Here is a 57671-nt window from a genome sequence, read left to right as displayed (position 1 = left end):
ATAGGCTTTTACGTCCGGGTGGTATACCGGTAAATCTGGCCGTGGTTCAAACCGCACGCCATAAAAGCGGTTTAACGTATAAAACGCACCGTCTTCCAGTACCCGGTTAAATTCAAAGTATTGTTTAACTTCGTCTTCGTCTAAATCGTATTTAGCCTGGCGAACCAGCTCGGCATAGTATTCCCAGTCCCAGGGTTCGGCTTCAAAATCACCACCTTGTTGCTTGATCATGGCATTAATGTCAGCCAGTTCTTGCTTGGTATTTTCCACTACCGCCGGCACCATGCTGCCCAGCATGTCGAATACCGCCTCTGGCGTTTTCGCCATTTGCGCTTCCAGGCCATACGTGGCCCAGTTTTCATAGCCCAGTAACTTGGCGCGCTCCGCCCGCAGTTGCGCTAAGCGGCTGACAATAGGGGTACTGTCGAATTCACCGCTCTGGCCGCGATAGGCTGAGGCTTCCCACACCCGCTTGCGTAGTTCGCGGTTATCCAGCTGGCTTAATACCGGCTGGCGGGTGGTGTTAGTAATGCTAAGCAGATACTTACCTTCATGGCCGGCTGCGTTAGCTGCGTTCGCTGCAGCAGTGATCTGGGCTTCAGATAAGCCGGCTAGTTCTTCTTTGCTATCAACCACTACCGCAATATTTTTAGTTTCAGCCAGTTGGTTCTGGGAGAACTTATTGGTCAGGGTAGAGTGCTCTTCGTTTAAGGCGCGAATAGCGGTTTTCTGCTCTTCAGTCAGCTCGGCACCGGCCCGGACAAAGCGCTCGTAATAAACTTCAGCCAGCCGGGTGCTTTCGGCATCCAGTTCTAAATCGTTCCGGTTATCGTAAATGGTTTTAATCCGGGCAAATAATGCCGGGTTTAAATTGATGTTGTCTGAGTGAGCTGCCATTTTCGGCGCCAGTTCAGACTGAATTTCCCGGCGTTTTTCATTGCTGTCGGTACCGCTCAGGTTGTAAAACACCCGTGCTACCCGGCCCAGCATTTCACCGCTTTTCTCCAGGGCAACCAGGGTGTTTTCAAAGGTCGGTTCTTCTGGATTATTGGCAATGGCTTCTACTTCGGCCATATGCCGGCTCATACCTTCGGCAAAGGCCGGCAGGAAATGATCATCTTTAATTGCGCTAAAGTCAGGTGCCTGATACTGCAGGCTGCTTGGCTGGAAAAAGGGGTTGCTGCTGGTCACTTCGGTATTCTCAACGGCTGAGGGTGTGGTTTCTGCTTGGGTTGGTGCCGTATTGTCTGAGCAGGCGCTCAGAGCAAAAATGGCACTCATCGCAGTAGCGAGTAATGTTTTGCGCATTGTTATGTCTCCGTGGCGTGGTTGCGGCTTGGCCGCTAGTCATTATTATCAGCTGCACCAGACAAGGTGAGCTGTAGCTGATGTAGTATGCCAAAATTGGCGATAAAATACCGGGCTTTGCAGCCAATGGTAAGCAAATTAAGACAAAAGCCGGCATAGTGCAACTTTTAAGCCGGGTCCGGCGTGGCGGCCGGCAGCTCAAAGTAAAAACAACTGCCCTGCTGGCGACGTTCATAGCCAATCTGGCCGGCCATTTGCTCGATCAGTGCCTTACTGATTGCCAGCCCTAAACCGGTGCCGGCATGCTGGCGGCTGTCCTGGTTATCAGCCTGAGCAAAGCGTTGAAACAGTTGCGGCAGAAACTCTCCGGCCACCCCATTTCCCTGGTCAACAATACTAACCCGAATCAGCTTATTATGCTCTGACAGGGTAATTTCAACTGTACTGTCTGGCGGTGAAAACTTGACGGCATTAGACAGTAAATTCAGGCACACCTGGCTTAAGCGGCCTTTATCCGCCAGCACCCTGTCGGTGGTGTCTTTGTCGCAGCGTATCACCAGCCGCTGTTTATGCTGCATGGCGGCAATTTGGGTTATGCTTTGCTCCAGTATAGGAAGCAAAGCTACAGTCTTGATATCAAACCGTATTTTTCCACTGGCCAGTCGTTCAGTGTCCAGTAAATCGTTAATCAGCTGATTTAACTGACCGCAACTGTTGTGTGCCATGGTCAGCATTTTCTGGGCTGAGCGGTTTAAGTCGCCGAGCGCGCCACTTATCGCCAGGCCCAGGGCGCCATTAATGGCAGTGAGCGGTGTGCGTAACTCATGGCTAACGGTGGCGACAAAATCATTCTTTACCTTTTCCATTCGTTTGCGACTGGTAATATCCCGCATCAGTAGCAGTTGATACTGCTGGTCGCCCAGCGCCAGCCGGGTGCGTGATAACGATAACTCAAACTGACTGCTATCCTGGCGCAAACCACTGCCTTCAAACTCTTGTTCGGGCTTGGAGGTTGCACTGTAAATGGCTTCGATGCTTTCCGGGGTAGCCAGCAGCATCGACCAGTGCAAGCCCTGTAAACTGCCCCTGGGGTAATCAAATATTCGGTAGCAGGACAAGTTGGCGTCTTCAATAATGCCTTCTTCATTGGTCACAATAATGGCATCTAATACGTTATCGGTAACTGCCCGCAAATAGCTTTCACTGCGGCTCAATTCAGCGGCGGTAAACCGCAGTTGTTGCCGGGAATAAAATAACCAGGCTAACAAGGCCAGCAAACATAACGTAGCGAAGTACAGTCCGGCCCGTAACCAGGTGCCCCGGTCGATAACGGGTTCTGCTGCTCTTATTGCCATTTGCCAATCGGCGCCACGAATTGCCAGGTTCAGTAGCAGGCTGTCGTCGTAGAATAAACGTGGTTCACCAAAAAAGCTGTTGCCATACTCATGCTGATCAGGTGTTTTGGCGCGCAGGGCAATGGTAACATTCTGCTCGGCGGCGCTGGCAGCCAGCAACGACCAGATAGTTTCAATATTGATTACGGTGCTTAAAATACCCCAGTAACTATCGTCCGGAATAAAAATAGGTAGACGATAAATAAACGCCTGGCCGCCCTGCACCAACCGTACCGGGCCAACCAGACGCGCCTGGCCGCTTTGAATCGTTTCTTCTACCAGTGGCCATTGGTCGGGTAAATCGGGGTAGTATAAATTCAACGCCCGCTCATTGCCGGCCAGCGGGTAAATGTATTGCAACCGGTTACCCGGCGCCACACCAATATTGCGGATATGTTTGGCTTGTTGCACCAGGCCGGGCAGCAGAATGTCCAGCTCGGCTTTATCTACTTTGCCGCCACTGGCCTTAACATAAGACGCCAGGCCTACCGTTAAATAAAGGGGAAGGTTTAATTCCGATTCCAGCATTGCTTTCAGCTGGCCGGCACTGGCTACTTCTTGGCGTAACTGCTGACTGCGGTTAAGTTGCTGTTCGTGTTGTACTAACGTTTCTGTAGCCCATAAGGCAACACCGGCCAGTGTTGCTAGCAATATCCAGTGCCAATAGCGCAACGCGCTAAAAAAACGACCCATGCAACAAGGTTCCTTAACCACAATAAAGCTACTCTAGCTTGTCACTGGCAGCGGTGCAATCATCGCTTATTAAACTGTTTGCCTAAAAAACGCACTGTCAGGTAATAGACTTACAGTAAAAGCCTGTCTATAATGCGCGCTCGCACCAAAGTGCGAAGGTTGCACCCGTAGCTCAGCTGGATAGAGCGCTGCCCTCCGGAGGCAGAGGTCAGAGGTTCGAATCCTCTCGGGTGCACCAAAACAATCAACCGCCATTACGGCGGTTTTTTGTTTTTAGTACCTGAAGGATGAGAACCTGTGTTCGACAAAAGCGTCGGGAACGCTTTTGAACAGCTTCAGCTGGCCCGAAGGGTGAGGGCAGGATAGCCCGAATAATCCTCTCGGGTGCACCAAAACAATCAACCGCCACTTCGGCGTTTTTTTGTTTTTAGTACCTGAAGGATGAGAACCTGTGTTCGACTAAAGCGTCGGGAACGCTTTTGAACAGCTTCAGCTGGCCCGAAGGGTGAGGGCAGGAAAGCCCGGATTTTCATCATAAACACCTTCGTCGAGGTTAGCGCCGTCGATATTCTTACAAATATACTTTGCGATATAGCCGGTGGATTGATCGCTTGTTCCATATTCACTGCTCCTGGTTTACGCGCACCATCGTAAACGCCTGGTTTTCGAATTGTAAAGTGGCATCCGAGGTGTTCGTCGCGTTTTCAAAGGTGATAACAACCGGGACATCGGCTAATTCAAAGGTTTTTTCGTCAATAGCATGCAGTGGCGTCTGGCGAACCAGATCGCCTGCAGGGGTCAGCTCACGATATACCAGTCGGTTATCGCTAATACCCAGGGTAATTTGGTTACCCTCTTTATCTTCTTTTAGTCGGTAGTGTCCTGCATATAACGAAAGTGCGTGTTCCGGTAATTGTTGCCGGGGGCGGTGCTGAAAGTTTGGCAGGCTCATCCTGGGGTCGATTAAATGCAGGGCGATATCCTGTAGTGCGTCATCAGCAGAGGAATTGCTGAGCAATACTACACCAACCTGGTTATCCGGACGAAACGCAATAAAGGCCTGATGACCGTTGCCGTCTCCGCCATGAAAAAAGGCATCGAAACTTTCATCCTGATACTGTTTCCAGCCCCAGTGCCTGGTTTGCTGCATTTGGTGTTTTAAAAAACGACTCAAATCCGCTGCGGTTGAGTAAAGACCGCCAGCACCATAGGCGACTTCAGGCACGCCTGCCACAGACTTAACCGCCACTGTGGTGTGGTGGCGGCCAGCCAGCAACGCCTTGTCAGGTTCGAAGCCCGTGCTGGTTAACTTAAGTGGTGTCAGGATTTCACTGTTCAGTTGGTCTTCAAAGCACGACTTGTTAGCTTCTGCCAATGCCAGCCCCAGAATAGCCATACCCACACTTGAGTAAGCGTCGTCCGCAGGTAAATCAGCCTTACGTGATAGCGTGGCCAGTAACCTGTCGGTACTGTTTTGCGCTAAGGTTTCGGCTGATAAATCCCGGGGTAGTGCCGCCGTGTGATTAACCAGATATACCAGACGTGTATCAGCGCCGTCGTCAATACCTTGCCAGATATCAGCAAGCAACGTGTGTTGCGACACTACGTTTTCTGACTCCAGTGTTTCAAACAGCGCTGCGGTAAAAAGTTTTGTCAGCGAACCAGTGGCAAATTGTGTGTGCTCAGATAAGGGCATTTCGCCATTAGCATGGGTTACACCATAACTGTAGAAATAGCTGCCTGTCGGGTTAACAAGACCGATGACAACACCGGGGCGGTGTTTATTGTCTACTGCTGCGCGAATGCTTTGTTTCACCTCTGGCGGGATTGCGGTAAGCGTTGCAACATCGTAGTTCTGGCATGCTGAAAGAAACAAACATAACGTTATTAAAGACAGCGGCTTCATGGTTTTTCCTCCTGATATTCAAGCAAATCGCCCGGTTGGCATTGCAGCACCTGACACAGCTTCTCTAAGGTATTGAACCGGATACCGCGTACGTGACTATTTTTTAACAGCGATAAATTGGTTTGTGAGATACCAACCTGGTCGGCCAGCTCTTTCATTTTCATTTTACGCCGCGCCAGCATCACGTCTAAGTTCACTACTATTGGCATCAGATAATCTCATCATTGTCGGTTTGCAGTTGCGCACCCACGTAAAAGGCACGGGCCATCACCAGCACAAAGCAGCCGGCTAACAGCAGAGTGATGTTAAAACCCGGATAAATCAGCACGTCATTGCCGCTGCCGCTTAGCAGCCGAATATGGGTAAAGTTAAATTCCGAGTTGTGGCTGGCTGCGGGGATAAACAAATAAAAACGGAGGAAAACTTCCAGAAACAGCACCACAGGCAGGGTTACCAGTAAATAGCCGGTTTTCTGCAGGGCAGACGCGCTGCGGCGCGAAAACGGCCGGCCGCTGCTAACGTCGGCCACCAGTTGCCTTAAAAAATAAATAATGGCGCTAACCATGCCGCCTGCCAGTAAAATGGTCAGGGCCCGGCTCAATGCCAGGCTAAATGCGCTGGTTTCAAGCAACAACTCGCCCTGCGTTGTCTGCAGTAGCAGGCCGGTCTCGCTGCCGGCCAGGATAACCTCAGTCTTGGTGGTCTCAGCCAGCTGTACCTGCCAGCTGGTAAGCAACTGCTCGTCCAGCAGTGGCAGTGCCAACGCAAACAGGGCACTTAGCAACACAAGGGTAAGCACCAGCCAGAAGGTCAGTGTCAGCAAAAGGTGTAATGTTCTGGTATTCATGTCCCAACCTGATTTAGCAGTTCGCTTGTTATTGCTAAACCTTAGACATGAATTATATGTTTTGCAATAAAAATATTACGTTTTACGTAATATTTTAGAGGGATCCTATTGGCTGTTGCGGCTGGCTGGCTGACAAGAATGGCCGGTTTGCAGTCGTTGGTTCAGCTCGCGGCACAGTTGCAGGGCACCGGCGCTGTCGCCGGTGGCATGTAACACCTGCGCCAGCCCCAGTGTTGCCTGTTCATGCAATGGTGCCAGGCTTAACACCTGCCGGTACCAGCTTTCGGCGGTCTGGTAATCGCCGGCATGCAGGTAATGATCGCCCAGCATACTGCCGACCTCGGCTATCCAGGGCCGGATTTGTACTTCCTGCTGCTGGTAACGCTCAGACATTGCCGCAAAAGCTGCTTCATAGGCCTGCAACGCCAGAGGCATGGCGTCTGTGGCCTGATACAGTTCACCAATATTAAGTTGTACCTGCCAGGCTTGCGGGTCAATTTGCAGTGCCTGCTGATAAACGCCTATGGCATCCTGATACCGCCCCTGTGCCGATAATACAAAACCCAGTGCTTTTAAGGTGGTGGCGTTGTCCGGGTTTAACGCCACTGCTTGCTGTGCCAGCGCCAGCGCGCGTTGCAGTTGCTGCTGGCTGGCATCATCAGCCAGGGCACCAGCGGCAACTTTGGCCGTCAGGGTGCGGTGCTCACGGGGTTGTTCGCCCGACCAGCGAATGGTTTTCTGAACCAGCGCATTGGCCAGACCGGCATAAGCCAGGCCGGCACCCGGGTGCAGTTTCAGATGCTGCTGATAAAGGGCAATCGCCATTTCATTATCGGCCAGACGCATCTGATGATAATAATCATCGGCCCGGGTCAGTAAGTCCTTGGTGATGACCGGGTTGGCAGGCGCGGTGGCAGGGCGCAGGGTAACATAGGCCAGCAGGCCGGCTACTGCGAATAATGTCAGCAGCAAGGCCGTCAGCAGGGTTGGCATAGTCCGGCGGGCTGCTTTGCTTGCCACAGCAGTAGAGCCTGGTGCAGACGATAACGCGGAGGCCGCTGGGTTGCTTACCGCTGCAATCAGCCGGTAGCCGCGCTTTGGTATGGTTTCAATATAACGCGGCGCTCTGGCATCATCATCCAGGCTGGTTCTGAGCCTGGACAAGGTTCTTGCCAGCGTATCATCAGTGGCATAGCTTTCTGGCCATACCCGGCCAACCAACAGGTCTTTATTGATCAGCTGGCCCGGCTGCTCTGCCAGCACCTGTAGTAACTGACAGCTTTTAGGTTCCAGCCGGCGCATATCTTGCTGCTGTTCCGGCCAGCTGTCGCTTTTACGAACACAGCTGCCACTGTTAAAATCAACGTACCAGTCGCCTATTACAAGTTGGGTCATACAAGTTTTGTCATAAGTGTTGTGTCATAAAAATTATGCTTTAATTCAATAATATAGTTGCTGTCAGGTTTTTGTCAGGTTAATCGTCTGCCATTGTCAGGACAATTCTGGTAACGGTCAATACGCTACGGGCTCTGTCAAACACATGGAGATAACCCTATGTTCCACCCACTTAAGATTTTACTGCCGCTCGTGCCACTTGTGCTGCTCGCTCCCGGCCTGTTGCTAGCTGCTGAACCTGGACATGCCACGGCGCCGGTGCAAGATGCCGCCACTACCCTTTACAGCAGCGAGCAGCTGCAGCAGGATTTTCAGCAACTTTACCGTGATTTGCAGCGGGGCAGTTACCATTTATTTGCTCATTATCCAAAGCCGGCATTTGACCAGCAGTTTACAGAACGTCTGGCACAGCTAAACAAACCCATGTCACCACTGCAGGCTCATAAGCATTATATGCAGTTTGTGGCGCTGGCCAGGATTGCCCATACCCGTATCGACTTTCCCACCGCGCAATACCAGCAATTTTTAAATGCAGCAGGCAAAACCCTGCCATTCAGTCTCAGTATTCATGGCGATGACGTACGGGTAGCCGCGTATTATGGCGCCGACCCGCGGGTGCAGCCCGGACAACGGCTGCTCAGCATTAATGGTATTGCTGTCAGGGATTTTCTGCGACCACTGCAAGGTTATCTGGCTGCCGACAATACCAGCTTACTCGATGGCCTGACCGGCGGCCAGCTGGCGCCGCTACTCTGGTTACACCATGGTGAACAGCCATCTTATACCCTGTCCCTGCAACAACCCGGCAGCGACACACCCTATCAGCTGCAACAGGCCACGCTTAGCCAGGCTGAGCAGGCCCGGCTTATCGCGGCAAAAAGCGCGGCGAAAAGCACACCAGACAGCGACGTTAGCAGCGAGCCGCGTCAGTACCAGATCCTGGCAGACACTATTGGCTATCTGCAGCCCGGGCCATTTTATAATGTATATGCCACCACTGATGCTGAAATATGGGACACCACTGAATTTCATGACTTTATTGACCAGGCCTTTGCCGCCTTTGTAGCGGCTGAGGTTAACAGCATCATTATTGATCTGCGTAATAATCCTGGAGGCACTAACAGCTTCAGCGATCATATGCTGGCCTGGTTTGCCAATAAGCCTTTTCGGTTTGCGGCTGATTTTAGGGTAAAAGTGTCAGAATTGTCGCGGGCAGCCAACCGGGCCAGAATGCCGGAAGAGGGCGAGGCTGATGCTATTACCCTGCAACTCGAGCAGTTTTACCGCGACAATACGGAAGGAAGTGTAATTTCGTTTCCGCTTGATAACAGCAAACCGCATGACAAGCCGCGCAATATTGCCGACAGTGGTATTCAGCTGCTGGTACTGATTAACCGTTATTCTTACAGCAATGCGGTGTCGGTGGCGGCCATTGCCCAGGATTATAACTTTGCTACTGTCATTGGTGAACCGACAGTAGATTTAGCCACCACCTATGGGGCTATGGAAACCTTTACCCTTAAGCATACCGGCATTAAGGTGGGCTATCCGAAGGCGCTGATTATCCGGCCCAACGGTGACACCCGACCGGCCGGGGTACAGCCAGATGTCCTGCTGCAGTTGCCGGCAGACGATAAAGCCGCTTTGCAGCAGGTTGTTGACTATATTGGACAAAAAGCGCGTTAATTCGTTTGGTTAAATCACTTAGCTGGCATCAAAATTACAGCTGGGTTTAGCGTGTCTGTCGGCTGGAATATCTTCCCGGTACAGCGGCCCGGCCAGCCATTCATGGTCCTTTTAGCATCGCGTACCAATACAACGGCGGCAGGAGTTTTCTTTTAATAACCAGGACAGCCGCGCAGGCTTAGTGCCATCTACCAGCCATTTCGGAAAGGTAGGTTCTACCTTGCCACCGTATAAAAATTCGGCCAGCACGATTTTACCGCGCTCTACTGTTAGCGGGCAGGAGCCGTAGCCATCATATACTGCCCGCAATTTCTGACAGGCTAACAGGCTTAACAGATTCTCAGCGACTACCGGTGCTTGTTTACGCACCGCTGCAGCTGTTTTGGCATTAGGGGTATTGCTGCAGTCCCCCAGGGCAAACACATTAGCAAAGGTTTTGTGCTGCAAAGTGTCGGGGTAAACATCTACCCAGCCAGCACTATCCGCCAGCGGGCTTTGCCTGATCACATCCGGGGCAACCTGTGGTGGAGTGACATGCAGCATGTCAAACCGCTTTTGCTGCAGTTCAGTGCTGCCATCAGCCAGGGTGTGCTTAAAGGTCGCCGTTTTGCTGGCAGCATCAATGGCTTGCAGGTTCGTCTGCAGGTTAAGTTTAATCTGGTACTTTGCAATATACTGCTGGAGTGCCGGGACATAGTCAGCCACGCCAAATAAGGCGGCACCGGCACTGCAAAATTCAACATTGATGTTACTCAGTTGCTGCTGCCGCAACCAGTGGTCGCACGACAAATACATTGCTTTTTGTGGCGCGCCGGCACATTTAATTGGCATTGCTGGCTGGGTGAAAATAGCCGTGCCCCGGCCCAGCTGCTGCACCAGTTGCCAGGTATAGGGTGCCATGCCCGGCTGATAATTTGACGTGACACCCTGAGTGCCGAGGGCATCCTGTAAGCCTGGTATCGCCTGCCAATCCAGCTTTAACCCGGTTGCAACCACCAGGCTGCGGTAGCCCAGCTGCGTATTATCAGCCAGTAACAGGGTATTTTGCTGAGGTGAGAAACCTGCGGCAGCATGTTGAAACCAGCTGACATTTTTGGGGATAAGATCAGCCATTGCTTTGGCAGTGCTGGCCTGCTTGAATACACCACCCCCCACTAACGTCCAGCCCGGCTGATAATAATGCTGGCTGGCGGGCTCCACCAGGGCAATGCTTAAATCTGGCTGGCGTTTTTGTAAGCTCGCAATTGTCGCTAACCCGGCGGCGCCGCCACCTACTACAACCACATCATAAATGGGTGATGCTACCGTCGTGTCTGTATTCACAAGTCCTCCTGTCAGCTCGCTGAGCCTGGATTAAACCGCATATGCTTCTTTGTTATATATCTATATCAAATAAGCATATTCTAATTAATCTATACGCTACTGCCAGGTTTCGCAAGCAAAAACCAGAGGGTTTGTTAGAACATTAGGTTAAGGTAAATTGCTAAACATGAGGTTTTGCTAATATGGTGGCCACCACACTCAGCCACCTGAGTTAGCAACAGGTCCCGGGTTGCCGGCCCGGGTTATAACTTACAGGTTTTAATACCCAGCACGCTATACAGCGGGCAAAAATTAAATAATCCTGTCAGCAAAGGCACTACACCTATCCAGCCCCACAACCCAATAGTACCGGTTGCAGCCAGGGCAATTAACACCACGCCGGCAATAATCCGGATGACTTTATCTATCCCACCAACATTGCTTTTCATATGCTACCTTATAAATTAGTCATTACTTATTGAGGATAGTCCGGCTTACGCCCAATAGCGACTGCTCAATTGCTGCAAAAGCTGATCTGCGTCAATATGCCGCATCATTATATAAGAAAAATATAAATTACTATTGTTATACTATAACTACCAATTATTGGTTATTGCTTTACTCAGGAGTAGATATGGAACTCGACCCGCTATTGCTCTCACGCATTCAGTTTGCGTTTGTGGTGTGTTTTCACGCCATTTTTCCGGTTTTTACCATTGGCCTGGCCAGCTTTATTGCCGTGCTGGAGGCACTATCGTTTAAAACCGGAAACCCTTTATGGCAAAAATTATCGAAATTCTGGATCCAGGTGTTTGCCGTGGTATTTGGCATGGGCGTGGTATCGGGTATCGTGATGTCGTTTCAGTTTGGTACTAACTGGAGTAACTTTTCTTATGCTACCGCTAACTTCCTCGGGCCGGTACTCAGTTATGAAGTGGTCACCGCCTTTTTCCTGGAAGCCGCATTTTTAGGGGTACTGCTGTTTGGCCGCGATAAAGTGCCGCAGGGTGTGCACTTATTTGCCGCCATTATGGTCGCACTGGGGACCTTCATTTCCTCGTTCTGGATTTTGTCGGCCAATTCGTTAATGCAAACCCCGGATGGCCTGGAGCTGCGTAACGGCATGTATCATGTGGTGTCATGGGCCGATGCACTGTTTACCGCTTCATTTGCTTACCGCTTCGTCCACATGGCGCTGGCATCATTTTTAACGGCGGCGTTAGTGGTGGCCGGGGTCAGTGCCTGGTTTATTCTGCAGAAACGCGAATTCGCCACTAACCGCAAAGCGCTGTCGATTGCCTTATGGATGCTGTTAATTCTGGCACCGTTGCAGGTGGTGGTCGGTGATTTTCACGGCTTAAATACCTTAAAGCATCAGCCGATGAAAGTAGCGGCAATGGAAGGCAACTGGCAAACCGACACCGGCGTGCCGCTGCTGCTGTTTGCTATTCCGGATCAGCAGGCGCAAACCAATCATTTTGAAGTGAAAATTCCAAAGCTGGCCAGTTATGTGCTTACCCACGACTGGGACGGTGAAGTGCCGGGCTTGAACGAAGTGGCGCCTGAGATGCAACCGCCGGTGTTTATTGTGTTCTGGTCGTTCCGCATTATGGTCGCCATGGGCTTATTAATGGTGGTGTTTGCTATCTGGGGCTTGTTGTTGCGTTACAAAGGCAAATATCAACATAGCCGCAGCTTTTTGCAAGGTCTGCGCCTGATGAGCTTAAGCCCCTTTATCGCGGTGCTGGCAGGGTGGGTGGTAACGGAGTCAGGCCGGGCGCCCTGGTTGATTTATCAGCAGATGACCCATGCCGAAGGCTTAACGCCCTCGCTGACTGGCGGTATGGCGTTGTTTACCCTGATTGGCTACATCGTGGTGTATGCCCTGGTATTCAGTGCCGGGGTCTATTACCTGCTGAAAGTATTCCGCGGGGGTATTGAAAAAGCCAACCGGCCGCACGAGCAGCAAGAGTTTGAACGTCCGAAGCGGCCTTTTTCTGCCGCCCATGCCAGCCTGGAAGAAGGAGACAACTAATGGAACAGCCATTTGATTTAACATTAATCTGGGCCGGTATTATTGCCTTTGGGGTAATGATGTATGTGCTGATGGATGGTTTCGATTTGGGCCAGGGCATCTTGTTCCCGTTTGCCCCTGACGAGCATCACCGCGATGTGATGATGAACTCGGTCGCCCCGGTATGGGACGGCAATGAAACCTGGCTGGTGCTCGGTGGTGCCGGCCTGCTGGCCGCCTTCCCGCTGGTGTACTCAGTGTTTTTACCGGCCTTGTACATCGGGGTATTTTTACTGCTGGCGGGCTTGATTTTCCGCGGGGTCGCGTTTGAGTTTCGCTTTAAAGCGAAAACCTCAAAGTACCTGTGGAACTGGGCCTTTGCCGGCGGCTCGACTGTGGCTGCTTTTGCCCAGGGCGCGGTAGTTGGCGCTTATATTCAGGGCTTTGAGACCGAGAACTTCCGTTATGTTGGTGGGGCGCTGGACTGGCTCACCCCCTTTACCGTGATCACCGGCCTGGGCCTGGTTGCCGGCTATGCGCTGTTAGGCGCCACCTGGCTGATTATGAAATCAGAAGGTGAAGTGCAGCAGTGGGCATACAAACTGGCGCCACGTTTATTGTTAATGGTGCTGGTGGTATTTGCTATTATCAGCGTTTACACGCCCTTTGTTGACCCCTATGTTAAAGAACGCTGGTTCAGCGGCTTCAGTGCTATCTGGTTATTGCCGGTGCTGGCGTTGTACTGTGCTTATGCTAATTTTCAAAGCCTTGCGAAAAGGCCAGGAAGGCATGCCGTTTGTCGCCACCATGGGTTTGTTTCTGTTTACTTACCTGGGTTTGTTAGCCAGCAAATGGCCTTATATGGTGCCGCCAAATTACACCCTGTACGATGCCGCATCAGCCTTTGAGTCGCAGTTATTCCTGCTGTTGGGCTTCCTGTTTGTGATACCAATAGTGCTGGCCTATACCGCCTGGACTTACTGGATTTTCAGCGGCAAAGTTAAAGCAGGCGGTTATCATTAACTGTTTTGCCTGGTATGGCCGCTATGGCAGCTGAATTTGCCAGTGGGCCAGAGCTGCTGCGCTTTATCAGCCGGCAGCAGCAAAGTCGGCTGCGGCTGGCCGTAGCCTGTGGTGCGCTGGCGACAGCGGGTTTAGTTGGCCAGTGGTATTTACTGTGTACCCTGTTGTATCAGGGGCTGCTGGCCACCCCGGGTGTTAGCGTGTCGCCGGTAATACTGGCGGCGTTAGTGGCGGTGATATTACTGCGTTTAGTGTTACTGCGCGCCCAGGAGTTACTGGCCAGCAATGCCAGCGCGGCTGGCCGGCAAGCGCTGCGCCGGGCCTTGCTGCAAAGCTGGCAGCATCGTCCGGTGTATCAGCTGGCACAGCAATCACCTGGCGCATTAGCCAGCCAGTGGCTGGAAGATGTTGACGCCTTCGATGGCTATTTAGCCCGTTACTGGCCGCAGCAATATTTAACGGTGCTGGCGCCGTTGCTGATCCTGCTGGCGGTATTTTATACCGATTGGCTGGCCGGGCTGCTGTTGCTATGCAGTGCGCCGCTGATCCCGCTGTTTATGGCATTGGTTGGCATGGGGGCTGAACAGCTTAATCAGCGCCATTTTTTATTACGCCAGCGTCTGGCTGGCCATTTTTTAGATCGGATTCGCCAGCTTGCCACCATTAAACGACTGCAGGCGGTGGCTGCCAGCCGGGCTGAAGTGGCCAGTCGCAGTGATCAGTACCGCCAGGTGGTGATGCGCACCCTGAAAGTCGCGTTTTTATCCTCAGCCGTACTGGAGTTTTTCAGCAGCGTGGCCATTGCCAGTGTTGCGCTGTATATCGGCTTTGGTTTGTTAGGGGCAATTAACTGGGGCCCGGCGGCGGGGCTAACCTTGTTTTCCGGCTTATTTATTTTGCTGCTGGCGCCGGAGTTTTTCAGCCGCTGCGCAGTTTTGCCCAGTTTTACCATGACAAAGCAGCAGCGCTGGCCGCGGCTAACCAGTTAGCGCCACTGCTTAGCCGCAGCGACTTTCAACCTGCTGCAGCAGATACGGCAACCACCACAACAACGGCAGCACCAATGGTTCAGCAATTGCTGATTAGTCAGCTAGCCGTAGGCTATCCGGGTGCGGCCCGGCTGCAGGCCGGTTTAAACGCCAGGCTGCATACCGGTCAGTGTTTACTGATCAGTGGCAGCTCGGGGCTGGGCAAAACTACTATTTTGCAGACGCTGGCAGGCCTGTTGCCTGCCTGCAGCGGCAGTGCCAGCTTAAACCAGCAGCCGCTGGCGAGCCAGGTTATGGCTTACCTGCCACAGCAGCCATGGCTGATTGCCGGCAGCTGGGCTGATAACCTGCGCTTGCTGGCGCCTGAGGCGACAGAGCCGCAAATGCGCCAGGTGCTTAGTGAGCTTGGCCTGGCTGAGCTGATAGCAGAAAGCGGTTTATACCGCCAGATAGGCGAGCAGGGGCAGGGGCTTATCCGGTGGTCAGCTGCAACGGCTGCAACTGGCCCGGGTGTTGTTAGCGCCAACGGCGGTGGTGTTGCTGGATGAACCCACTGCCAGCTTAGATAACCAGAGCCGGGATATTGTGATTAATGTGCTGCAACGAGCTAAAGCCGAAAACCATGCTGATTATCGTCAGCCACGACCCGGCGCTTAAGGCGCTGGCCGATCAGCATTGGCAGCTTACTGCGGCAACGACAGACACAGCACCTGAGTTAACCACAGCAACAGCATTAGAGCAGGTGCAGCATGAAGCCTGAAGTCGTAAACACCAACTCAGCCACTGACAAGCGCCAGGCCAAAGCCGGTGCGCTGGCCTACTGGAGTAAACAACTGCTATGGCAGCAGCGCCGGCGAATACTAACCGGCGTGCTGCTGGCATTCGCCACGGCGGCTTTTGGCCTGGCATTGCTGGGCTTGTCGGGCTGGTTTATTACTGCTACCGCGCTGGCCGGGATCAGTGTTGCGGCAGGCGCCATGTTGGCGCTGGATGTGTATTTACCCGGCAGTGGTATCCGCTTTTTCGCGTTGGGCCGCACCGTCAGCCGTTATCTGGAGCGGCTGTACAACCACGATTCAGTGCTGCGGCAACTGGCACTGGTGCGCCAGCAGTTGTTTCAGGGGCTGGCCAGCCTCAGCCCGACGGCAATGGCCGAGCAAACTAATGCCGACTGGCTCAGCCGGCTGACAGCAGATCTGGACAGCCTGGATAGTCTGCTGCTGCGCCTGCTACTGCCACCGCTAACGGCACTACTGAGCTTATTGCTGCTAAGCGCCGTGATCAGTATCTGGTCCGGGCCGGCGGCGTTGTTATTGCTGCTGTTATGCTTATTGGGCTGCGGCATTATCTTCAGCTTGTTAATCTGCTATCAGCAGCCGCTTAGTCAGCAACTGGCGGCAGCGTTTAATCAGGCCCGGCTGGCTGTCATCAACCATCTGCAAGGATTGCCAGAGCTCAGAGCCGCCCGCTTGCAGGGGCATCAGCAGCAAGCACTGCTGCAGTTCAGCCATACACTTGGCCAGCTACAGCAGCAGATCGCCCGCCAGCAGGCAAATGCCCAGTTGGCGGTAAATGCCCTGCACAGTGTGCAGGTGGTATTAGCAGCACTACTTGCCCTGGCGGGCTTTAACGCGGGCTTGCTAAGTGCGCCGGTCGCCGTGCTGCTGGTGCTGGCGGTATTTGCGCTGGGCGAATTACTGCAGTTACTGCCCGGCCAGTTAAGCACGCTTGGCAGAACCCGTTTTGCCGCCGGGCGATTGTACCCACTGGCGCAGCAGCAACTACCCGCCGTGGCTGTGCCCGCGGCTTTGCCAGCCACGCCCTGGCAGCATCTGCAGCTTACGGTGGCGGCCCATCCCCGCCTGCCAGCCAGTCAGACCAGGCCATTGCAGCTGGATTTCAGCACTGAGCACCCGTGGTGGCTGGTCAGCGGCCGCTCGGGCAGGGGTAAATCGACCCTGGCCGGCTTGCTGCTGGCTGAAACCCTGGCAGAGGCGGCAAGCACAGGCGGCCGTTGTCACTACAGCATTGAACAACAGCAGGTAACGCCAGCCAATGCGTTTGCCATGCAACAGCACAGTGCCTATCTGACTCAGCAGAACAGTGTATTGGCCGACACCCTGTATGCCAATTTAACCCTGGGGCTGACCGATATAAGTGATGCCGAGCTATGGCGGGTATTAGCACTGGTTGAACTGGCTGACTGGGCGCGGGGGTTGCCACAGGGGCTGGATAGCTGGCTGGGCGATACCGGCCAGCAGCTGTCGGGTGGCCAGGCCAGGCGGTTGTGTCTGGCCCGGTTATTACTGCGCTCACCCCAGCTGGTGGTGCTGGACGAGCCTTTTAACGGCCTGGATGACGCTATGGCGGCGCGTTTATGGGCTAACATTCAACCCTGGCTGGCCAATAAATTTGTCCTGTTGTTGCTGCATCAGGCACCGGCTTTTCTGGCGCGCAAGCAGTGGCGTCAGTTAGCGCTGTAAAGCCAACTATACGGCTGATAGATCATTAATTGGTTTTACAGATAGGGTTAATCAGTTAAAGTTATTTCAAATTGTTATAAGCTTATACTATATTAGTATACACTTATTTTTAGATGATTTAGCACCACATTCAAGGAGCAACCATTATGAGCTATCAGGTACAGGCATTTTTAGATAACGACAGTGAAACCTTCAGTTATGTGGTTACTGATAACGCTACCCGCAAAGCGGTAATTATTGATCCGGTGCTGGACTTTGACTACAAAGCCGGCCGCACCCGCACTGACAGTGCAGAGCAAATACTGGCTTATGTTAAGCAGCACAATTTACAGGTGGAGTGGCTGCTGGAAACGCATGCTCATGCTGATCATTTATCGGCGGCACCGTTTTTACGCAGCAAGCTGGGAGCAAAAGTGGCCATTGGCGCTGAAATTACTCAGGTCCAGACCATTTTTAAAGACGTGTTTAATCTGGAAAAAGAATTTCTGCCTAATGGCTCGCAGTTCGACCGCTTGTTTGCCGATGGCGACACCCTGCAGGTCGGCGAAATGACCATCCGGGCGCTGCACCTGCCGGGCCATACCCCGGCCGATCTGGCTTATATTATTAACGAGCAGGCGGCTTTTGTTGGCGATACCCTGTTTATGCCGGATGTTGGCACCGCCCGTTGTGACTTCCCCGGTGGCAGTGCCGCCACCTTATACGATTCTATTCAGAAACTACTGGCGTTACCCGATAGTACTGAAATGTATATCTGCCACGATTACCCGCCAGAGGGGCGTAATCACGAGTATCTGACGTCTGTCGCGGCACAAAAGCAGCATAATATTCATGTTGGTGGCGGGGTCAGTAAGGCTGATTTTGTTAAGCGGCGCGAAGCGCGGGATGCCACCCTGGCCATGCCACGGTTAATACTGCCGTCGGTACAGGTCAATATCCGCGCCGGCCAGCTGCCGCCGGCTGAAGCCAATGGTACTACGTACTTAAAGGTGCCCATTAACCTGCTATAGGCGCTGATTTGGCGCTTAAATTCCACGGTTCTATCGCTAAGTTAACATTAACAGCAGCCAGTAAGTTACTGGCTGTGCTATTTTTAATAGCGCCAATAACAATAATCATGGAGCATCACCGATGAGAACCCTGTATTTAATCCTGCTGCTGTGCCTGTTGCCAGGCATGCTATCTGCCAGTGACAACAATAACGATGATAGCCGGCTTAGCGTCGAGCGTTTATGGCAATTTCAGCGAATTGGCAACCCGGTTGTCTCAGCCAACGGCAAGCATATTGTCGCGCCGGTAACCAACTATGATGTTAAAACTGACAAGGCGCAAACCCGGTTATGGCTGTTTAGTGCCGATGGCAAACAGCAGCGGCCGTTAACGGCTGAAGGCCTGCGGGCCAGTGAGCCGGTGTTTTCACCCGACGGCAATACCCTGGCTTTTATCAGCCAGCGCGATAAAGACGAAGCCGGCCAGATTTATCTGCTGGCCATGGATAAGCCGGGTGAAGCGCAGCGCCTGACCGGGGTGCCCACTGGCGTATCGGGCCTGAAGTGGCGTGGTAAGCACCTGTATTTTATCAGCCGGGTCTGGTCGGATAAAAGCTGGGAGCAGATGGCGGAGCAATTAAAAGCCGATAAAGATAAAAAAGTGTCGGCTATGCAGTGGAATGCGCTGCCATACTCGCATTTCGACCGCTATCTGGATGAAGCCCGCCAGGCCCATCTGTTCCGGATTAACGCCACCGCTTCAGTGACTAACAGCGACGAGGTGCAGCCGCTAACCCAGCCGCTGGGCCAGCAGCTGCCGCGCTCGAACCAAAGCGCCTCCAGTTATGATGTTGACAGCAACGAGCAATATCTGGCCTTTAACGCCAACGGCTGGGATAACCAGGTTGATGCCAAAATTGATATTTTCTTAAGCCAGCTGGGTTCTGATACCGTCGAAAACCTGACCAAAGACAATCAGGCACCGGACAGTAACCCGCAGTTCAGCCCCGACGGCAAAAGCCTGGCGTTCAGCCGCCAGCAAATACACGGCTTTTATGCCGATACCGCCCGACTGATGATTTATGATCTGGCGAAAAAATCCAGCCGGGTTGTTACCGGTGACTGGGATCGCTCGGTCAGTAGTTTTCGCTGGGCCGATGACGGCCGTGGTTTTTATGCCAGTATCGACGATGCGGCTACCCGCCGCTTGTATTATATCGACGCCCGCAACGGCAAGCCGCGCGCTATTACCCAGGAGACCAGTTTTGGCCAGCCGGTACAGGCCGGCACCAGCCTGTTCGCCACTAACGACAGTTTTTTATATCCAGCCCGGCTGGTTAGTGTAGATAGCCGCAACGGCAATACCCGCCGGCTCGACAGTTTTAACGACGACATTCTGAGCAAAGTCGAGCTGGGCACCTTCGAGTCAGTCAGTTATAAAGGGGCCGATGGCAAAGATATTCAGATGTGGGTGCATTACCCGCCGGGCTTTGACAAGAGCAAAAAATACCCGTTGTTAATGCTTATTCATGGCGGGCCGCACAATGCCTTTACCAACAGCTTCAGCTATCGCTGGAACTCGCAAACCTTTGCCAGCTGGGGCTATGTTACGGCCTGGCCCAACTTTCATGGCTCCAGTGGCTTTGGCCAGGACTTTGCCGATGCCATTAACCCCGACTGGCGCAGCAAGCCGCTGGCCGACATTCAGGCAGCGACCAACTGGTTTGAAAACCAGAGCTGGATTGACACCGAGCGGATGGTGGCCGGTGGTGCCAGCTATGGCGGCTATTTAACCTCAATATTGCTGGGTACCGAGCACCCGTTTAAGGCGCTGCTTATTCATGCCGCGGTATATAACATGTACTCGCAAATGGCGGCTGACTTTGCCGTGCACTCCACCCGCTTTGGCGGTTACTGGGATAATCCGGATAATTATAAAAGCATTTCGCCGCACTATTACGCCGGCAACTTCAACACGCCAACCCTGGTGATCCACGGCCAGCAGGACTTACGGGTACCGGTAGGGCAGGGCTTCGAGCTATTCCGCACCCTGCAAAGCCGTGGTGTTGAATCGCGGATGATATACTTCCCCGACGAAAACCACTGGATCTTAAAGCCGAACAATTCTATTTACTGGTACCACGAAGTAAAAAGCTGGCTAACCCGTTTTGCTGAACCCGGGGCGAAATAAGCCGGTTTCCAGTTGCTGAAAGTGCGACTAAAAAGGATACAAAAGGGCGTTATGCAACAGCATGGCGCCTTTTTTAATTTAATATCAGGTGTCATTTAACCAATCTTCATGCGCATGTCGTACCCGGATAACAAAGACGTTATTATCAGCATCTAATTGATAAATAATAATATGTGAGCCAAAAGGGTGTATTCTTACCTGCGGGATAATTTCCTCCCGTACAGGAGCAGCCTTGGGGTTGTCAGACAAAAATTGAAAAATGGTCGTTAATTGTTGATGGTAGTGTTTGGCTTGGATTAAACCAAATAGCTCAGCACCAGTGACATAGATATCAATAATATCTTCTTCAGCCTGCTTGCTTAGCAAATACGTCATAAATCAGGGGGCAAGTTTAGCCAGCGCGGCCATTTCAAGTTCTGCCATACTGCGCTTGCCCTTGCCGCTGGCAATACCCTCATCCACCAATTGCTGCACATGGGCAACCTTAGCTGCCCGCTGCTGATCCCGCCGGATTAAGTCACGCATATAATCGCTGGTATTGCTGTAGCGGCCAGTTGCGGCCTGTTGTTCTACCCAGCTTTTCATCATATCGGGTAGCGATATATTCATGGTTGCCATAAGCTCACCTCTTTTATTATCTCAGCTTATTGTGCAGCGATGGCAAACTTTGTCAAGTTTGCTAACACAAGAGGTCAATAATCAGCCTTTAAACCTGGCGGTGCAGTATGTTACCGGCAGGGTTTTAGTTATGGTGCTGCGGCCAGCGAATTTGCTGTATATCGGCGACAAAAAAGGCAAAATAATCAGCGGTACCAAAGTGATTACCGGCTTCAACATGGCAGGGTAGCTTAAAACCCGCAAAGTCGCGAAAATCGGATAAATAGCCACCAAACGGCTGCAGGGTATAGCGTTTTTGCGGGTTGGCATTGCTCCAGCGCATAAAGCTAACCAGCAGGGGCTGGCCATTGTCTGCTACCGTTAAGTCGACCGACTGGCTCATACCCTGCTGGTTAACTGTCAGGCGGGCACTGTTGTCAGTCAGGTGGCTCCAGGTGATACCGGGGCCGGGTAAAACGGCGGCCGGGGTCCAGAACAGCGCCTCTGCCACATAGCGGCCAAACGCCGAGCGGCGCTGGTCCAGGCTGGCACCGTTGCGGGCTACCGGCAACAACTCGTGCAGCCAGAACCGGGTCCAGCTGGCGCTGTCTGAACCTGATACCCTGAGCAGGCTGCGTCTGGCCTGCATTTGCCAGATAAAGCCGTCTGGCGGCGCCAGAATTTGTCTGGCCTGCATCGCCAGATAATCCGGCTTGTGGTGGTTGCCCATGCCAAACCGGCCGCTCATGCTAAGGTCGGCAACGGTATAAAGCGGGGTGCCCGGTGTTATGCAGAACAGGAAAAAACGTCTGGCAGCCTCAGGCAAACCGTTTAGCATGGCCGGGTCAAACTGGCCGGGTTGCTGCGGTTGCCTGGCTATCAGCCTTTGTACCATTTGTTTATCTGCCTGGTAATCAAGTAACCGCAGGCCAAGTAAACCGGCAATCAGCAGGATTAACACCACTGCGGTAATACTGGCAACAAAAGGCATAAAGTCTGTCATAGCAGCATGTTCCAACGAACTAAAAAAGGTTAAACACTTTAGGGCGTGGTTAACCTGGTTTATCCCAAACTATGCAGCACAGTACTGGTATGGCTTAAGTTGTCATGCAGCGGACAGCGCTGGCATACCTCATCTAAGAACCGGGCTTTTTGCTCATCGCTTAAGTCAGCATCAATCACCGCGCTAATCCGTATTTCGGTAAATCCTACCCGGTCATCGGTGGCTTTGCCCAGCAACCCCGCCGGGTTGTAATCGCCCTCTACTTTTACCTGCATGCCGCGCAAGTTAATTTTCTGCTGAAACGCGGCTATCCGGCCAATAGTGCCAATACAGCCGCCAATGGCAAATAACAACATTTGCAGCGGGGTAGGGCCGGTGCCGCTGCCTTTGGCTGTGACTGGCTGGTCAATCAGCACGGTATGGCCATCAATTTCACCGCTAATGGCAAAGCCTTCGGCCATACTGGCATTTACCGTTACTGTTTTCAGATTGCTCATTACGCTGTCCTCTAATTAATTAGGTTAAACTAATTTATAGTGGCAGCCTAACAGTTTCATGCTACTGGCAGGCTGCGCTGGATCAATATCCGGGCTTGTTTTGCCAGGTATCAGCCGCCTTGCAGCAGGTTCTGGCATTGGCTGTGATAACCCAGACTGGCCAACCAGGCGAATGCGTCTTGCTGGTCGGGGTAAACCCGCTTTTCAAACAGGCTGGTGCTGTCAATGATCATCCGGTTCAGCTGATACTGCTTAACCATATTAGGGCAATACACCTGGGCGGTGTAACGCAGGCCGCTTTGCAGGCACCAGCGTACCAAGTCTTGCACAACCGGCTCAATATCCGGTGCACCCAGCTGCCAGTTGTCCAGATACACAAGATGCGCCCAGTCTTCGCCAATTAATGGCATCGCCAGCGCTTTAAACTGGCTGGTATAATCTTCGGCAGTAAACCGGCTCCAGCTGCCATTAGCTTTAGCCAGAATAATCCGCTGCTCGCGCCATAAGGTAAATTTTGGGGTAGGGCTCATCTGTCTTTGCCGCTGTAACCGGGAGCTAAAGCATAGCAGCTGCTGCTAAACTCAGCATGATCCAACGCAGTAAACCGGCTAATTTTTAACCCATAGCGGCAGGCTTTAGGGTTAACTAATGGCTAATTTCTGTTGGTTGTCAGTACAAAAGCCTTTGCTGGCAAGCCATTCGAAAGCCTGATCGGGGTACATAAATTGTTGCTTTTCAAAGCAGCCTTCAACTTTCTTTACCATCAGGTCAAGCTGAAATTCTTTAATGGTGCTAGGCTGATAAACATGGGCGGAATAACGCAAACCGTGTTCAATAGTCCAGTTAACCAAACTGATAATAATGGGTTCAATACTGGGTGCACCCAACTGCCAGCTCTCCAGCAGAGTAATATTGGCCCAGTCATTTCCACATAAGGGCATCGCTACTGCTTTAAACTCGCGCGAATAGTCTTCAGCATCCTGCTGGTCCCAGCTGCCCTTTACCATGGCTATTAACACTTTTTGGTCCAGCCAGATCTTAAACTTGGGACTATATTTCATATCATCCTCTCTCAAACGTTGAGAACACTATAGCCTAGCAGTTATTGGTTAGCGGCGCGCAGTTTCGGCCGGCTTTATTCGGGTAAGGTAAAGATGCGCCAGCGCCTCGGTTATGGTCATCTCATCGTTTTCACTCAGGTAGCGCTCTACCTGTTTATGCACAAAAATCACCGCTTGTTTATGCTGCTTGGCAAAGGCTGCGCATTGCTGTTTCAGCTGCTGGTTAAACTCTTTTTCCGCTACTTGTTTGTGCATCGCCTGAATAGCCAGCTCAAAGTGATGCTCATTGTCGGCAAAGGCTTGTTTTAACGCGTTTTTCGGTATGCGGTAGGCTTTACTGGCAAAATCCAGCGCAGCCCGAAACGTATCAAACTGCTCACCAAAAACTTCAAACACCTGCGGGGCGCGGTATTCAACATTATGTTGCTGGCCGGCGGCCTCATAGGCAAACCCCGGGTATGCCAGTCGTTCAGTAGTCTCCGCACCCAGCGTTAAACCGGCTTCAATACTGTGGCGCAAGCTAAAATCCAGCCCGGCCAGCTCGTCTTCAGTCCACATATCGTAGATAGTCAGCGCTTTTTCATACTTTTTCGCCAGTTTAGCTCTGGCAAACTTGTGCCGCTCATCCAGCGTGCCGGCCTTGCAGGCTTTTAAGTGGTCATGGCATTCATTACAGGCCGGTATTTTTAAAAATTCACTGGGCTCGCGGGTCGCCAGGTAAAACTCCAGATACTGCCGCGGCGGCGCATAGTCATGCCCGGCAGCAATACAGCCGCAGTAAAAGCAGGTATTAAAGTCATTGCGATAGGTGGGAATGAGCAGGTGGTAGTGGCTGTCGGCAGTCATGGCGCCTTCTGGAGTTTGGTGAATTCAGCAAAGTGGGCAGTATACCTGTCTTGCTTAAAATTGTAGGAGTTTGGTGGGCGATCTTGAAGGCGAAGCTAAATATGCTTACCCGCCCACAAATCTGGTGAATTTAGGATTGGGAGACAAATTTTCCAATGACCGCTATGAGCGATTAGCAGACAACCCAGAAACCCGGATTGAACTCAGTTCACATGATCGCTGCCTAGCTTTGAAAACAACCCACTTTTTAATTGGGATACTCTAAAGTAAGAGCAAAAATTGTTTATTAGTTTTACTGTGGTAGCTGAAGTCCAATTTAAGCAGGGGAGTTGCAGACAGCCCCTTGTAAGTGGATCCCCTCCGCCAACATTGAATCTTTCACCAATCAGTTCGATTAGTTTATATTTGTTCCGCCGTGCCATACGATGCTCACCATAAGACGGGCTAAAATGCATTAATGCATTTCTGATATCAAAAATAAGTTCTAAATCTGCAAAATTTTCTGTGTCTATAGAATCTTGAACATTAAGTATTTCCGCACAAAATTTATATTTATTTACGGGTGATAGCTGGTCTATTCCTTGGCTACCCTTTTTACCATGCTGATAGCTTCTAAATTTAGGGTGAGCACAACCCCTATAGAATTGATGGTCTGGAGGTTTTGATGAATTATTGGATAGTTCATTCCAAACATTGCCAGCACGATCTAAATAAATCTCATTAATAAATGCCTCTAACGCAGCAGCCAAGAGCATTAAGCAAGATGATGCATACATCTCTCTCAATATATTCTCATTTTCTGAGTTACCATTTATGGTTTGGTAGGCTTTTTTTGAGGCAATTGCACTTTTCATAAACCTTAGTGCCATAGTGTCGATTTGGCGAGCTTCAATTGACACAGAAAACATAGGCATCGTTACGTTTATATTTGCAGCGTTTTCCACAATCCACCCGTTATTTTGGCATATTAAATTACGCAATAATTTCATATTACAACAGATACGTTATGCATAAAGCTTCTTTCAGCTTTAATCAGATTATGAACTATGCGGCATAACAAAATTAAAATCTTTGTCCGGTTTTGGCACTTACCAGTTATCCACCATCCACCATGTCCCACAAAAGATACGTTAACCGCATAGCTCAAAAATTATTCATATCTCTGTAACTTTCCTGGGGCACGATGCTCGCAGTCCAACAACAAGAGCATAATGATGAAAACAATAGCCTACTTAACTCTTACACTAACCGGTTTACTATTTTGTACGGCAGCTAGCGCCGCTAACTGCGCGTACAACTGCCCAACCGGTAAATCTGGCCAGACAATTGAAAGGCCAATTTACACGCTACATAACAATAGCAGTACAAAATTTGCCAATTGGGTAGCATACAAAGTTACTAAAAATACCATTGATGGGCCTAGCCGCACCCGGACATGGAAAGCAGACCCTAATATTAATTCAGCATATACGCTGGAGCCGGCAGATTATACAGATGCTGCTGCCGTGCTTGGCACAGACCGCGGTCATCAGGTGCCTCTGGCAGCATTTAGTAATACTGCTTACTGGCCGATGACCAACTATCTATCTAATATCACACCGCAATCCGCTAACCTGAATCAAGGCGCCTGGGTCAAGCTGGAGACTGCTGTGCGTAATTTGGCCCGCACCGGTGAGGCGGTTTATGTAGTCACGGGCCCTTTGTATGAATGGTATTATGGTACGTTGCCGCGTGCAGATGAAGGCCATACTATTCCGTCTGGTTACTTCAAGGTAGTGATTACAGACAATGGGGGCTGGGTTGAGGCGTCTGCCTACATTATGGACCAGAACCTGAGCCGCTCAGCAAGTTTCTGCCCACGGGAAGTCACGGTAAATGAGGTGGAAAGACGTAGTGGGCTTAATATCATGCCCGCCTTGCCATCATACAAAGAACCGGCGGTTGAAGGCCAGGTTGGTGGGTTAAAAACAGAGCTGGGTTGCTAAGCTATAACAGCGCCTGGTATTACGCTGGGCGCCTTTTAAGTTGAGATAAGCAGAAAATAACTGCTTGGTGCATTAAGAATAGCCTGGCACATCAAACCACAGCCATTGCCTGGCTTATCAATTATTGCTACAACACTAACCAACCACACTAATTAAGCACGTCGGGGCCTTCGCCAACTGTAATGAGCAAAACCGTTGATATCTACCATCAAGGCGCAGCGTTATTTGCTGCCCAGTACGATGCACTGAGCTTTGAGCAGGTGCATGCTTGCTGGCAACCGTATTGGCCAAAAGAGCAACTGGTGCTGGATATTGGTGCCGGCAGTGGCCGCGATGCCTTGTGGCTGGCAGAACAGGGCTGCCAGGTTATTTCGGTGGAACCGGCTGCTGATTTGCTGCGGCTGGGCCAGTTAAAAACGGATGGCCAGCTGAAAACAACTGAAAAAGTCCAGTGGCTGCAAGATAGCCTGCCAGAGCTAAAAGCCTGTTATCAGTTAAACCTGCAATTTAATACCATCTTACTCAGTGCAGTATGGATGCATATTGTGCCGTCTGAGCGCAAGCGGGCGTTTCGTAAAATCACTAACCTATTGGCGCCCGGCGGCCGTTTTATTTTAAGCCTGCGCTTTGGTGACTTTAGCGATGAGCGCACCGCTTACCCGGTGTCAGTAGATGAAATAGCCGCGCTGGCCAGCCAATTTGGCCTGGTGCTGCGTTTTGTCAGTGATATAACCGCTGATGCCGGCGGCAGAGCCGGAGTTGAGTGGCAAACCCTGGTGCTGGAACTGCCCGATGATGGCAGTGGCAGCCTGAGTAAAGTGCGGCATATTGTGGTAAACGATAATAAATCGTCGACCTATAAGCTGGCGCTGCTGCGCACTCTGGTGCGAATTGCCGACGCTCACCCTGGGGCAGTCATCGATAAACAAGACGGCACTGTCGCTATTTCGCTTGGTCTGGTGGCGCTGTATTGGATTAGGCTTTTTAAGCGGCTGGTGGATAACGATATTCAGCAAAACGCTGACCCGGCTAAAGGCCTGGGGTTCGTCAAAGCCAATGGCTGGGGTTTATTAAGCCATTTAACGGCGGATGATTTCGCTATTGGCAACTTTTATAGTGGGCAGGAGGCTGTTGCTTTGCAGCAACTGTTCGCTGATACCTTAAATACCATAAAAGCGGGGCCGGTAACGTATATCTGGCAAGGCCATAAAGAAAACCGCCTGTTTGAGATGCTGCGCAGTAAAACCCGGCGGCAAAGCAGAGTATTGCTGGATAAAACCTTTTTAGACAGCTTTGGCAGCTTTGTGCTGCGCGAAGATATGTGGAACTGTTTTCGCCAATACGGCTGCTGGATAGAGCCTTTGCTGGTGCAGCAATGGGTGGCGGAAATGCAGAAATATGAGCTGAACCAGCAGCGGCAAATTTCGCTCGATACTTACCATAATCAGCTGCGCTGGCTGGACCGGCAGCATGATACCGGCCTGGTCAGAAAAAAGGTTGAGCAATTGCGGTTGCAGGGCATGGATGTTTGCAGTGTCTGGAGTGGCAGCAGTTTATACAGCTATGATATTGACCATTGCGTACCATTCAGTTACTGGCCGAATAACGATTTATGGAACCTGTTGCCCGCCAGCACGCAGGAAAACCGGGTAAAGCGGGACAGGCTGCCGAGCCAGGCCCGGCTTAAATCATCGGGCGCTTTGATCAAAGACTGGTGGCAGCAAGCCTGGCAAACTGAAGCCGAGCAGCAACGGTTTTTTATTGAAGCGGGCTTATCGCTGCCGAATATCAGCACCGGCTGCCGTGATTTTGATGAAGTATTTCACGCCCTGCAGTTTCAGGTAATCGGCGTAAAACAGCGGCTGCAGGTGGCGGAGTGGTAAAAAACCACCTGCATTACTCAGGACATAGCCTCCAGATAAGCCCGCTGATTATTGGCAATTTCTGACGCCGGTATCGGTTTGGAAATGTAATAACCCTGCACCATATCTACCCCGAGTTGCTTTAAACACTGGTAAATATCGATAGAGCTGACAAATTCGGCGATGGTTTTAATGCCCAGGTTTTTTGCCATGTCGATAATACTTTTAGTTACCAGCCGGCTATTCTGATTTTCAACTACCCCTTTGATAATGGAGCCGTCAATTTTGATATATTCAGGCTTAATATCCACCAGATAGGCAAAGTTAGAGTAGCCGCTGCCAAAGTCGTCAATGGCAATCTGGGCACCATAAGATCTTATTTTTCTGATGAACTCGGCAACGCTGGAAAATTCTCTGATCGCCTCGGATTCGGTAATTTCAAAAATAATCTGGCTGCCGCTGTGTAAATTGAGTTTATCAAAAATGAACTCAGTCGTTTGCCGGTCAAGAATGTCTTCAATTGATAAATTGACGGAAATAGTACAATTAAAGGTATTGGCAGTGGTTAAGGCGATATTGATAATTTCGCGGGTTAACGCACCATACAGCCTGGTTTTTTTGATATGTTCGAGAAACACGCCCGGCACAGTAAATTCGCCGTTGCCCTGGTCTAATCTGACCAGGGCTTCGAACTTGTCACGATGCTGACGGGTACTATCGATGGGGGCCAGGCGTTGAAACCAGGCGATAAGCCGGTTCTCGTTCAGGGCATTTCGCACCTGTTCGATACATTTATACGCATCATTACTGGATAGCTGCTGCTCGGTTTTTATGACTAACGATGATGAATAATGCGCTTTGGCCTCAACCAGGGCGTTTTCTGCCAGTGCTATTGCCCTGGTTTTTGAGACGCCGATGCCAATGCTTAAATTGATATCAAATACATGCTCGTTAATGTCCAGCGTGGTGGCTTCTATTTCGGTTCTGAGCTGTTCGCATGTTTCCGTAAACTGCTGCAGTGACATCTGACTGAGTGGCCTGAGCGCAAAACTGGCCCCGTGAAACTTGTAGAGTTGCAATTTTAACGGGCTGGCGGCCCTGGCAAAACGCCGGGCCAGCTGTTTAATGGCCGTGTCGCCATGTTCAATGCCCCAGAAATCGTTCAGTAGTTTAAAGTTTCTGATATCAAACACGGCTAACAGTATCAGGTGGCCTTTTTTTACATCGGCACTAAGCCGGGTGCGATTGGGTAAGCCGGTAAGGGCGTCAGTATTCTGAACTTTTATGGTTTGGCGGGCTTTGACAATGTCGGTAACGTCATTGCGAATACTTAAATAGCGGCTGACGTTATGCTGTTCATCCAGTATCGGCACGATCACGGTTTTTACGTAATAGTGCGAGCCATCTTTCTTCTTGTTCAGAATAAGCCCCTGCCATGTGCGGTTACGTTTAATGGTTTGCCATAACTTTTGATAAACGTTTGCCGGCATAGCCGGGTGTCTGATCAGCTGATGGGTTTTACCGATAAGTTCGTTGGCATTGTAGCCACTGATCTCCTCGAATTTTTTATTCACATAGACAATAACGCCCTCTGCATCGGTGATGGAGACGATAGAGCATTGATTTACAGCATGCTGATGCTGCTTCAGCAAAGACAGGGTATCGCTAAGCTCTCTGCCGGTTGCTGTGGCCAGGTGGGCCAGGGTGTACAGCGATGACGGGATTATTGGCTGCTGCTCAGTGTCGTCAAAATGCAGGGTAATGGGTAACTCCTGCTCGGCTAATAACAGCAGGGTAGTGGACAGATTAAGCAAGTCGAACTGCTGGCCGGCCGAGCAGTATTCGCCATAGAAGAAGCCCCCTGCGGCGTGGTTTTTAGCTCCCAGCTTGTGGATCTCTGCTTCAATGTGCTGGCCTAAATAAGCTTTTCTTGCGGCACAGGAGTATATAACCACTGCGGTCTGGCTGAGTTGCATTAATGTTTTCACTTGGTGCATCAGCACGTGAATATCAGCAAACGAGAAGGTAACACTGTCGCCGATATGTATATTACCGGCGAGAATAATGCCGTGACCATCCTGCGTTACACCTAGCGGCGCCCGGAGAATAACCTTTTCACCGTGTTGCACCCGCAGTGGAAATGCTATTGCCGTATTCGGCAGACCGCTGACAGCGGCTTTGCCCAGATATTTTTGATAAATCTCCAGTACCGGCTGGTCATTCAGGCGATAAAGAATGTTGTTTTCAGCGGCGGTTACCGTAAACATCTGGCCAATTGCCTGCCAGCCGGTAAATTTATGTTGTAGTGCCTGCAGCGTATCACCATACAACGCTACCCCAACCAGGCCTCTGCGGTAAACTTCGGCTTCCAGCAGGGTAAAGGTGCCGATAAAGCCGGCGTTGTCGGCAGCATTACCACCGGCAAAAATACAGTCGGGCATCTTCTGATATAAGCTGGTCAGTAACGACTCCGGGCTGGTCTCTAACGCATTCGTGAAAAAAATAATCACTTTTGGCGCTGTCGGAAACAGCTTATCGATTGTGTGCTGCTGGTCGCTGGCCGGGCTTAAGCTCAGACTGAAGGGCTGCAGCCTGAGTACTTGTTCAAAGATCAGGAAGTTTAAAATTATGGACTGCTCTACACACTTGCCGTTATAGATCTCGCCTGCCGTCGAGGCGCCTATCAGTACGAACTGTGCTAACTGACATTTCAGCTCTAACTGCAGCCGGACGGTAAGTTCAAGGCTGGCCCCTGAAAATATCTGCACCACCCCCTGGCAACAGGATAAACCGTGGGCGTCGATAAACTGGCGTAAGCTGGCCGCTGAGACATACTGATGTGATAACTGTCGCATGCTAGGTTCCCTGTTGCGTTTGCCAGAACTGACTGGTGAGCTGGTCCAGACCCCGGGTAATTAACATGGTTTCATCGGCAACTTTACTGCTGAGTTTGACCGCCTGCAGGTTTTCCTGGGCGTTACTGTTAATACTGACAACACTCTCACAAATGGTATCGGCTACCTGCGTTTGTTCGGCTACCGCCTGGGCAATTTGTCCGCTCATTTGCGATATATTATTAATTGCGGCCAGTATCTGCTCGAGCGTTTCTGCGGTGTGTTTGCTTTTTAATACACTGTCTTCAGCCGCACACTCACCTGCTCGCATGGCTTCTACGGCTTGCTTGACGCCACTTTGCAGCTTTTCAATAACGCCGTTTATCTCTTTGGTAGAGTGCTGAGTGCGGTTGGCAAGCGAACGGACTTCGTCTGCCACTACCGCAAAGCCTCTGCCCAGCTCACCGGCCCGTGCTGCTTCTATTGCGGCGTTTAAGGCCAGCAAATTAGTTTGATTTGCTATTGCCAGAATGACCTCAAGAATTTTTTCAATTTCATCGCTGCTGGCTGCGACCTGATGAATGATGGATGTGGCAGAATTCATCAGGTTTTTTAGCTCAGTGATCGTTTGTACATTCTGATCGACCACCTGCTTGCTGTTGCTGGTAATATTCAAACCCTCAGCAGCAGCAACTGAAGTGTGTTGAGCATTTGTCGCTACACTGGCAATGCTGGCTGACATTTGCTCCATGGCTGTGGCCACTTGTTCGGTTTGCTCAAACTGGCGCAATGTTCCGTTTTCAGACTGGCTTACCGCAGCACTTAAGTTTTGAGCACTGTCACTCAGCGTCGCTGACATGTCATTAATTCTGCCAATCAGGGCCGCATTTTCAGACTCTAATTTTTTGATGGCCAATAACAGCATGCCGGCTTCATCAGCGCGGCCGGTGTACACAAATCTGGCAACTTTATCTGCAGAAATCTGTTGTAGTTGTTGCAGGGCCGCGCGCAGAGGGGTAGATAAGACAAACAGGGCAACGATTGACATAAGCGTAGCGCACAACGCGGCTGCAGCAAACAGTAAACCGGAGTTGGAAAAAATGGCAGCTATCAGCGGCAACAGCATGCTGAGTAACATCACGATGGTAAGTTTAGACCAGAGGGGTACGGCATCTTTTAGCTGGCGCAACGTTTTGCCTGCCATCAGGGTGGAATAGACTTTATCTGCACGCTCTACCGCCTCAGGAGGGGCTTTGCGCCGAACCGATTGAAACTCTTCAACCTGGCCGGCTTTTTTTATCGGCGTGGCAAAGGCGTCTACCCAGTAATGGTCACCATTCTTGCAGCGATTTTTTACGATACCCATCCAGGATTTTTCAGCACGTAAATCAGACCAGAACATTTTAAACACCGCTGGCGGCATGTCCGGGTGGCGGACGATATGATGATTCTCGCCAATAAGCTCTGCTTGGCTAAAGCCACTAATCTGAATAAAGTCTTTGTTGATATAGGTTATTTTTCCGTCCAGGTTGGTGGTCGACAAAATGTTAGCATTGGCATGAAAGGTTTTTTCTATTCTGGTAACTGGTAAATTTTTTTTCATCTATCCGCCTTGTTATCCTTACGGGGGTCTTCGAGGTATAAAGTTCTGAATAAAATCCATTATCTTGTACAGGCAATAACCTTACAAATAGTAAGGTTAAACTGATATTAAATTAGTTGGACCTGAAATTGGAAGGGCTTTCTGCGATATTTTGTTGCAAAAGGTTTTTATGCGTACAACTAGGCTGACAGTCTGTGGCTTGCTGCAACAAAAAGACAGCACTTGGCCAGAGGGTAGTTTGCGTAAGATCAAACCCCTTAAAAATAAATCTCTTAACACCTGTTCCTAATATTCTAAACCACTGGTATGATGTGTTGGTTTTTTAATCATAATGTTTGAGGGATCAAGATGTCATTAGTTTCTGTTCGTACTTTATTAGGTGCTGCCGCTTTATTGGCCGCCAGTTTCAGCAGCCATGCTACTTTGATTGTTAACGGCGATTTTGAAGAAAATTTTGTTGCCAATAAAAGCTGGAAGCCTTTTAGCAGCGCTGATGTTGCTGGCTGGCAGGGCAGCAATATTGAAATTTGGAATGCACTGAATGGCGTTGTCGCTGCCAGCGGCAAAAACTTTATTGAGCTGAATGCGCATGGTGCCAATACTGGTGCCTGGTCAATTTTCCAGACGTTCGCTACCGAAGTTGGCCGTCAGTACGAGCTGAGTTTCTTCTACCGCGCCCGTAATAACAATAGCGAAGCGTTTGAAGCAAAAGTAGCTGATATCAGTTGGAAACTTGACGACCATGTGGTTGGCAGCTGGAACTTCTTCAGTAGTGTTTTTGTAGCAACAAGCAGCAGTACAACGCTGACCATGAACTCCCTGACTGGCGGCACCATGGGTAACTTAATTGATGACGTGCAGGTCAACGCCTTACCAAGCCAAGCGGTATCGGTATCTGCACCTGCTACCTTAGGTGTATTTGGTGCTGGTTTACTGCTGTTAGCCAGTGGCCGTCGCTTACGCCGCAGCAAATAAGCCGCCGCTGGCAGCTACCAGCTAAGCGCGCTGTACTAAAGTGCCACCAACGCCAACCTTCGGGTTGGCGTTGTGCTTTCTGGCCATGCGCTTCCCACTTTAGTAAAGGGGGATAGAGGGGGCTGATTCCGGTACTGCCGCTGTCATACGGTTGCAACATTAGTTACTTATTCTGGCCAGCTGCAGGGATGTAGCAACCGCCACGGAGAGTGTTGGCTAAAGTAGTAGGCTAACTGAAAGAGTAATCAGCTTGGGTTTAAGTGACTATCATCGTGACGAGCTGCGTCATATTCTGGCTAACCGGCGGCTCACGCCATTATTTCAGCCGATAGTGCGGCTGAGTGATGGTAAAAACCTCGGCTTTGAAGCCTTAATTCGCGGGCCATCGAACAGTGCCTTACACTCGCCCGGCAATTTATTTAAAACCGCCATAAGCTATAACCTGCTGGAGCCGCTGGAGTTATTGTGCCGCGAGCTTAGCATAAATGCCTTTGCCAAAGCCGGTGCCGATGGCTTGCTGTTTTTAAATGTGAATCCGCTGCTGCTGTTAACCTCTGATCATCCCTCCGGCCTGACCAAAAAAATGATTGAAGCGGCTGGTCTGGCACCAGAGCAAATTGTTATTGAGCTGTCTGAGCAGTTTCAGGTGGAGGACACCGAGTTATTTATTAATGCGGTAAAACATTATCGCGAGTTTGGTTTTAAAATTGCCATTGATGATTTAGGCAGCGGCTTTTCTGGGCTGCGGCTGTGGTCGGAATTACGGCCGGATATTGTGAAAATAGACCGTTACTTTATCGACCAGCTGCACCAGGATCCGATTAAAAAAGCCTTTGTTAAAAATATTATTGAAATAGCCAAAGACACCGGCTCCAGCATTATTGCCGAGGGCATTGAAACCAGCGAAGAGCTGCAAATGTGCCGCGAGCTGGGGGCCGAATATGGCCAGGGCTATTTATTGGGTCGGCCCCAAAATGACTTTCAGGACTGCCCGACCGCGCTGGCGCCGCTGTTGGCCAGCAGCCAGCTGCAGCTGAACCAGGCGCTGGAGCCGGTTATTATTGCTACCCCGGCGGTCGGCCAGGATACCCCGGCACTGGATGTAGCCGAACGCTTTGCTAACGATAAAAGCCTGGCTTGCATTGCGGTGGTGGATAGCGAGCAACGGCCGGTTGGGGTGGTCAGTCGCGGTGTGCTGAATGAAAAATTCTCCCATACCTTTGGCCGGGCGTTGTATCAGCGTAAATCGATTAGCTATTGCATGGAAAAAGCACCGTTAGTGGTGGAAAAAAGCATGTCGATAGACGATGTCAGCAGTTTAATCAGCGAAGATGCCGATGACGCCGGCCTGTATTTTCTGGTTACCGACAACGGCCAATACTATGGCTTAGGCTCGGTGCGCAAAGTGCTGAAGCAAATTAGTGAAAACAAAGTATTCTTTGCCCGCTATACCAACCCGCTGACCTTATTGCCGGGCAATGTGCCGCTGAACCTGCATATCGATACCTTACTGCGCCAGGGCAGTATCTTTAGTGTGGCCTATATCGATATTGATCATTTTAAGCCGTACAACGACATTTATGGCTACAGTAAAGGCGATTTGGTTATCGAGCTGCTGGCGAAAATTATTCAGGCCGAAGTGCCGGCCGGCGAGGGCTATATCTACCACATTGGCGGTGATGACTTTATTGTGGTGTTTACCGGCGACACCACCATGGCGGTGCTGGCGCAAATTCAGTCGCGCTTTAACGACCGGATAAAACACTATTACAGCGAGGCGCATCTGGCGGATGGTGGTTGCAGTGCCGTCGACCGGCTGGGCCAGCCGCTGTTTTTCCCGCTGATTTCTTTGTCAATCGGGGTGGTAGAGCCCGATCCGCAGCTGTGTGTCAGCCAGCACGATGTGTCGGAACTGGCCAGCAGCGCCAAACGCGAAGCCAAGAAAACCAGCGGCCCCAGCATCTTCCACAGCCGCCGCCGCGGCCCGGCCCAGCATATTGCGGTTACAGCAAAAGCAACACGCCCTAGTTAACACCCAACTGACTCAGCAAGGGTAATAACACCTTCTCCACCCGCTCATCAGTTATCTGAAATTCTTGTGGCCGAGACGCCATAATATGCGATGCGCGGCTTTTATTGACAATTTTAAAGCCAGGTTTGGCGAAGTCACCCGCGTTCATACTGCGGCCCAGCAAAATCTCTTCACCACTAAAAGTGGCCGAAACACTATGCTGATCTTTGGGTAAGCCACCGGCCGAAGGTTGACGCCAGAAGCCATTAATAATGGTGTCCTTCAGCCAGGGCAATGCAGTGAGCGGCAGTTCCAGTTGGTTTTCTGTGTCGTACAGTTTACCCTTGCTGATGCGGTAAATAATCAGCAGTTTATCGTCAGTAAAATACTGAACCAGTTTATTAGCAGCATCATCCAGCTGCTCGTCCGTCAGATGGCGATAAGTTGTATTTCGTAAAGAAATATCCGGCAACTCAGGGTAGCTCCGTGAAAAGTCTCTCTAGCCAACATGGCAGTATTTTCTTAATACGGTGTTTAATGGTTCTTTTATTTTAGTCATTGTGACGTATTGGTGATGAGATTGGGACATAAGATAAATTTATTCCGGGTAAAGTGAGTGCATGCTTTCCCGACATTCCAGTATCCGATTTTTTATCCATGTGTCCTCAATCAAGTCTGCCTGACATTTTTATCCAGTATAAGCTGTCTAATATTAACAAATTGCTCAAACTCACCTTGTAGATGAATTTTTTTCAATGATTTCAAACTGGATTCAACGTCTTTAACGTAAATCCATTCGTCATTTGACCAAATGGTGTTTTTAGTTTTATAGGCCTCTGAAATTCTATTCACGGCTTCACTTTTACCATCAATATAGTCAAGCAGCAGGTCTAGTAAATTGGTCTTTGATATTTTCATAAATGTAACCTATTGGACGTCACTTGCTTAGCTTACGGTTTTTTCGCCGTTATTTTTACTGCTTTAGGGATCTGCTCATAAACCTTTCCATTGATTTCTGCGCTGCCATATTTTCTAATTTCAACATTGATATCGCTATAACCAATTTTCTCTCTAGAGGCCCCGAACGATATTTTCTTCACAGCCATATTTGCTATTTCAGCATCTGATAACTCCGAGTTAGCTCCCTTAGCTTTTAAGAATTCTTTCTGAAAGTTCTCTAAATTCTTTTTAATAATTGTACCGTTCAAGAATGTTGGGGGCATGCCGTTGTTTTCTTGGTATTTTTCTACTGACCTGCGAAGCACCTCATCGGTCAGCGAGAAATCTTTACCCTTAAGCACATATCCACGGTTAAAGTTATTATTAATGTAGAATTCTATATTACTATTTTCTGCATCAACATTTGCTTCAGCAAACTCTAATTCGCCATCTGGTCCATCAATGTAGAATTCATAAGCTTGACCATCCCACAACTCTTTACACTTTATATCAGATTTTTCAAAGTAAATGATGTTTTGACCATCGCTAGTCTTGCTCGGGAGCGGCGCTGTAATATCAATTGGAGTAGTAGATCTCGTCTGCTCATTTTCTAATGAATCTGGGCCGGTACTGACCACCTCATGTCCCGCGGTTTTGGCAGTTACCGGCGACGTTGTAGTGGCACCGCCACCTTTGGGTTTGCTGGCTTTGCCGGTGCTGGTAGGGCCGGCGCTGACACTGCCGCCGGCTGCGCCTGTGCTGCCTGCTGCCACATATGGGCTATTGCCGGGTGTCTCGGGTGGCCTGACCCAGCCGTCGGTCAGTTGCCATACCCGCAGCTCGTCCTGCTGAAATAAATGTAACAGTTCGGCTATTACTTGCTGGCTGTCGAGACCGGATAAGTCGGTAGCCCAGGGTTTGGCGTAGCGGTATAAATCGCGCAAGATGCTATCACGCTGCCAGGCAGGCTCGATATCCTGCAGGAAGTAACGGCCATAAATAGTGTCGTTAACTGCAGCTACGGCAGGGGTGCTGGCCATGTCGGTGTAACTGAGCCGGTTTTTGCTGACAAAGTAAATCTGGCCCCACTTGCCGTAAAACAATTGGCCGTCGAACAATAGCGGCTTTAAATCCGCGGGGATTTCCGTTTCCGTGATCATTTCCGCTTCCGTTATCGTGCTTATTAACGTTTAATTAATTATTAGTAGCATTTTGTTTTCTTAACGGCGGCTTGTCAATGCCAAGCTGGGCTGATAAGCGGCGGAATTTCAAAAAAGCGGCCAGTACGCTAAGCTACAGCAAATAGCCTGTGGAGGTTGCAACATGGTTAGTCTGAGCCAGTTAATGAGTAAACAGCCGGTTAGCGTATCACCTGATGATACCCTGGCGGTGGTAAAAGAGATTTTTGACCATGTGAAGTTTCATCACGTGCTGGTAGTGGAAAACAATAGTTTGCTGGGGGTGATATCTGACCGTGATTTGTTTAAAGCTTTAAGTCCCAACATTGGCACCGGCCGCAGAAACGGCCCGTGATCTGGCCACCTTAAATAAGAAGGTACACCAGGTTATGCGCCGCAAGCCGGTTACCCTGCGTGAGCATGCCAAGGTAATGGATGCGATTCATCTGCTGAATACTGAGGGCGTGTCGTGTATTCCGGTGGTTAATAGTGCCAACCAGCCGCTGGGCATTTTAAGCTGGCGCGATATTATTAAAGCATTGGATCGCCAGGTAAATGCCGACAACAGCAAAGGCGAGCAACAGTGAGCGCGATTGCCTTGGATCTCAGAATACCGGCAACCCCGGTTCCTGCGGGCTGATATCATTAAAAAGGCCGGGTGTACCGGCCTTGCTATAAGGGACAGGCTTGACAGCGTTAACTGTTATAGCTGATATGCTGATGAAACCGTACCGTTAAATCTTGTTTTTCCGGGTTAATCGCCAGCTTATCGGCAAAACTGCGCAGCGCAGCTTCCACCTGATTCATAAAGCGGCCATAGCCAGTCTCGGTCATGTCATCGCTGCCGGCGACAATTAAAATATGCACCGCTTCTACCAGATTATCGCCCTGCCAGTCACTGATAAACTGAGCGGCATTATTGGCCGGATCAAAGCCCAGCAGTTGCAGCTCGGCGGTGGTTTCCGGTTTATCAAACTTACTGTTGCGGACCAGCGGGGTTAAGCCATTGCCAATAATGGCTACCCGGTTTAAATCTTTAGCCTGAATAGCGTTTTTCAGATGTTGCTCCAGCTGCTGATACAGCGGGCTGTAATCCAGACTGTCGTTAGCGACATACTGCTGTTTCAGGGCGCGGCTAAGGGGCAAAGTAAGGTGGACATAGGTTAAGGCGCTATGCTCTGGCAGGCTGAGCTTACGGGTAGCATAACGGCCGGCAATAGCCCGTAACTTATAGCCATAGCTCTCGCGATCGCCTTTGCTTTTTGCCAGTAAATCATAGGATAAATGCTGATGATCGCGGATTTTAATCTTCAGGTTCTGCTCAGGCAGTTGTGGCTGCAGTTGCTGCAGCAGCTGTAAAACCCGCTGATGGAAGTCAGCGGCATTGGCCCGGATATCGTTACCGGTGGCTAAAAACAGCAGGCGGATTTTCCGCGCCTGATACCCCGGCCGACTGAACAGGTTTTGCGCTTCATGATAAGCCGGATTATAGAAAAACAGAATTTGCTCAGCCGTTTGAAAAACATGGGCTTCGGTGTGAAAACGCACTACCGGCAGTTTATCTGTGGCAATTAAATGCACATTATGTAAGTTGAGGCTGTCGGCCAGAGTGAACAGCTGCTGGCTGAGTTGCTGATAACACACCTGCTCACTGCTGTAATGCTGGTAAAGCTCCGGGGTGGCTTTAATTTCAGCCAGAATGTACTGGTTCGATTTTGCGCTGGCCGGAAGATAAACTTTATGTTGCGTGCTGATTGGCATGAGAACTCCTGTGTGATCTGCTGCGCGCATTGTACCCTGTTGCGCGCTTTCTCGCCGCTGCTTAGCTGGAAATTAACCCACTATTTTGCAGTTTTGTTGCCAGAGATCAACCCCAGGACCCGCAGGGAGGGAATGACAAGGCGCTTATAGCACCCCGGGGTTAAGCTGCCAGATACTGAAATTCAGCACGGCGGCAAAGCTAACCCATAACAGATAAGGCACCAGCAGCAGGCCAGCGAGCTTATTCTGGCGCCAGAAACACAGCGCGGTGGCAATAATTAACGGCAGTAACAGCAGGATATTGGCAAATGCCAGGGCGCCCTGATACCAGGCGAAAAACAACCAGCTCCATAAGGCATTAACCGCCAGCTGAGCAAAGTACAACCCCAATGCCGCCCGGTGTTGTTTGGTACTGCGCCAGACCAGCCAGGCGGCAACCGCCATTAAGGTGTAAAGCAGGGTCCAGACCGGACCAAATAACCAGGCAGGTGGGGCAAAAGCGGGCAACTGCAGTTCGCGGTAAAAGCTGGCAGCGTTGATTGAACCCAGCGCGCCAATGCCGGCGGCCAGATACGTCAGCGCCAGTAAGGTCAAAAGCATCAGGCCCTGGCGTAATAGTATTGTCAGATGCATAGTCATTCCATTCTCAACGCATTTATGGTCAGATGTACGGTGCCAGGCCAGTTTAGATCAGGCCAGTTTAGCCCAGGCCGTGTTAATCCGGCCAGAATAGAGCATGGCATAATTTTTCAGTTTTTGGCGGCAGCTTGCTGGCAGAGCTGACGCAGCACCTGCAAGGCGCTACTGTCCTGATTGCGGCCATGCGCCAGTACCAGGGTGCGTTCCAGTTGCAGACCCTGGATAGGCCGTAAACTGACATCGCTGCGCTGGCGCAGGCTGTCCAGATCGGGCACCAGCGCGCAGCCGACGCCAGCCGATACCAGGCCAAGGGCATATTCAATGGTTTGAATGTCGGCGCGGATGTCGGGTCGGATCTCCCGGCGCAGCAGTTCAGGATAAAAGGCGGCCCAGGCGTCGCAGGGCATGCGTTTAATAAGGGGTAAGTCGGCAAAATCATCCAGGGCTAATCTGTGCTTGCAGGCTCAGCGGCCAGGCCGGCGGCAGCGCTAATAAATAGCGGTCGTGCCACAGAGGTTGCAGCACTTCGCCGGTTTTAAGTTGTTGCGGGGTAATAATCCGGGCATCGCAGGGCTCGTCCGGCTCGACCAAATGCAGCTCCGAGGCCATCGACCTGCTGACTGAATTCGCGCAGCAGCGCGCTCATTCGTTCTACCCCCAGAGCCTTAATTAAACCCAGCCTGAATTGCACCCGGTTAACCGGCGTGCGGAACGACGCTTTTAATGACTGCAACTGGCCAAGCAGTTTGCCGGCATGGTTATACAACTTGTCGCCATCCTCCGTTGGAGTTACCCCTTTGGGTAAGCGGACAAATAACTTCACCCCCAGCTCCAGCTCTAACTGGCGCAAGGCCGCTGACAACGATGGCTGGGCCACGCAGCACTGGCGGGCGGCGGCGCTGATACTGCCCTGTTCATAGACGGCGACAAAGTAGCTGAGTTGGCGAATATCCATAGGTAAAAGCTATACCAGATACAGAATTAATATATTTTAACTTTATAGCAGGCCGCAGTAGAGTGAGCAACAGGCTTTAATTCAGCACAAAAGCATATTTATCGTCATTTTTGTCGATATTTTTTATCGAACAACAGCATGAGGTAGCGTTATGGCCCGCCCGGTATTTGATTGGCAAGACCCGTTTCAATTATCTGCAATGTTAAGCGAAGAAGAGCGGATGATCCGTGATACTGCGCATCAGTATTGCCAGGATAAACTGCAACCCCGGGTATTAATGGCCAACCGCAATGAACACTTTCACCGCGAAATTATGACTGAACTGGGCGAACTGGGGCTGCTGGGCGCTACCTTGCCGGAAAAATACGGCTGCTCAGCGGTCAATTATGTGTGCTATGGCCTGGTGGCGCGTGAAGTAGAGCGGGTCGACAGCGGTTATCGCAGTGCCATGAGCGTGCAGTCCTCGTTAGTGATGCACCCTATTCATGAATATGGCACCGAAGCGCAGCGCCAGAAATACCTGCCCAAACTGGCGACTGGCGAATGGGTGGGCTGTTTTGGCTTAACCGAGCCGGATGCCGGCTCTGATCCCGCCGGTATGCGCACCGTGGCGAAGAAAACCTCCAATGGTTATCTGCTGAACGGCAGCAAGATGTGGATCACTAACTCGCCAATTGCTGATGTGTTTGTGGTGTGGGCTAAGTTAGACGGTGAAATTCGCGGTTTTGTGCTGGAAAAAGGCATGAAAGGCCTAAGTGCGCCGAAAATTGACGGCAAATTCTCGCTCAGGGCCTCGATTACCGGCGAAATAGTGATGGAAAACGTCGAAGTGCCGGAAGAGGCGATTTTCCCGGAAGTACGTGGCTTAAAAGGCCCCTTTGGCTGCCTGAATAAAGCACGTTATGGTATTGCCTGGGGCGCATTAGGCGCAGCCGAGTTCTGCTGGCATGCCGCCCGCCAGTATACGCTGGACCGCACCCAGTTTGGCCGGCCACTGGCCCAGACCCAGCTGATCCAGAAAAAACTGGCCGATATGCAAACCGAGATCAGCATTGGCTTGCTGGGCTGCTTGCAGGCCGGGCGCTTGATGGATGCCGGCCAGTTAGCGCCGGAAACTATTTCGCTGATTAAGCGCAATTCCTGTGGCAAGGCGCTGGATATTGCCCGTCTGGCCCGCGATATGCACGGCGGCAATGGCATTGCCGATGAATATCATGTGATTCGCCATGTAATGAATTTAGAGGCGGTAAATACCTACGAAGGCACCCATGATGTACATGCGTTAATTTTAGGCCGGGCCCAGACCGGTCTGCAGGCATTCAGCTAACCGTGGCCGAACCGATGCATCCGTGGCTGCAGCAGTTTCTTCAGCAGATTGACAGCAACAGCTTAGCACCGGCCAGCAGTTTGCAGCAGGGCTTAAGTGACAGTGAACTGTACCGGCTCTGGCACAGCCAACTAAGCAGCCGCCTGCTGGATTTGCAGTCGCGCTTATTGCAGGCTAAAGGCCAGAGCTTTTACACCATTGGCAGTGCCGGCCATGAGGGTAATGCCGCGGTGGCAGCGGCACTGCGCTTAACCGATCCGGCGTTTTTACATTACCGCAGTGGTGCCTTTTTTATTGAGCGCAGTAAACAGTTACCGGGTAGTACACCACTGTACGATATGTTGCTGTCGTTCTGTGCCTCCAGTGATGACTCCTATCTCCGGCGGCCGGCACAAGGTGCTGGGCAGCCTGGCGCTGAATATTCCGCCGCAAACCAGCACTATTGCCTCGCAAATACCTAAAGCGGTTGGTACTGCTTTTGCCATTGATTTAAGTAAGCGGCTGGGCCAGAGCGGCAACTGGCCGCATGATGCGATAGTGATGTGCAGCTTTGGCGATGCCTCGGCCAACCATTCCACTGCTCAGGGCGCCATTAATGCGGCTTGCTGGGCGGCGTATCAGCATGTGCCGGTACCAATGTTGTTTGTCTGTGAGGATAACGGCCTGGGTATTTCCACGCCAACACCGCAGGGCTGGATTGAACAAAGCCTGGCCGACCGGCCTGAGCTGCGTTACTTTGCTGCCGATGGCCGCGATTTGGCCCAAACCTTCGCGGTGGCCCGCAAAGCGGCGCACTATGTCCGGACTAAACGCCAGCCAGCGCTGTTACATTTATCCACCGTGCGCTTATTTGGCCATGCCGGGGCTGATACCGAAACCGCCTATCGCAGTAAAAACCTGATTAACGCTGAGCTGGAGCTCGACCCTATTCTGGCCAGCACCGCGACGATGCTGGCGCGCGGCGTGTTAAGCCGGCCACAGTTATTAAATGTGGTGCTCGATTTAGCCAGCCAGATCAGCCGGGTAGCCGCCGTTGCCAGCAGCCGGCCCAAATTACAAACAGCGGCCCAGGTTATGGCCGCGATAGCGCCAGTGCGCCCTGCATTGCCGGCACCACCGTTACCACCAACGGCCATTCGCAGTGCGCTATTTGAGTTCGATAAGCATAACCTCGGTAAGCCACAGCATTTAGCCAAACTGCTGAACTGGACCCTGCATGATTTATTTGCCCAGTACGGCAATACCGTGCTGTTTGGTGAAGATGTCGCCAAAAAAGGCGGGGTTTACGGCGTATCGCAGCATTTAATTCAGGCGTTTGGTGGCAATCGGGTCATTAATACCTTACTGGATGAACAAAGTATTCTGGGGATGGCGATAGGCCTGGCGCAGCAGGGCATGTTGCCGATTGCGGAAATTCAGTTTCTGGCTTATGTCCATAATGCAGAAGATCAGATCCGCGGCGAGGCGGCCACGCTGCCGTTTTTCTCCAATGGTCAGTATCACAATGGCATGGTGATCAGGATCGCCGGCCTGGCCTATCAGCGCGGTTTTGGTGGTCATTTTCATAATGATAATTCGTTTGCGGTATTCCGGGATATTCCGGGCATTATTGTGCTGTGTCCGTCAAACGGTGCCGACGCCGCCTTGCTTTTACGCCAGGCAGTGCAGCTGGCTTATGAGCAGAAACGGCTGGTGATCTTTTTAGAACCGATTGCCTTATATATGACCCGCGATTTACTGGCCCCGGGCGATGGCGGCTGGCTTTGCGACTATCCGCTGCCTGATGAACCGTTACCGGCGCTGGGGGAGCCGGCTGTGTTTAACCAGGCTGCTTACCCAGTCTCAGGCCAGGTCTCGGGCCAGGCCCCTGAGCAGGGCACGGTAGAGCAGCCGGCGCTGACCATTATCAGTTACGGCAATGGCTATTACTTAAGCCGGCAGGCTGCAGCAGAGCTGGCGCAAGCAGGTTACAGCCTGCGAGTGCTGGATTTACGCTGCCTGGTACCACTGCATATTGATGCTATCGTTGCAGCGCTGGCAGATTGTCGCCAGGTACTGATTGTCGATGAGTGCCGGCGGCGCGGCTCGCTTAGCGAAGAGCTGTTTACCGCCTTGCATGAGGCGCGACCAGGCTGTTACCAGTTAAGTAGGATCACCGCAGAGGACAGCTTTATTCCGCTGGGTGCCGCCGCCTATGCGGTGCTGCCGTCAAAACAACAGATTGTCGATAAAGTGCGGCAGTTGCTGGCTGGGAGCAACATAAATGAGTAGAAAAACCGCGCTGGTTGTCTGCCCGGGCCGCGGCAGTTATAACCGGCCAGAACTTGGCTATATTCAGCAGCACTTGCCGGCGGCCAGCCCGTTTCGCCAGCAACTGGGTGAATTTGATGCCCTGCGTGCAGAGCTTGGCCTGGCCACGGTTACTGAACTGGATAGTGCAGCCAGTTTCAGCAACGCCCGCCATATTAAAGCGGAGAACGCCGCGGCATTAATTTTCAGCGCCGGGCTGGCCGATTTCAGCCAGATTAACCGCGACAAATTCGACATTGTGGCCATTACCGGTAACTCGATGGGCTGGTACACGGCGCTCGGCTGTGCCGGGGTGTGGCAGGGCCGCGACAGTATGCAACTGGTAACCAGCATGGCACAGCTTACTGCCGGTGCGGCCGGCGGCCAGTTTATTTACCCACTGGTAAACAGCGATTGGCAGCTGGATATCGACAAACAGGCCCGGCTGGCTGAACAGCTTTACCTGCATCAGGGCGCCTTGTTTATGTCGATAGCCTATGGTGGCTATGCGGTGCTGGCCGGGACCCAGAGTGCGGTGCAGCAGGCAATGCAGGCGCTGCCGCCCTGTGATGAGCGGTTTCCACTGTTACTACCCGGCCATGCGGCCTTTCACAGCCCGTTAATGCAGAGCGCGGCCGATCAGGCGCTGGCCCATTTTGCTGAGCCGCTCTTTGCCACGCCACAGCTGCCATTAATTGATGGCCGTGGCGTGATCTGGCCCAGCCAGCTGGCCCAGCCCAGCGCATTAAAAGCCTATACCTTAGGCCAGCAGGTCTGCGATACCTTTAATTTCAGCCGGGCCATTCAGGTAGCGGTAAAAGAATTTGCGCCCGAGCATATTATTTTACTGGGGCCGGGTAGTGGCCTGGGCGGTGCCGTTGCCCAGAGCCTGATTGCCCTCAACTGGCAGGGGCTGAGCAGTAAGCAGGATTTCAGCCATGCCCAGCAGGCTGACTGTCCCTTTGTGCTTAGTATGGGCTTGCCAGAGCAGCGTCAGCTGGTTTGCTGAAGCCGGCTGTTCGCCGCCTGGATCCTGTCACTTTATTCACCGTTAAAAGCCTGCCATCCGGCGCAAGATCACTCTTTTTGCTTGCTAACATACACTGGTGTATGTATATTGCCGGGCTAATCTGGCCGGACTAGTCGGGCGCCCCTGAGCGCAGAGCCGGCGTTACCATGTCAATACAGGATACACTATGCAAGTTTTCAAGCCGTGGGCTAAACAACTGACCATGCTGGTTGCTGCCGGCGTTTTGCTGCTGGCTGGTTGCAGCGAGCCGCCTGCTGGCAGCGCTGGCCAGGGCCAGCCTGCGCCTGAAGTGGCCGTGGTTACGCTGAGCACCAGCGCAGTCGAGTTAACCACTGAATTGCCTGGCCGTACCACCGATTTTCGGCATGCCGAAATCCGGCCGCAGGTCAGCGGCATTTTGCAGCAACGGCTGTTTACCGAAGGCCAGTTGGTCACAGCCGGCCAGCTGTTGTATAAAATTGACCCAGGCTCTTACCAGGCGGCATTAAGCAGTGCGCAAGCCGCGCTCAGCAGCGCCAAAGCGGTGCAGCACAACGCCCGCTTAAAAGCCAAGCGGATAGAAGGCTTGCTCGGTAATAAAGTTGTTAGCCAGCAGGATGCCGATGACGCCGAAGCAGTGCTAATGCAGGCAGATGCAGCCGTAGCGAGTGCCGAAGCGGCCCTGTTAACAGCGCAGATAAATTTAGATTATACCGATATTAAAGCCCCGATAGCCGGCCAGATTGGGCGGTCACTGGTGACTGAAGGCGCCTTACTGACCGCAAATCAGGCGCAGGGACTGGCGACAATTCGCCAGCTTGACCCTATTTATGTCGATTTAACCCAGTCGAGTAACGAGCTGCTAAAGCTGAAACGGCAACTGCGTGCTGATGATGGCGCGGGTGACGTCCGGGTTGAATTATTACTGGACGATGGTAGCAGTTATGCTGAAGCAGGCAGTTTGCAGTTCTCTGAAGTGAATGTGGATCCGGGTACCGGCATGGTGACGTTGCGCGCGGTATTCCCGAATAAAGAGGGTGACTTATTACCCGGCATGTTTGTGCGGGCCCGCTTGCACCATGGCAGTAATGATCAGGCGCTGTTAGTGCCGCAAAAAGCGGTTAGCCGCACTCCGAAAGGCGATGCCACGGTAATGCTGGTGAATAAAGATAACCAGGTAGAGCTGCGGCCGGTAACTTTAGGTAACAGTTATGGCCAGAACTGGCTGGTCACCGCGGGTCTTAGTAGTGGCGAGCAGGTGATTGTCGCCGGCTTACAAAAAGTGCGGCCGGGCGTCACTGTTACTGTGGTTGACGCTGCGGACGAGGAGTAAGCGATGGCGAATTTCTTTATCAGCCGGCCTATTTTTGCCTGGGTTATCGCCATTGTCATTATGCTGGCCGGCCTGCTGGCCATTAAACAACTACCGATAGAGCAATATCCACGCATTGCGCCACCGGCGATCAGCATCAGCGCTTCATACCGCGGGGCATCGGCGCAAACGGCAGAATATGCGGTAACCCAGGTGATAGAGCAGGCGATGAATGGCCTGGACAACCTGATGTATATGTCGGGCAACTCAGACTCGTCCGGTAACGTCAGCCTGACTCTGACCTTTGAAACCGGTACCGATGCTGATATTGCTCAGGTGCAGGTCCAGAATAAACTGCAGCAGGCGTTGCCGTTGCTGCCGCAGGAAGTGCAACAAAACGGTGTGCGGGTAGCGAAATCGAATGGCGGCTTCCTGATGGTTGTCGGCTTTATCTCGGAAGATGGCAGCCTGGAACGCGACGACATTGCCGATTTTGTGGTGGCAAACGTTAAGGACCCGCTCAGCCGGACCAGCGGTGTCGGTAATGTCCAGGTGTTTGGCAGCCAGTATGCAATGCGAGTCTGGCTGGATGCTGACAAACTGAACCAGTACCAGTTAACCCCGGCTGACGTTACGGCGGCAATTCGGGTGCAGAATAATCAGGTAACCGCCGGTCAGTTAGGTGGCGCGCCGGCGCTGGAAGGCCAGCAATATAATGCAGCTATACTGGCCCAGACCCGGCTGACCTCAGCCGAGGAATTCGGCCAGATCTTACTGAAAGTTAACGCTGATGGCGCCCTGGTAAAACTAAACGATGTGGCGCGGGTTGAGCTGGGCGGTGAAGATTACTCAGTAATAGCCCGTTACAACGGCAAAATGGCCACCGGTTTGGCGATAGAACTGGCGACCGGTGCTAATGCCCTGGATACGGCGGCGGCAGTTAAAGCCAAGCTGGCCGAGCTGGAGCCGTATTTTCCGCAGGGTTTAAGTGCGGTTATTCCTTATGACACCACGCCTTTTGTTGAAGTTTCCATTAGCTCAGTGGTACAAACCCTGATTGAAGCCATTATTCTGGTCTTTCTGGTGATGTATCTGTTTTTACAGAACTTCCGCGCGACGTTAATTCCTACCCTGGCGGTGCCGGTGGTGCTGCTCGGCACCTTTGGCATTATGGCGGCCTTTGGTTTTACCATTAACACCCTGACCATGTTTGGCATGGTGCTGGCAATAGGCTTGCTGGTGGATGATGCCATCGTCGTCGTCGAAAATGTCGAGCGGGTAATGAGCGAAGAGGGCTTAGGCCCGGTAGAAGCCACCCGCAAATCGATGGGCCAGATCACCGGAGCATTGGTCGGTATTGGCCTGGTGCTGTCGGCGGTATTTGTGCCAATGGCATTTTTCGGCGGGGCTACCGGCGCCATTTATCAGCAATTCTCGATTACTATAGTTACGGCCATGGCCTTGTCGGTGTTGGTAGCGCTAATGTTTACCCCGGCATTGTGTGCCACCATGCTTAAACCGGTTAATGGCAATCATCAGCAGAAACGCGGCTTCTTTGGCTGGTTTAATCGTGGCTTTGATCGCAGCAACGCAAGCTATCAGCGCGGCGTAGCCGGCATGCTGGCGCGGCCGAAACGCTCAATGCTGATCTACGGGGTGATTGTCGCGGTGATGGCCTTGATGTTTATGCGCTTACCCACCTCGTTTTTGCCGGAAGAAGATCAGGGCGTATTTTTAACCATGATCCAGTTGCCAACCGGCGCCAGCCAGCAGCGAACCGAGGCGGTAATGGACCAGGTAGCCGCGCACTATGCTACCGAAGATTCGGTACGGTCGGTGTTTACCGTGTCGGGCTTCAGTTTCGCCGGCCGCGGCCAGAATATGGGCCTGGCGTTTGTCAGGCTGGCTGACTGGAGTGAACGCAACGAGGCAGACAGTGTGCAGGCTGTGATCGGCCGGGCCTGGGGCTTTTTTGGTACCGTCAAAGAAGCCCAGATTTTTGCCTTTAACCTGCCGCCGATTGCCGAACTTGGCCGGGCTACCGGTTTCTCATTATTTCTGCAGGACCGGGGTGGGATAGGCCACGAGGCCTTGCTGAATGCCCGTAATCAGTTACTGGGGATGGCCGCAGAGCAGCCCAGTCTGCTTGGTGTGCGGCCCAATGGTATGGAAGATGCGCCGCAATTGCAGATAGAGGTAGATCAGTTAAAAGCCCAGGCCTTGGGGGTGTCATTAAATGATATCAACCAGACCTTGTCGATTGGCTGGGGCTCGACCTATGTTAACGATTTTACTGACCGTGGCCGGGTGAAAAAAGTGTTTGTGCAGGCGGAGCCGGAGTTTCGAATGACCCCGGAAGATATTCAGCGCTGGCATGTGAGGAACAGTAGTGGCGAGATGGTCAGTTTCAGCTCGTTTGCCAGTAGCGAATGGGTATACGGCCCGCAGCGGCTGGAACGCTACAACGGCGTGGCGGCGATGGAAATTCAGGGCGAACCGGCGCCGGGCACCAGCTCGGGGGATGCAATGGCAACCATGGAGCAGTTAATCAGCCAGTTGCCGGACGGTATTGGGTTTGAGTGGACTGCGACGTCTTATCAGGAAAAACTATCAGGCTCGCAGGCACCGGCATTGTATGCGCTTTCTATTCTGGTGGTGTTTTTATGTCTGGCTGCGTTGTATGAAAGCTGGAGCGTGCCTTTTGCGGTGATACTCGTGGTACCACTGGGCATTATTGGTGCTTTAACGGCGGCTTATCTGCGGGGCATGGGTAACGATGTCTATTTTCAGGTGGGGCTGTTAACGACTATGGGGCTGGCCTCGAAAAACGCCATCCTGATTGTCGAGTTTGCCCGTGAGCTGCAGAATCAGGGCAAGGAGCTGACAGCGGCTATTCTGGAAGCGGTGCGCCTGCGCTTACGACCCATCATTATGACGTCAATGGCCTTTTCGCTTGGTGTATTGCCCTTAGTTCTCAGCTCGGGTGCCGGCTCTGCCAGCCGCAATGCCATTGGCACCGGTGTGCTCGGTGGCATGATTTCAGCCACGGTGCTGGCGGTATTTTTGGTGCCGGTGTTTTATCTGGTCGTTATGAGGCTGTTTGCTAAAAGGACCCCGCCAGCCCGCTAGACGGTTTTAAAATCAGTACCTTTGCCAGCTAGTCCGTTTTGCAATTGCGGTTAGCTGGCTTTTTTATGGTTGGCGTTACTGTTTCCAGCCTGGTTGCAACGGATTTTCGCGGTTCAGGCTTTTTTCAGGCCCAACAGCATGGCGTCAATTAACTTAGGCGCGTGCTGCATTAAATCGCATTGCTGCGGCTTTAACAAAAAGTGGCTGATAATGCCGCCAACGTACATATGCAGCGCAACGGCTGCCAGCCGGGGGCAAACTCCAGTGCGTAACATCCCGGCCTGCTCAGCCCGTTCAAATGCTCTCTGCATTACCGCAACTGCGGCTTCATCCAGTTTATCCTGCTGGTTGACCGCCGGGTTCAGCTCATCAATATACTCACAGCGATGGAAGACAATGGTCAGCACTCTGTGGTGCTGTTCACTGGAAGCAATAAGGCGCAGGCCATTACTCATTAGCTCATGCAACTGACTGAACGGGTCGGCAGCCGGGTTGTTATCCACTGCCGCCAGCAGATGCTGAAAGGGCAGGCGCACCCGCTCCAGCATGGCGTTAAATAAGTCTGCTTTGTTCTGAAAATGCCAGTAAATAGCACCACGGGTTACCCCGGCTGCGGCGGCAATCTTCTCCAGCGTAGTGCGGGAAACCCCATGTTCAAAAAACAACAGTTCGGCTGCATCCAGAATAGCGGCACGGGTGCTTTCCGCTTCGGCTTTAGTACGTCTTGCCATAGTTAAAAGTGGTTAACATGGTTAAAAAATAACATGAGTTTATACTAACAGATCAATGGCGATAGCTCTAATGGCATTAGCGGCAGCTGCAAGGCTGGTTGCGACAGGACTGTCGGCCAGGCTGGTGGGCAACACAGGTAAACAAGGGCCGGCAAAAACAGATGCCCGTTAGCAGGGAGGACCAGCGGGCATCTGCAACAAACCTTGCGCCAGCAACCTGCCATCATCTGTGGTGAGATGGCCGCTGGCGGGGTAAGCCGGGCTTAGAACTGATAGTTCAGGCCAACGGTCATCATTGATACGTCAGACTCAATCAGGCCTTCATCTTCGTCTTCAAGATCGGGCAGCATAGTATATTCAGCGACCAGACTTAAGCGGTTGGTCAGATGAAAAGTAGCACCTGCACCATATATAAAGCCGCTTTCGGTGGTCGATTCAGAGCCGGTCAGTCCTGGAATATCGTAGGCAAAACTGTATTTAGTTTCGCCATAGCCCGCGGTGGCAAACACAGCAAAACGGTCGCCCAGCGGTAAGGAGCCTTTGGCCATCAAGGCCATATGGCGGTCGATGTCATAGCGGGCGGAGTCGGTGTCATCAAAAATTTCTTCGTCTTCTACGCCAACAGCATAGCGGGCCTCGACGGCCAGAAAGCTGGTAAGCTGCAGACCGGCATTAACTCCGGCTACCCCAAAATCGAGATCGGTATTGGCAAAATCGGATTCCAGTTCTACTTTATGCTGGCCGTAGTGGCCACCGAGGTAAAAGCCTTTGTCGTAAGTTTGGGCAGCAACTGCTGCTGAGAAGAAAGATCCAACGAGAACGGCGCTTGTAAGTAGCTTATGCATAGTGACTCCTTAATTGCGATTACGACGATTAAAGTCACTAACAGGTATAACAAAGCCTTGATGAATCAATTATTAATATAGTGTAATTATCTGTAATTAATTTTGGTTTATTTAATAACAAAATCAAAATACTGCTCGGTGTATACCGGCGGCTGATGGGTAAAGTGCCACCATTCCATGCTGTATACCTTAAAATTGGCACTGGCCATAATATCCAGTAATAACTGACGGTTAGCTTGTTGAGTCTGGTTGATAGCCGGGTGGCCGACATTGGAAACCGGGTCGAACATATCAAAGGCTGAACCCATGTCCAGCGGTTGCCAGTTGCCATCGGCATCCAGCCGGGCCAGAGTTAAATCGATGGTGCTACCGCGGCTGTGGCCAGATTTCTCTGCAATATATTCGCCGACCAGCTGGTCTTTAGCCAGGTTGGGGTAATACTCAGCCTTGGTGCTGGTGTCAGCTAAATCTTTGGCCCAGCGCATAAAATGGTTTACCGCCCGCTGCGGCCGGTAGCAATCATAAATCCACAGGGTTAAGCCCTGGGCGGCGGCGGCTTGCTGCGCTTTTACCAAAGCGTTAGCCGCGTTTTGCTGCAAATAGCATTTATTGGCCTGATAACCATCGACCTGCATGCCGACAAAATTGTCGCTGCCCAGATACGCCATATGAATTTGGGCATCGGGCACCAGGCTGGCCACATCAGTAAAGTCGGCTGGTACGGCCGGCTCGCTCTGCTTAGCGGTTGCAGATGCCGCGATGGCCATTACCAGTAACGCCAGCAGACAGAAAGGGGACAGCAGGGCGATGTTCATCATTATATCCTCGTTAAATCGTTATCCTCGTTAAATCATCAATATGCCGGCGATTACAAAGCTTAGTAGCGCGATGGCGCCACAGACCAGGGCATAAGGCAGCTGGGTTTTTACGTGCTCCAGTAAGTCACAGCCGGCGGCCACCGAGCTTACCGCGGTGCTGTCGGAAATAGGTGAGCAGTGATCACCAAATACCCCGCCGCTTAATATCGCGGCCAGAATAAGCTGCGGTGGTAAACCCAACAGGCTGACCATTGGCATGCCGATAGGAATAAGAATAGCAAAGGTGCCCCAGCTGGTGCCGGTGGTAAACGAAATTAACGCACCGGCTAAAAACAGCAGCGCCGGAATAAGCACCTGTGGCAGGTTTTGATCAACAATGCCGGCAATAAAGGTGCCGGTGCCGAGCAGTTTTAAGCTGGAGCCGAGCGACAGCGATAACAACACGATGGTAACCAACGGCAGTAACTCACTGATGCCTTTAAAACCAATATCGACCAGTTGCTGGTGGGCAAAGCGGCGGCTAAGCAGCATCATAGCGTACACCACCACGCAGGACAGCGCGGTGGCATACAGCACCGATTTGGAGCCCGAGCCCTGCACCAGCTGACCATTACCGGTTAACAACATAAAGCCGAGCATGGCCGCTACCAGCGTAACCAGCGGTACCAGCATATAAGCCGGGTGGCTGGGCTGCGGTCTCAATTTCGCTGTGATGCGACAACGTATGCAGCTGCTGTTCTGATTTACGCATCGGCCCGTACACCTTGCCACTGATAATGGTATACAGCACCACCACCAGAGTAATTAACGCATAGAAATTAAGCGGTATGGTGCCAATTAAAATAGCCACCGGACTTTGGGGTAAATCGATAGGTGCTCAGCAGCCCCAGAATATAAGCACCCCAGCCGTTGAGTAAAATAATAATGCAAATAGGGGCGCTGGTGCTGTCGATAATATAGGCCAGGCGGGCCCGGCTCATTTTAAATTTATCAAACAGGCCGCGCGAGCTGATACCCGCCGTTAACGAGCTTAAATTCGATTCTATAAAGGTTACACTGCTGATAAAAAAGGTTAGTAAGCCGGCCTGGCGGCCATTGCGGGCGATACCTTTATTCACCAGCATCGCCACCGTGGCCGACACCCCGCCGGAGTAGCGCATATAGGCCAGTAAGCCACCGACCAGCAACGAGAACATTAAAATACGGGCGTTGTCGGCGTCACCGGTAACGGCAATAATCCGTTCCAGGGTCTGAATGCTGCCGTCAAGTAATAAACCGGCACCAAAGCTCTGGCCATTTTGCAGAAATATCAGCAGCTCGAGGTACAGAGTGATAATAGCAACGCTAAAATCACTTCTTTGCGCCACAGTACCACGGCAATGGCGACGACCGCCGGAAGTAGGGTTAACCAGTCTGCCACCATCGGCTCCTTTTTATTATTTTTATACAGTTACTTTTATACAGATAAGCATGCCGGCGGGCAAGCCAGCCACTGGCGTTTTAACAGTTTTCTGCTTTACTTAGTGGGTTCTAAATTATCTGGTTATTAATTTTATTAACCTTAAGTTTGCCTTCGTGGTTCGGTCAGCAGTAAGCCGGTGAAATGCAGCATCAATAACAGGGAGTGCCGGTTATGCGTTTGTTAAAATATGCGGTGGTGGGGTTACTGTTTTGCAGTTTTCTGGCTGAGGCTGAGTTAATCCGTGGTGCTGGTCGAGCCTCAGAAACTTCGACCAGGCCGCAAAGTTATGGCTTATTTGATAACAGTTATTTTAACGACAGCTATCTGCTGGCCGGCGCCCCGGCTATTGATCGGGTTAGCTTTACTATCGGCGACCTGCCGCTACTAGCGGTGCCGCGGGAGTGTTGGCTGATTACCGATTTATTGCCGCCGCCGGAGTTCTGGCAGGAAGAGCCTTGCTATTACCAGTTTGAACTGGGTGCGCAACTGGATTTTGAAAGTGCCTTAATTTGGGATTTCCCCTCCGCCTTTGCTGCTGAATTTAGCTGGACCCTGACTCAAGGTGAGCAAAGCTGGGCGTTTTCCGCTTTGCGCGAGAATGGCTTTAACCCTGCAGCTGCTATGCCGGATGATTTAGTGCCGGGCGAATATTGGCTGACCTTTAACAGTACTTTTTATTCCGGCGCAGATAGGGATTTTTATTATCGCAATGATCGCGATGAATGCGGTCCTGTGTTTCTGGATGAAGGTGATGAACGTTGCTATTACTACCTTGGCAATCGCTCTGATGTATTGAGCTTTAGCTCGCCGTCTGAGCAGGTATTTATTCTGGAGCGCAGTGCAGTCCAGGTGCCGCTGCCGTCTACTTTGAGCCTATTTGCCGGCTTAGGGTTGCTACTGGTTGGCCGGCGCAGGTTGCTTAGCTTGCGCCAGCGCTAGCCGGCGCTGTTCTGCCAGTGCATTATCCAGTTGCTGGCGCAGTTGCGCCAGCTGATCTGGCGGTATAGTCTCAAAAATCGGATCGTGAAAAGTCCACCACTCGCGCCAGCCATAGGCCATCGCTTGTTGCAGTTCTTGTAACGCTAACTCATTTTCGCCTTGCAAGGCTGCCAGTCGTGCTGCCAGATGATTCAGGTAGCTATCGCGCAACTCGCTTTGCATAGCAGCGTGCAGCTGTTTTTGGCAACGAGCCTTCAATTCTGCTGCCTGCTGCTGTTGTCCCTGCTGGTTAAGTGCCCATGCTATTTCAATAGCCGGACTGCACATCGGCATGCCATATAAGTCTTCCGAATCAAAAAGCGCATAGCTTTGCAGTAAAAGGTTTGCAGCCTGCTCCTTATTGCCTGCCAACATCTGGTACCAGGCCATCTCGAATTGTAGCCAGGCATCATCTGGTTGAGCTGCCAGTTTAAATGTCATTTCTTTAAAAAGAGTATCGAAATCGCTATTGCGCAGCAGATAACTATTTCGAAACCGCGGATTATCTGCTAGTTCTGGATGCCTGTCTGTCAAGCCAAGACTTAACACTAAACCAAGGTAGTTGCGGCGATAGCCTGTATTTTCCGGCGAGATCTGATGGGCATATTGCCAATGCCGCAGACTGTCAGCCAGCAGGCCTTGATTAAAGGCAACCAACGACATGCCAACATTGCCCAAAGGTGACTCGGGAAAGTCTGAAATTAACTGAGTGAAGCTATCTGTGGCTTCAGCAAACTGGCCACGGATCGCCTGTTCATAACCGCGGTTATACAGCACGGCGATCGATACCGGATCCAGCTGATATGCCCGTTCCAGTGCTTGCAATGACTCATCATACTTGCCTTGCTGCTTGAGCAGCAGATACTGCCACATATGGGCTACTGCCAGGTTGGGGTTAAGCGCTATCGCCTGCTGATAAGCGGCCAGTGCCGGCTCAGGCTGCTGTTGCAGCTCGAGCATCTTGCCCTGAATGGCATAGGCTTCGGCGAGCTCTGGCGCCCGGCGCAGTGCCTTTTCCAGATATTCAGCAGCCAGCTTAGTGGCGATATCAACGTCAATAATGCCAAACTCTTTACTGCCATCGCTAAGCAATAACAGCGTATCGGCCAGGCCGACGTAAGCCAGCGCATATTCCGGATCCTGGCCGATGGCTTGTTCAAATAACTGACGGGCTTGTTGCATCGCTTCGCTGGTTTGTAACCGGTATTGCTCGCGGGCTTTTAAGTAGCTGACATACGCATCGGCACTTTGAGTGCTGGCATTGGCTGATAAATCCTGTAGCGAATTGCCGTCTTTTAAGCTGGCCTGCAAGGTATTGGCAACCGAGCGCGCCACCTCGCTCTCCAGCGCAAATATATCGGTTAGCTCTCGCTCAAGCTGCTGACTCCATAAGGTCTGGCCGCTGCTGCCATCGAGCAGTTGCAAATTAATCTGTAACTGCTGGCCTTGCAAACTGATGCTGCCGCTAAGCAAGGTGGCGACACTAAGCCGGCTGGCAATCTCGGCCAGGCTTAGTTGCTGGCGGCTCAGTACCTGGCCGGAGCTGGCAGCAGCGACGGTTAAGCCGGGGCTGCGACCAAGCTGACTGCTGATTTCCTCAGCCAGGCTGTTGGCCAGTAATTCCAGCTCAGGGTTAGCGTGGTCCTGTTTTAACTGACTAAAAGGCAGCACGGCAATAGAGTTGGCTGCTAATAAACTCAGCGCTGCCGGCTCACTGTTGGGCCGGCTAAGTAAATAATACTGATAACCCAGCAGTGCGCTGCAAAGACTAACCAGCAATAAGCCTGTACGTTGTTTAGTGCCAAATATTACCGGCATATGGCCATCAGCACGGGCAATTAACTGCAGCCGACCATGCTGATACTGATAAAACCAGGCCAGATAGCACACTAAGGGCGTGGCCGCTATCAGGCTGATCGCGATAATAGTGCCGGGCAGCGGCGGTAGCTGTAACAGTTGGCTGACCACCGCAACAACTTGCAGTAATAGCCAGACCAGAACAAGGTAGGCCAGCACAGTGCTAAGCACCTTGCGCTGGCGTAGTCGCCGGTAAAACTGACGGGGGTTAAGCAATTGGACACATCCCTGCTGAATTAGCTTTTGCTAAGCTTAGCCCAGAGTTGGCAATTGTGCAGAGTGATGCGTATTGCCGGCTGTGGTATGGTTGATAACAGTTTGGGGCTAAATTAATGAAAGAGAGGATGCTATGTTAAAGCGAGTATCGTTATGGTTAGCGTTAAGTGCCGTGCTGTCAGGGCTGGCAAGCGCAGCAGATTATACCCAATTCACCGCCCCCGGTTTGGCGAAAAGCCAGATAACTCACGATGATATTGCGCCGCTGATTGACTATTACCAGCAACAAGACTGGCTGGAGGTAAGCGAGCTGGGCCGCTCAGTTGAGCAGCGACCGATGTACTTGCTGAAAATTGGCCACGGAGAGCGCAAAGTGCTGGCCTGGTCGCAAATGCATGGCGATGAACCCACGGCTACTGCCGCTATTTTTGATTTGCTGGCGGTGCTGGATGCCCAGCAACAGCAGCAGGCGGGAGCAGACAGTAAACGGGCTGGCTGGCAGCAAAATGTTACCTTGTATCTAATTCCAATGCTGAACCCGGACGGTGCCGAGCGTAACAGCCGCTTTAATGCCCTTGGCATTGACGTAAACCGCGATGCGCTGGCGCTGCAAACCCCGGAGGGGCAGCTGTTAATGCAGGCAGCAAAAAAAATTAAGCCGCATTATGGTTTTAACTTGCACGATCAGAACCGCTACCATGCTGCCGGTGACAGCAAAAAACCGGCAACGAT

Annotated in this window: 55 protein-coding genes, 1 tRNA gene and 1 pseudogene (2 of these 57 only partly in view); 25 read left to right on the top strand and 32 right to left on the bottom strand. The window is 51.7% G+C overall.

What is annotated here, in order from left to right:
- Positions 1-1308, bottom strand: partial view of a M3 family metallopeptidase gene (locus tag KG631_RS15850; protein ID WP_214000627.1) — the 5' portion only. It extends 861 nt beyond the left edge of the window; only the first 1308 of its 2169 coding nucleotides appear in the window; it begins with the start codon at positions 1306-1308; its stop codon lies beyond the left edge, outside the window.
- Positions 1309-1475: 167 nt separating this feature from the next.
- Complete coding sequence (locus tag KG631_RS15845) at positions 1476-3395, bottom strand: ATP-binding protein (protein WP_214000626.1); 1920 nt, start codon at positions 3393-3395, stop codon at positions 1476-1478.
- Between the two features lie 161 nt (positions 3396-3556).
- Here KG631_RS15845 and KG631_RS15840 point away from each other — a divergent pair.
- A tRNA-Arg gene (locus KG631_RS15840) sits at positions 3557-3633 on the top strand.
- Positions 3634-4017: 384 nt separating this feature from the next.
- Here the strand turns inward: KG631_RS15840 and KG631_RS15835 are convergent.
- The 4 genes from KG631_RS15835 to KG631_RS15820 form a co-directional block, all read right to left on the bottom strand.
- Positions 4018-5301 carry a serine hydrolase domain-containing protein gene (locus KG631_RS15835; protein ID WP_214000625.1) on the bottom strand — a complete coding sequence of 428 codons (1284 nt, stop codon included), beginning with the start codon at positions 5299-5301 and terminating at the stop codon, positions 4018-4020.
- A complete protein-coding gene (locus tag KG631_RS15830) occupies positions 5298-5510 on the bottom strand; it encodes a helix-turn-helix transcriptional regulator (RefSeq protein ID WP_214000624.1) in 213 nt (70 codons plus the stop codon). Before KG631_RS15830 ends, KG631_RS15835 begins: the two co-directional genes overlap by 4 nt.
- Positions 5510-6148, bottom strand: coding sequence for a DUF2975 domain-containing protein (locus KG631_RS15825; RefSeq protein ID WP_214000623.1), 639 nt, complete (start codon positions 6146-6148; stop codon positions 5510-5512). The genes KG631_RS15830 and KG631_RS15825 overlap by 1 nt, the downstream gene beginning before the upstream one ends.
- Before the next feature lie 105 nt (positions 6149-6253).
- The gene (locus KG631_RS15820) at positions 6254-7543 is read right to left on the bottom strand and encodes a tetratricopeptide repeat protein (RefSeq protein ID WP_214000622.1); all 1290 of its coding nucleotides are present in this window, start codon (positions 7541-7543) and stop codon (positions 6254-6256) included.
- 159 nt (positions 7544-7702) lie between these two features.
- On the opposite strand from KG631_RS15820, the gene KG631_RS15815 reads away from it, so the two are divergent.
- A complete protein-coding gene (locus KG631_RS15815; protein WP_214000621.1) occupies positions 7703-9229 on the top strand; it encodes a S41 family peptidase in 1527 nt (508 codons plus the stop codon).
- 111 nt (positions 9230-9340) lie between these two features.
- Here the strand turns inward: KG631_RS15815 and KG631_RS15810 are convergent, their stop codons facing one another.
- Positions 9341-10552 (bottom strand): FAD/NAD(P)-binding oxidoreductase, encoded by a 1212-nt coding sequence (locus KG631_RS15810; protein WP_365869242.1) that lies wholly within the window; start codon positions 10550-10552, stop codon positions 9341-9343.
- Positions 10553-10794: 242 nt separating this feature from the next.
- Entirely contained in the window at positions 10795-10980 is a 186-nt protein-coding gene (locus tag KG631_RS15805) for a DUF2892 domain-containing protein (protein WP_214000620.1), read from the bottom strand.
- Positions 10981-11165: 185 nt separating this feature from the next.
- Between KG631_RS15805 and KG631_RS15800 the strand changes: the two genes are divergently transcribed.
- The 9 genes and pseudogenes from KG631_RS15800 to KG631_RS15760 all read left to right on the top strand — a co-directional run bounded on the left by KG631_RS15800 (position 11166) and on the right by KG631_RS15760 (position 20220).
- On the top strand, positions 11166-12566 hold the full coding sequence (locus KG631_RS15800; protein ID WP_214000619.1) for a cytochrome ubiquinol oxidase subunit I: 1401 nt from the start codon (positions 11166-11168) through the stop codon (positions 12564-12566).
- A 71-nt stretch (positions 12567-12637) separates the two neighbouring features.
- Positions 12638-13568 (top strand): annotated as a pseudogene (gene cydB, locus KG631_RS15795) (cytochrome d ubiquinol oxidase subunit II).
- A 23-nt stretch (positions 13569-13591) separates the two neighbouring features.
- A complete protein-coding gene (locus KG631_RS15790; RefSeq protein ID WP_214000618.1) occupies positions 13592-14557 on the top strand; it encodes an ABC transporter transmembrane domain-containing protein in 966 nt (321 codons plus the stop codon).
- Between the two features lie 74 nt (positions 14558-14631).
- A complete protein-coding gene (locus KG631_RS15785) occupies positions 14632-15105 on the top strand; it encodes an ATP-binding cassette domain-containing protein (RefSeq protein WP_214000617.1) in 474 nt (157 codons plus the stop codon).
- The gene (locus KG631_RS15780) at positions 15044-15214 is read left to right on the top strand and encodes a hypothetical protein (protein ID WP_214000637.1); all 171 of its coding nucleotides are present in this window, start codon (positions 15044-15046) and stop codon (positions 15212-15214) included. Before KG631_RS15785 ends, KG631_RS15780 begins: the two co-directional genes overlap by 62 nt.
- Complete coding sequence (locus KG631_RS15775; RefSeq protein ID WP_214000616.1) at positions 15180-15317, top strand: hypothetical protein; 138 nt, start codon at positions 15180-15182, stop codon at positions 15315-15317. Before KG631_RS15780 ends, KG631_RS15775 begins: the two co-directional genes overlap by 35 nt.
- Positions 15307-17040, top strand: a complete 1734-nt coding sequence (locus tag KG631_RS15770; protein ID WP_214000615.1) for an ATP-binding cassette domain-containing protein — start codon at positions 15307-15309, stop codon at positions 17038-17040. The genes KG631_RS15775 and KG631_RS15770 overlap by 11 nt, the downstream gene beginning before the upstream one ends.
- Positions 17041-17186: 146 nt before the next feature.
- Entirely contained in the window at positions 17187-18050 is an 864-nt protein-coding gene (locus KG631_RS15765) for an MBL fold metallo-hydrolase (protein WP_214000614.1), read from the top strand.
- Between the two features lie 121 nt (positions 18051-18171).
- Positions 18172-20220 carry a S9 family peptidase gene (locus KG631_RS15760; protein WP_214000613.1) on the top strand — a complete coding sequence of 683 codons (2049 nt, stop codon included), beginning with the start codon at positions 18172-18174 and terminating at the stop codon, positions 20218-20220.
- An 84-nt stretch (positions 20221-20304) separates the two neighbouring features.
- On the opposite strand, the gene KG631_RS15755 is transcribed toward KG631_RS15760, so the two are convergent.
- The 8 genes from KG631_RS15755 to KG631_RS15720 form a co-directional block, all read right to left on the bottom strand.
- Positions 20305-20595 (bottom strand): type II toxin-antitoxin system RelE/ParE family toxin, encoded by a 291-nt coding sequence (locus KG631_RS15755; RefSeq protein ID WP_214000612.1) that lies wholly within the window; start codon positions 20593-20595, stop codon positions 20305-20307.
- Between the two features lie 3 nt (positions 20596-20598).
- Positions 20599-20838 carry a type II toxin-antitoxin system ParD family antitoxin gene (locus KG631_RS15750; protein WP_214000611.1) on the bottom strand — a complete coding sequence of 80 codons (240 nt, stop codon included), beginning with the start codon at positions 20836-20838 and terminating at the stop codon, positions 20599-20601.
- Positions 20839-20962: 124 nt separating this feature from the next.
- Complete coding sequence (locus KG631_RS15745; protein WP_301003909.1) at positions 20963-21820, bottom strand: DUF6544 family protein; 858 nt, start codon at positions 21818-21820, stop codon at positions 20963-20965.
- Positions 21821-21879: 59 nt separating this feature from the next.
- Complete coding sequence (locus KG631_RS15740; RefSeq protein WP_214000610.1) at positions 21880-22317, bottom strand: OsmC family protein; 438 nt, start codon at positions 22315-22317, stop codon at positions 21880-21882.
- A gap of 110 nt (positions 22318-22427) precedes the next feature.
- Positions 22428-22847: a hypothetical protein gene (locus KG631_RS15735; protein WP_214000609.1), complete on the bottom strand. Its 420-nt coding sequence runs from the start codon at positions 22845-22847 to the stop codon at positions 22428-22430.
- A gap of 111 nt (positions 22848-22958) precedes the next feature.
- Entirely contained in the window at positions 22959-23378 is a 420-nt protein-coding gene (locus tag KG631_RS15730; protein WP_214000608.1) for a hypothetical protein, read from the bottom strand.
- 48 nt (positions 23379-23426) lie between these two features.
- Entirely contained in the window at positions 23427-24224 is a 798-nt protein-coding gene (locus tag KG631_RS15725; RefSeq protein ID WP_214000607.1) for a hypothetical protein, read from the bottom strand.
- A 203-nt stretch (positions 24225-24427) separates the two neighbouring features.
- Positions 24428-25168, bottom strand: coding sequence for a hypothetical protein (locus KG631_RS15720; protein ID WP_214000606.1), 741 nt, complete (start codon positions 25166-25168; stop codon positions 24428-24430).
- 267 nt (positions 25169-25435) lie between these two features.
- On the opposite strand from KG631_RS15720, the gene KG631_RS15715 reads away from it, so the two are divergent.
- The gene (locus tag KG631_RS15715; protein WP_214000605.1) at positions 25436-26209 is read left to right on the top strand and encodes a DNA/RNA non-specific endonuclease; all 774 of its coding nucleotides are present in this window, start codon (positions 25436-25438) and stop codon (positions 26207-26209) included.
- Between the two features lie 182 nt (positions 26210-26391).
- On the top strand, positions 26392-28092 hold the full coding sequence (locus tag KG631_RS15710; RefSeq protein WP_214000604.1) for a class I SAM-dependent methyltransferase: 1701 nt from the start codon (positions 26392-26394) through the stop codon (positions 28090-28092).
- Positions 28093-28109: 17 nt separating this feature from the next.
- Here KG631_RS15710 and KG631_RS15705 read toward each other — a convergent pair whose 3' ends face one another.
- The gene (locus KG631_RS15705) at positions 28110-30926 is read right to left on the bottom strand and encodes an EAL domain-containing protein (RefSeq protein WP_214000603.1); all 2817 of its coding nucleotides are present in this window, start codon (positions 30924-30926) and stop codon (positions 28110-28112) included.
- 1 nt (position 30927) lies between these two features.
- Positions 30928-32508: a PAS domain-containing methyl-accepting chemotaxis protein gene (locus KG631_RS15700; RefSeq protein WP_214000602.1), complete on the bottom strand. Its 1581-nt coding sequence runs from the start codon at positions 32506-32508 to the stop codon at positions 30928-30930.
- A gap of 348 nt (positions 32509-32856) precedes the next feature.
- Here KG631_RS15700 and KG631_RS15695 point away from each other — a divergent pair, with 348 nt between their 5' ends.
- Complete coding sequence (locus KG631_RS15695; protein WP_214000601.1) at positions 32857-33483, top strand: DUF642 domain-containing protein; 627 nt, start codon at positions 32857-32859, stop codon at positions 33481-33483.
- Between the two features lie 250 nt (positions 33484-33733).
- The gene (locus KG631_RS15690) at positions 33734-35515 is read left to right on the top strand and encodes a bifunctional diguanylate cyclase/phosphodiesterase (protein WP_214000600.1); all 1782 of its coding nucleotides are present in this window, start codon (positions 33734-33736) and stop codon (positions 35513-35515) included.
- Here the strand turns inward: KG631_RS15690 and KG631_RS15685 are convergent.
- From KG631_RS15685 to KG631_RS15675, 3 genes are all read right to left on the bottom strand, one after another.
- Entirely contained in the window at positions 35508-35966 is a 459-nt protein-coding gene (locus KG631_RS15685) for a hypothetical protein (RefSeq protein WP_214000599.1), read from the bottom strand. The genes KG631_RS15690 and KG631_RS15685 overlap by 8 nt on opposite strands.
- Positions 35967-36163: 197 nt before the next feature.
- Positions 36164-36412, bottom strand: a complete 249-nt coding sequence (locus KG631_RS15680) for a hypothetical protein (RefSeq protein ID WP_214000598.1) — start codon at positions 36410-36412, stop codon at positions 36164-36166.
- Positions 36413-36444: 32 nt separating this feature from the next.
- A complete protein-coding gene (locus KG631_RS15675) occupies positions 36445-37473 on the bottom strand; it encodes a hypothetical protein (RefSeq protein WP_214000597.1) in 1029 nt (342 codons plus the stop codon).
- 283 nt (positions 37474-37756) lie between these two features.
- Here KG631_RS15675 and KG631_RS19100 point away from each other — a divergent pair, with 283 nt between their 5' ends.
- Both KG631_RS19100 and KG631_RS19095 read left to right on the top strand, forming a co-directional pair.
- Positions 37757-37966, top strand: coding sequence for a CBS domain-containing protein (locus KG631_RS19100; RefSeq protein WP_301003907.1), 210 nt, complete (start codon positions 37757-37759; stop codon positions 37964-37966).
- Positions 37938-38198, top strand: coding sequence for a CBS domain-containing protein (locus KG631_RS19095; protein ID WP_301003906.1), 261 nt, complete (start codon positions 37938-37940; stop codon positions 38196-38198). Before KG631_RS19100 ends, KG631_RS19095 begins: the two co-directional genes overlap by 29 nt.
- A gap of 109 nt (positions 38199-38307) precedes the next feature.
- Here the strand turns inward: KG631_RS19095 and KG631_RS15665 are convergent, their stop codons facing one another.
- From KG631_RS15665 to KG631_RS19085, 4 genes are all read right to left on the bottom strand, one after another.
- Positions 38308-39372 (bottom strand): DUF3083 family protein, encoded by a 1065-nt coding sequence (locus tag KG631_RS15665; protein WP_214000596.1) that lies wholly within the window; start codon positions 39370-39372, stop codon positions 38308-38310.
- A 144-nt stretch (positions 39373-39516) separates the two neighbouring features.
- Positions 39517-40005, bottom strand: a complete 489-nt coding sequence (locus KG631_RS15660; protein WP_214000595.1) for a TspO/MBR family protein — start codon at positions 40003-40005, stop codon at positions 39517-39519.
- A 116-nt stretch (positions 40006-40121) separates the two neighbouring features.
- Positions 40122-40418 (bottom strand): LysR substrate-binding domain-containing protein, encoded by a 297-nt coding sequence (locus tag KG631_RS19090; RefSeq protein ID WP_301003905.1) that lies wholly within the window; start codon positions 40416-40418, stop codon positions 40122-40124.
- Between the two features lie 128 nt (positions 40419-40546).
- The gene (locus KG631_RS19085) at positions 40547-40966 is read right to left on the bottom strand and encodes a LysR family transcriptional regulator (RefSeq protein ID WP_301003904.1); all 420 of its coding nucleotides are present in this window, start codon (positions 40964-40966) and stop codon (positions 40547-40549) included.
- Positions 40967-41117: 151 nt separating this feature from the next.
- Between KG631_RS19085 and KG631_RS15650 the strand changes: the two genes are divergently transcribed.
- The 6 genes from KG631_RS15650 to KG631_RS15630 all read left to right on the top strand — a co-directional run bounded on the left by KG631_RS15650 (position 41118) and on the right by KG631_RS15630 (position 50032).
- The gene (locus tag KG631_RS15650; RefSeq protein WP_214000594.1) at positions 41118-42293 is read left to right on the top strand and encodes an acyl-CoA dehydrogenase; all 1176 of its coding nucleotides are present in this window, start codon (positions 41118-41120) and stop codon (positions 42291-42293) included.
- Positions 42294-42307: 14 nt separating this feature from the next.
- Complete coding sequence (locus tag KG631_RS19080) at positions 42308-42754, top strand: hypothetical protein (protein ID WP_301003903.1); 447 nt, start codon at positions 42308-42310, stop codon at positions 42752-42754.
- The gene (locus tag KG631_RS15645; protein WP_301003902.1) at positions 42660-44564 is read left to right on the top strand and encodes a thiamine pyrophosphate-dependent enzyme; all 1905 of its coding nucleotides are present in this window, start codon (positions 42660-42662) and stop codon (positions 44562-44564) included. The genes KG631_RS19080 and KG631_RS15645 overlap by 95 nt, the downstream gene beginning before the upstream one ends.
- Positions 44557-45591, top strand: coding sequence for a malonyl CoA-ACP transacylase (locus KG631_RS15640; protein WP_214000593.1), 1035 nt, complete (start codon positions 44557-44559; stop codon positions 45589-45591). The genes KG631_RS15645 and KG631_RS15640 overlap by 8 nt, the downstream gene beginning before the upstream one ends.
- Positions 45592-45778: 187 nt before the next feature.
- A complete protein-coding gene (locus KG631_RS15635) occupies positions 45779-46924 on the top strand; it encodes an efflux RND transporter periplasmic adaptor subunit (protein ID WP_214000592.1) in 1146 nt (381 codons plus the stop codon).
- A gap of 3 nt (positions 46925-46927) precedes the next feature.
- Positions 46928-50032 carry an efflux RND transporter permease subunit gene (locus KG631_RS15630; protein WP_214000591.1) on the top strand — a complete coding sequence of 1035 codons (3105 nt, stop codon included), beginning with the start codon at positions 46928-46930 and terminating at the stop codon, positions 50030-50032.
- Positions 50033-50145: 113 nt separating this feature from the next.
- Here KG631_RS15630 and KG631_RS15625 read toward each other — a convergent pair whose 3' ends face one another.
- The 6 genes from KG631_RS15625 to KG631_RS19065 form a co-directional block, all read right to left on the bottom strand.
- Positions 50146-50763: a TetR family transcriptional regulator gene (locus KG631_RS15625; protein WP_214000590.1), complete on the bottom strand. Its 618-nt coding sequence runs from the start codon at positions 50761-50763 to the stop codon at positions 50146-50148.
- Between the two features lie 263 nt (positions 50764-51026).
- The gene (locus tag KG631_RS15620; protein WP_214000589.1) at positions 51027-51608 is read right to left on the bottom strand and encodes a porin family protein; all 582 of its coding nucleotides are present in this window, start codon (positions 51606-51608) and stop codon (positions 51027-51029) included.
- Between the two features lie 107 nt (positions 51609-51715).
- Positions 51716-52423 (bottom strand): M15 family metallopeptidase, encoded by a 708-nt coding sequence (locus tag KG631_RS15615; RefSeq protein WP_214000588.1) that lies wholly within the window; start codon positions 52421-52423, stop codon positions 51716-51718.
- A 30-nt stretch (positions 52424-52453) separates the two neighbouring features.
- Positions 52454-53098, bottom strand: a complete 645-nt coding sequence (locus KG631_RS19075) for a Na+/H+ antiporter NhaC family protein (protein ID WP_301003901.1) — start codon at positions 53096-53098, stop codon at positions 52454-52456.
- Entirely contained in the window at positions 53037-53276 is a 240-nt protein-coding gene (locus KG631_RS19070) for a hypothetical protein (RefSeq protein WP_301003900.1), read from the bottom strand. Before KG631_RS19070 ends, KG631_RS19075 begins: the two co-directional genes overlap by 62 nt.
- Positions 53245-53793: a hypothetical protein gene (locus KG631_RS19065; RefSeq protein ID WP_301003899.1), complete on the bottom strand. Its 549-nt coding sequence runs from the start codon at positions 53791-53793 to the stop codon at positions 53245-53247. Before KG631_RS19065 ends, KG631_RS19070 begins: the two co-directional genes overlap by 32 nt.
- 266 nt (positions 53794-54059) lie before the next feature.
- On the opposite strand from KG631_RS19065, the gene KG631_RS15605 reads away from it, so the two are divergent.
- On the top strand, positions 54060-54827 hold the full coding sequence (locus KG631_RS15605) for a hypothetical protein (protein WP_214000587.1): 768 nt from the start codon (positions 54060-54062) through the stop codon (positions 54825-54827).
- Here KG631_RS15605 and KG631_RS15600 read toward each other — a convergent pair.
- Positions 54783-56939 carry a tetratricopeptide repeat protein gene (locus tag KG631_RS15600; protein WP_214000586.1) on the bottom strand — a complete coding sequence of 719 codons (2157 nt, stop codon included), beginning with the start codon at positions 56937-56939 and terminating at the stop codon, positions 54783-54785. The genes KG631_RS15605 and KG631_RS15600 overlap by 45 nt on opposite strands.
- Before the next feature lie 133 nt (positions 56940-57072).
- On the opposite strand from KG631_RS15600, the gene KG631_RS15595 reads away from it, so the two are divergent.
- Positions 57073-57671: the 5' portion of a M14 family zinc carboxypeptidase gene (locus KG631_RS15595; protein ID WP_214000585.1), read on the top strand. It continues 829 nt past the right edge of the window; the window shows 599 of its 1428 coding nt (coding positions 1-599); its start codon is at positions 57073-57075; its stop codon lies off the right edge, out of view.

It is taken from the genome of Arsukibacterium sp. (genome assembly GCF_018402695.1).
In the GTDB taxonomy this organism is placed as follows: Bacteria; Pseudomonadota; Gammaproteobacteria; order Enterobacterales; family Alteromonadaceae; genus Alishewanella.
The sequence above is the reverse complement of the archived record's forward strand: the minus strand, read 5'-3'. Positions and strand labels throughout refer to the sequence as shown.

Bases quoted from the DNA above. Each gene is read 5' to 3' on its own strand.
- KG631_RS15730 (WP_214000608.1), bottom strand. From the start codon at position 23,378: ATGAAATATAGTCCCAAGTTTAAGATCTGGCTGGACCAAAAAGTGTTA.
- KG631_RS15820 (WP_214000622.1), bottom strand. From the start codon at position 7,543: ATGACCCAACTTGTAATAGGCGACTGGTACGTTGATTTTAACAGTGGC.
- KG631_RS15805 (WP_214000620.1), bottom strand. From the start codon at position 10,980: ATGAAAAGCAATGTTGGTGGGATAGATAAAGTCATCCGGATTATTGCC.
- KG631_RS15660 (WP_214000595.1), bottom strand. From the start codon at position 40,005: ATGCATCTGACAATACTATTACGCCAGGGCCTGATGCTTTTGACCTTA.
- KG631_RS15675 (WP_214000597.1), bottom strand. From the start codon at position 37,473: ATGGCCAGCACCCCTGCCGTAGCTGCAGTTAACGACACTATTTATGGC.
- KG631_RS19075 (WP_301003901.1), bottom strand. From the start codon at position 53,098: ATGCTGGTACCGCTGGTTACGCTGGTAGCGGCCATGCTCGGCTTTATG.
- KG631_RS19100 (WP_301003907.1), top strand. From the start codon at position 37,757: ATGGTTAGTCTGAGCCAGTTAATGAGTAAACAGCCGGTTAGCGTATCA.
- KG631_RS15705 (WP_214000603.1), bottom strand. From the start codon at position 30,926: ATGCGACAGTTATCACATCAGTATGTCTCAGCGGCCAGCTTACGCCAG.
- KG631_RS15680 (WP_214000598.1), bottom strand. From the start codon at position 36,412: ATGAAAATATCAAAGACCAATTTACTAGACCTGCTGCTTGACTATATT.
- KG631_RS15635 (WP_214000592.1), top strand. From the start codon at position 45,779: ATGCAAGTTTTCAAGCCGTGGGCTAAACAACTGACCATGCTGGTTGCT.
- KG631_RS15760 (WP_214000613.1), top strand. From the start codon at position 18,172: ATGAGAACCCTGTATTTAATCCTGCTGCTGTGCCTGTTGCCAGGCATG.
- KG631_RS15650 (WP_214000594.1), top strand. From the start codon at position 41,118: ATGGCCCGCCCGGTATTTGATTGGCAAGACCCGTTTCAATTATCTGCA.
- KG631_RS15645 (WP_301003902.1), top strand. From the start codon at position 42,660: ATGACTCCTATCTCCGGCGGCCGGCACAAGGTGCTGGGCAGCCTGGCG.
- KG631_RS15835 (WP_214000625.1), bottom strand. From the start codon at position 5,301: ATGAAGCCGCTGTCTTTAATAACGTTATGTTTGTTTCTTTCAGCATGC.
- KG631_RS15750 (WP_214000611.1), bottom strand. From the start codon at position 20,838: ATGGCAACCATGAATATATCGCTACCCGATATGATGAAAAGCTGGGTA.
- KG631_RS19085 (WP_301003904.1), bottom strand. From the start codon at position 40,966: ATGGATATTCGCCAACTCAGCTACTTTGTCGCCGTCTATGAACAGGGC.
- KG631_RS15710 (WP_214000604.1), top strand. From the start codon at position 26,392: ATGAGCAAAACCGTTGATATCTACCATCAAGGCGCAGCGTTATTTGCT.
- KG631_RS19080 (WP_301003903.1), top strand. From the start codon at position 42,308: ATGCATCCGTGGCTGCAGCAGTTTCTTCAGCAGATTGACAGCAACAGC.
- KG631_RS15725 (WP_214000607.1), bottom strand. From the start codon at position 24,224: ATGACTGCCGACAGCCACTACCACCTGCTCATTCCCACCTATCGCAAT.
- KG631_RS15615 (WP_214000588.1), bottom strand. From the start codon at position 52,423: ATGAACATCGCCCTGCTGTCCCCTTTCTGTCTGCTGGCGTTACTGGTA.
- KG631_RS15770 (WP_214000615.1), top strand. From the start codon at position 15,307: ATGAAGCCTGAAGTCGTAAACACCAACTCAGCCACTGACAAGCGCCAG.
- KG631_RS15640 (WP_214000593.1), top strand. From the start codon at position 44,557: ATGAGTAGAAAAACCGCGCTGGTTGTCTGCCCGGGCCGCGGCAGTTAT.
- KG631_RS15800 (WP_214000619.1), top strand. From the start codon at position 11,166: ATGGAACTCGACCCGCTATTGCTCTCACGCATTCAGTTTGCGTTTGTG.
- KG631_RS15740 (WP_214000610.1), bottom strand. From the start codon at position 22,317: ATGAGCAATCTGAAAACAGTAACGGTAAATGCCAGTATGGCCGAAGGC.
- KG631_RS15745 (WP_301003909.1), bottom strand. From the start codon at position 21,820: ATGACAGACTTTATGCCTTTTGTTGCCAGTATTACCGCAGTGGTGTTA.
- KG631_RS15790 (WP_214000618.1), top strand. From the start codon at position 13,592: ATGGCAGCTGAATTTGCCAGTGGGCCAGAGCTGCTGCGCTTTATCAGC.
- KG631_RS15605 (WP_214000587.1), top strand. From the start codon at position 54,060: ATGCGTTTGTTAAAATATGCGGTGGTGGGGTTACTGTTTTGCAGTTTT.
- KG631_RS15755 (WP_214000612.1), bottom strand. From the start codon at position 20,595: ATGACGTATTTGCTAAGCAAGCAGGCTGAAGAAGATATTATTGATATC.
- KG631_RS15620 (WP_214000589.1), bottom strand. From the start codon at position 51,608: ATGCATAAGCTACTTACAAGCGCCGTTCTCGTTGGATCTTTCTTCTCA.
- KG631_RS19090 (WP_301003905.1), bottom strand. From the start codon at position 40,418: ATGCCCTGCGACGCCTGGGCCGCCTTTTATCCTGAACTGCTGCGCCGG.
- KG631_RS15695 (WP_214000601.1), top strand. From the start codon at position 32,857: ATGTCATTAGTTTCTGTTCGTACTTTATTAGGTGCTGCCGCTTTATTG.
- KG631_RS15700 (WP_214000602.1), bottom strand. From the start codon at position 32,508: ATGAAAAAAAATTTACCAGTTACCAGAATAGAAAAAACCTTTCATGCC.
- KG631_RS15665 (WP_214000596.1), bottom strand. From the start codon at position 39,372: ATGCCAATCAGCACGCAACATAAAGTTTATCTTCCGGCCAGCGCAAAA.
- KG631_RS15845 (WP_214000626.1), bottom strand. From the start codon at position 3,395: ATGGGTCGTTTTTTTAGCGCGTTGCGCTATTGGCACTGGATATTGCTA.
- KG631_RS15830 (WP_214000624.1), bottom strand. From the start codon at position 5,510: ATGCCAATAGTAGTGAACTTAGACGTGATGCTGGCGCGGCGTAAAATG.
- KG631_RS15785 (WP_214000617.1), top strand. From the start codon at position 14,632: ATGGTTCAGCAATTGCTGATTAGTCAGCTAGCCGTAGGCTATCCGGGT.
- KG631_RS15735 (WP_214000609.1), bottom strand. From the start codon at position 22,847: ATGAGCCCTACCCCAAAATTTACCTTATGGCGCGAGCAGCGGATTATT.
- KG631_RS15765 (WP_214000614.1), top strand. From the start codon at position 17,187: ATGAGCTATCAGGTACAGGCATTTTTAGATAACGACAGTGAAACCTTC.
- KG631_RS15825 (WP_214000623.1), bottom strand. From the start codon at position 6,148: ATGAATACCAGAACATTACACCTTTTGCTGACACTGACCTTCTGGCTG.
- KG631_RS15815 (WP_214000621.1), top strand. From the start codon at position 7,703: ATGTTCCACCCACTTAAGATTTTACTGCCGCTCGTGCCACTTGTGCTG.
- KG631_RS15775 (WP_214000616.1), top strand. From the start codon at position 15,180: ATGCTGATTATCGTCAGCCACGACCCGGCGCTTAAGGCGCTGGCCGAT.
- KG631_RS15715 (WP_214000605.1), top strand. From the start codon at position 25,436: ATGATGAAAACAATAGCCTACTTAACTCTTACACTAACCGGTTTACTA.
- KG631_RS15630 (WP_214000591.1), top strand. From the start codon at position 46,928: ATGGCGAATTTCTTTATCAGCCGGCCTATTTTTGCCTGGGTTATCGCC.
- KG631_RS15625 (WP_214000590.1), bottom strand. From the start codon at position 50,763: ATGGCAAGACGTACTAAAGCCGAAGCGGAAAGCACCCGTGCCGCTATT.